This window comes from Burkholderia sp. AU19243, assembly GCF_018148075.1.
In the GTDB taxonomy this organism is placed as follows: Bacteria; Pseudomonadota; Gammaproteobacteria; order Burkholderiales; family Burkholderiaceae; genus Burkholderia; species Burkholderia latens_A.
Map to the genome: position 1 here is coordinate 169141 of NZ_JAGSTV010000008.1, position 56257 is coordinate 225397.

The 56257-nt window shown below is 67.0% G+C and carries 52 protein-coding genes and 1 pseudogene (1 of these 53 cut by a window edge); 17 read left to right on the forward strand and 36 right to left on the reverse strand.

Going from position 1 to position 56257, the window contains the following annotated elements:
* Positions 1–227 precede the first annotated feature (227 nt).
* The 5 genes from KDW55_RS17280 to KDW55_RS17295 all read right to left on the reverse strand — a co-directional run bounded on the left by KDW55_RS17280 (position 228) and on the right by KDW55_RS17295 (position 5997).
* On the reverse strand, positions 228–2585 hold the full coding sequence (locus KDW55_RS17280; RefSeq protein ID WP_212161400.1) for a GNAT family N-acetyltransferase: 2358 nt from the start codon (positions 2583–2585) through the stop codon (positions 228–230).
* Between the two features lie 572 nt (positions 2586–3157).
* The gene (locus KDW55_RS17285) at positions 3158–3454 is read right to left on the reverse strand and encodes an H-NS histone family protein (protein WP_040138855.1); all 297 of its coding nucleotides are present in this window, start codon (positions 3452–3454) and stop codon (positions 3158–3160) included.
* A gap of 103 nt (positions 3455–3557) precedes the next feature.
* The gene (locus KDW55_RS29765) at positions 3558–3842 is read right to left on the reverse strand and encodes a hypothetical protein (RefSeq protein ID WP_315854982.1); all 285 of its coding nucleotides are present in this window, start codon (positions 3840–3842) and stop codon (positions 3558–3560) included.
* Positions 3843–3903: 61 nt separating this feature from the next.
* On the reverse strand, positions 3904–4443 hold the full coding sequence (locus KDW55_RS17290; protein WP_209825328.1) for a BON domain-containing protein: 540 nt from the start codon (positions 4441–4443) through the stop codon (positions 3904–3906).
* 66 nt (positions 4444–4509) lie between these two features.
* Positions 4510–5997 carry a sigma 54-interacting transcriptional regulator gene (locus KDW55_RS17295; protein WP_209825327.1) on the reverse strand — a complete coding sequence of 496 codons (1488 nt, stop codon included), beginning with the start codon at positions 5995–5997 and terminating at the stop codon, positions 4510–4512.
* Positions 5998–6323: 326 nt separating this feature from the next.
* On the opposite strand from KDW55_RS17295, the gene KDW55_RS17300 reads away from it, so the two are divergent.
* A complete protein-coding gene (locus KDW55_RS17300) occupies positions 6324–7727 on the forward strand; it encodes a GntP family permease (RefSeq protein ID WP_069243421.1) in 1404 nt (467 codons plus the stop codon).
* Positions 7728–7995: 268 nt separating this feature from the next.
* Positions 7996–8247: a DUF4148 domain-containing protein gene (locus KDW55_RS17305; protein ID WP_040138859.1), complete on the forward strand. Its 252-nt coding sequence runs from the start codon at positions 7996–7998 to the stop codon at positions 8245–8247.
* 49 nt (positions 8248–8296) lie between these two features.
* Here the strand turns inward: KDW55_RS17305 and KDW55_RS17310 are convergent, their stop codons facing one another.
* The gene (locus tag KDW55_RS17310) at positions 8297–9880 is read right to left on the reverse strand and encodes a thioredoxin family protein (protein WP_059548419.1); all 1584 of its coding nucleotides are present in this window, start codon (positions 9878–9880) and stop codon (positions 8297–8299) included.
* The gene (locus KDW55_RS17315) at positions 9877–10434 is read right to left on the reverse strand and encodes a hypothetical protein (protein ID WP_209822049.1); all 558 of its coding nucleotides are present in this window, start codon (positions 10432–10434) and stop codon (positions 9877–9879) included. Before KDW55_RS17315 ends, KDW55_RS17310 begins: the two co-directional genes overlap by 4 nt.
* Before the next feature lie 457 nt (positions 10435–10891).
* Between KDW55_RS17315 and KDW55_RS17320 the strand changes: the two are divergent.
* The 3 genes and pseudogenes from KDW55_RS17320 to KDW55_RS17330 all read left to right on the forward strand — a co-directional run.
* Positions 10892–11748 (forward strand): annotated as a pseudogene (locus KDW55_RS17320) (phospholipase domain-containing protein); the annotation flags it as partial.
* Positions 11749–11985: 237 nt separating this feature from the next.
* Positions 11986–12255 carry a hypothetical protein gene (locus tag KDW55_RS17325; protein WP_040138862.1) on the forward strand — a complete coding sequence of 90 codons (270 nt, stop codon included), beginning with the start codon at positions 11986–11988 and terminating at the stop codon, positions 12253–12255.
* Between the two features lie 163 nt (positions 12256–12418).
* Positions 12419–13411 (forward strand): DedA family protein/thiosulfate sulfurtransferase GlpE, encoded by a 993-nt coding sequence (locus tag KDW55_RS17330; RefSeq protein ID WP_040138863.1) that lies wholly within the window; start codon positions 12419–12421, stop codon positions 13409–13411.
* Between the two features lie 76 nt (positions 13412–13487).
* Here KDW55_RS17330 and KDW55_RS17335 read toward each other — a convergent pair whose 3' ends face one another.
* From KDW55_RS17335 to KDW55_RS17365, 7 genes are all read right to left on the reverse strand, one after another.
* Positions 13488–14960, reverse strand: a complete 1473-nt coding sequence (locus tag KDW55_RS17335; RefSeq protein ID WP_040140865.1) for an OprD family porin — start codon at positions 14958–14960, stop codon at positions 13488–13490.
* Positions 14961–15121: 161 nt separating this feature from the next.
* Entirely contained in the window at positions 15122–16144 is a 1023-nt protein-coding gene (locus KDW55_RS17340; protein ID WP_212161399.1) for an oligopeptide/dipeptide ABC transporter ATP-binding protein, read from the reverse strand.
* Positions 16141–17133 carry an ABC transporter ATP-binding protein gene (locus KDW55_RS17345; protein ID WP_069243426.1) on the reverse strand — a complete coding sequence of 331 codons (993 nt, stop codon included), beginning with the start codon at positions 17131–17133 and terminating at the stop codon, positions 16141–16143. The genes KDW55_RS17340 and KDW55_RS17345 overlap by 4 nt, the downstream gene beginning before the upstream one ends.
* Before the next feature lie 250 nt (positions 17134–17383).
* Positions 17384–18286: an ABC transporter permease subunit gene (locus KDW55_RS17350; RefSeq protein ID WP_040138866.1), complete on the reverse strand. Its 903-nt coding sequence runs from the start codon at positions 18284–18286 to the stop codon at positions 17384–17386.
* A 13-nt stretch (positions 18287–18299) separates the two neighbouring features.
* Positions 18300–19238, reverse strand: coding sequence for an ABC transporter permease subunit (locus tag KDW55_RS17355; RefSeq protein WP_040138867.1), 939 nt, complete (start codon positions 19236–19238; stop codon positions 18300–18302).
* Positions 19239–19249: 11 nt separating this feature from the next.
* The gene (locus KDW55_RS17360) at positions 19250–20863 is read right to left on the reverse strand and encodes a peptide ABC transporter substrate-binding protein (protein WP_040138868.1); all 1614 of its coding nucleotides are present in this window, start codon (positions 20861–20863) and stop codon (positions 19250–19252) included.
* A gap of 178 nt (positions 20864–21041) precedes the next feature.
* Positions 21042–21620, reverse strand: coding sequence for a cupin domain-containing protein (locus KDW55_RS17365; protein ID WP_040138869.1), 579 nt, complete (start codon positions 21618–21620; stop codon positions 21042–21044).
* A gap of 498 nt (positions 21621–22118) precedes the next feature.
* On the opposite strand from KDW55_RS17365, the gene KDW55_RS17370 reads away from it, so the two are divergent.
* Together KDW55_RS17370 and KDW55_RS17375 are read left to right on the forward strand one after the other, a co-directional pair.
* Positions 22119–23642 carry an oligopeptide:H+ symporter gene (locus KDW55_RS17370; RefSeq protein ID WP_040138870.1) on the forward strand — a complete coding sequence of 508 codons (1524 nt, stop codon included), beginning with the start codon at positions 22119–22121 and terminating at the stop codon, positions 23640–23642.
* A gap of 120 nt (positions 23643–23762) precedes the next feature.
* On the forward strand, positions 23763–23969 hold the full coding sequence (locus KDW55_RS17375) for a hypothetical protein (protein ID WP_212161397.1): 207 nt from the start codon (positions 23763–23765) through the stop codon (positions 23967–23969).
* Between the two features lie 53 nt (positions 23970–24022).
* On the opposite strand, the gene KDW55_RS17380 is transcribed toward KDW55_RS17375, so the two are convergent.
* The 3 genes from KDW55_RS17380 to KDW55_RS17390 form a co-directional block, all read right to left on the reverse strand.
* Positions 24023–25147, reverse strand: a complete 1125-nt coding sequence (locus tag KDW55_RS17380) for an OpgC domain-containing protein (RefSeq protein WP_209822055.1) — start codon at positions 25145–25147, stop codon at positions 24023–24025.
* Positions 25148–25544: 397 nt separating this feature from the next.
* A complete protein-coding gene (rarD, locus tag KDW55_RS17385; protein ID WP_040138873.1) occupies positions 25545–26444 on the reverse strand; it encodes an EamA family transporter RarD in 900 nt (299 codons plus the stop codon).
* 12 nt (positions 26445–26456) lie between these two features.
* A complete protein-coding gene (locus KDW55_RS17390) occupies positions 26457–26753 on the reverse strand; it encodes an acylphosphatase (RefSeq protein ID WP_040140867.1) in 297 nt (98 codons plus the stop codon).
* Positions 26754–27010: 257 nt separating this feature from the next.
* Between KDW55_RS17390 and hpnA the strand changes: the two genes are divergently transcribed.
* Complete coding sequence (gene hpnA, locus KDW55_RS17395; protein WP_040138874.1) at positions 27011–28018, forward strand: hopanoid-associated sugar epimerase; 1008 nt, start codon at positions 27011–27013, stop codon at positions 28016–28018.
* A gap of 108 nt (positions 28019–28126) precedes the next feature.
* Positions 28127–29554: a phage tail protein gene (locus tag KDW55_RS17400; protein ID WP_209825325.1), complete on the forward strand. Its 1428-nt coding sequence runs from the start codon at positions 28127–28129 to the stop codon at positions 29552–29554.
* Positions 29555–29658: 104 nt separating this feature from the next.
* Here the strand turns inward: KDW55_RS17400 and KDW55_RS17405 are convergent, their stop codons facing one another.
* Entirely contained in the window at positions 29659–30846 is a 1188-nt protein-coding gene (locus KDW55_RS17405; RefSeq protein ID WP_212198002.1) for a glycosyltransferase, read from the reverse strand.
* Positions 30847–31276: 430 nt separating this feature from the next.
* On the opposite strand from KDW55_RS17405, the gene ispH reads away from it, so the two are divergent.
* The gene (gene ispH / locus KDW55_RS17410; RefSeq protein ID WP_040138876.1) at positions 31277–32218 is read left to right on the forward strand and encodes a 4-hydroxy-3-methylbut-2-enyl diphosphate reductase; all 942 of its coding nucleotides are present in this window, start codon (positions 31277–31279) and stop codon (positions 32216–32218) included.
* Between the two features lie 12 nt (positions 32219–32230).
* Positions 32231–33391 (forward strand): adenosyl-hopene transferase HpnH, encoded by a 1161-nt coding sequence (gene hpnH / locus KDW55_RS17415; RefSeq protein WP_040138877.1) that lies wholly within the window; start codon positions 32231–32233, stop codon positions 33389–33391.
* A gap of 159 nt (positions 33392–33550) precedes the next feature.
* Here the strand turns inward: hpnH and KDW55_RS17420 are convergent, their stop codons facing one another.
* From KDW55_RS17420 to KDW55_RS17430, 3 genes are all read right to left on the reverse strand, one after another.
* On the reverse strand, positions 33551–33811 hold the full coding sequence (locus KDW55_RS17420; RefSeq protein WP_059548435.1) for a hypothetical protein: 261 nt from the start codon (positions 33809–33811) through the stop codon (positions 33551–33553).
* A 179-nt stretch (positions 33812–33990) separates the two neighbouring features.
* Positions 33991–34470, reverse strand: a complete 480-nt coding sequence (locus KDW55_RS17425) for a hypothetical protein (protein ID WP_212161396.1) — start codon at positions 34468–34470, stop codon at positions 33991–33993.
* A 226-nt stretch (positions 34471–34696) separates the two neighbouring features.
* Positions 34697–35074 carry a hypothetical protein gene (locus KDW55_RS17430; protein WP_040140870.1) on the reverse strand — a complete coding sequence of 126 codons (378 nt, stop codon included), beginning with the start codon at positions 35072–35074 and terminating at the stop codon, positions 34697–34699.
* 490 nt (positions 35075–35564) lie between these two features.
* Here KDW55_RS17430 and KDW55_RS17435 point away from each other — a divergent pair, with 490 nt between their 5' ends.
* Together KDW55_RS17435 and KDW55_RS17440 are read left to right on the forward strand one after the other, a co-directional pair.
* Positions 35565–35918 (forward strand): DOPA 4,5-dioxygenase family protein, encoded by a 354-nt coding sequence (locus tag KDW55_RS17435; protein ID WP_040138881.1) that lies wholly within the window; start codon positions 35565–35567, stop codon positions 35916–35918.
* A gap of 122 nt (positions 35919–36040) precedes the next feature.
* Positions 36041–36472: a nuclear transport factor 2 family protein gene (locus KDW55_RS17440; RefSeq protein WP_212161394.1), complete on the forward strand. Its 432-nt coding sequence runs from the start codon at positions 36041–36043 to the stop codon at positions 36470–36472.
* Positions 36473–36563: 91 nt separating this feature from the next.
* On the opposite strand, the gene KDW55_RS17445 is transcribed toward KDW55_RS17440, so the two are convergent.
* The 7 genes from KDW55_RS17445 to KDW55_RS17475 form a co-directional block, all read right to left on the reverse strand.
* The gene (locus KDW55_RS17445) at positions 36564–37184 is read right to left on the reverse strand and encodes a hemolysin III family protein (protein ID WP_040138883.1); all 621 of its coding nucleotides are present in this window, start codon (positions 37182–37184) and stop codon (positions 36564–36566) included.
* A 212-nt stretch (positions 37185–37396) separates the two neighbouring features.
* Complete coding sequence (locus tag KDW55_RS17450) at positions 37397–37603, reverse strand: YbdD/YjiX family protein (protein ID WP_040138884.1); 207 nt, start codon at positions 37601–37603, stop codon at positions 37397–37399.
* Positions 37604–37615: 12 nt separating this feature from the next.
* Positions 37616–39694 (reverse strand): carbon starvation CstA family protein, encoded by a 2079-nt coding sequence (locus KDW55_RS17455; RefSeq protein ID WP_212161393.1) that lies wholly within the window; start codon positions 39692–39694, stop codon positions 37616–37618.
* 348 nt (positions 39695–40042) lie between these two features.
* Positions 40043–41533, reverse strand: a complete 1491-nt coding sequence (locus KDW55_RS17460) for an alanine/glycine:cation symporter family protein (RefSeq protein WP_059548447.1) — start codon at positions 41531–41533, stop codon at positions 40043–40045.
* A gap of 583 nt (positions 41534–42116) precedes the next feature.
* Positions 42117–42545 (reverse strand): PRC-barrel domain-containing protein, encoded by a 429-nt coding sequence (locus KDW55_RS17465; protein WP_040138887.1) that lies wholly within the window; start codon positions 42543–42545, stop codon positions 42117–42119.
* 405 nt (positions 42546–42950) lie between these two features.
* Positions 42951–44081, reverse strand: coding sequence for a 3-deoxy-7-phosphoheptulonate synthase (locus KDW55_RS17470; protein WP_040138888.1), 1131 nt, complete (start codon positions 44079–44081; stop codon positions 42951–42953).
* Between the two features lie 185 nt (positions 44082–44266).
* Positions 44267–44977 carry a YceH family protein gene (locus KDW55_RS17475; RefSeq protein ID WP_069243434.1) on the reverse strand — a complete coding sequence of 237 codons (711 nt, stop codon included), beginning with the start codon at positions 44975–44977 and terminating at the stop codon, positions 44267–44269.
* A gap of 547 nt (positions 44978–45524) precedes the next feature.
* Here KDW55_RS17475 and KDW55_RS17480 point away from each other — a divergent pair.
* Positions 45525–46289, forward strand: coding sequence for an SDR family oxidoreductase (locus KDW55_RS17480; RefSeq protein ID WP_059548532.1), 765 nt, complete (start codon positions 45525–45527; stop codon positions 46287–46289).
* 14 nt (positions 46290–46303) lie between these two features.
* Here the strand turns inward: KDW55_RS17480 and KDW55_RS17485 are convergent, their stop codons facing one another.
* Genes KDW55_RS17485 through KDW55_RS17495 form a run of 3 tightly spaced genes read right to left on the reverse strand, consistent with a single transcriptional unit; the run spans position 46304 to position 48734 of the window.
* Complete coding sequence (locus tag KDW55_RS17485) at positions 46304–47008, reverse strand: MOSC domain-containing protein (protein ID WP_212198003.1); 705 nt, start codon at positions 47006–47008, stop codon at positions 46304–46306.
* On the reverse strand, positions 47005–47901 hold the full coding sequence (locus tag KDW55_RS17490) for a dihydrodipicolinate synthase family protein (protein ID WP_040138891.1): 897 nt from the start codon (positions 47899–47901) through the stop codon (positions 47005–47007). The genes KDW55_RS17485 and KDW55_RS17490 overlap by 4 nt, the downstream gene beginning before the upstream one ends.
* A 50-nt stretch (positions 47902–47951) precedes the next feature.
* The gene (locus KDW55_RS17495; RefSeq protein WP_040140874.1) at positions 47952–48734 is read right to left on the reverse strand and encodes an aldolase; all 783 of its coding nucleotides are present in this window, start codon (positions 48732–48734) and stop codon (positions 47952–47954) included.
* A gap of 135 nt (positions 48735–48869) precedes the next feature.
* On the opposite strand from KDW55_RS17495, the gene KDW55_RS17500 reads away from it, so the two are divergent.
* Entirely contained in the window at positions 48870–49412 is a 543-nt protein-coding gene (locus tag KDW55_RS17500) for an XRE family transcriptional regulator (RefSeq protein WP_040138892.1), read from the forward strand.
* Between the two features lie 31 nt (positions 49413–49443).
* A complete protein-coding gene (hutC, locus tag KDW55_RS17505; protein ID WP_209822064.1) occupies positions 49444–50181 on the forward strand; it encodes a histidine utilization repressor in 738 nt (245 codons plus the stop codon).
* Between the two features lie 106 nt (positions 50182–50287).
* On the opposite strand, the gene KDW55_RS17510 is transcribed toward hutC, so the two are convergent.
* Both KDW55_RS17510 and KDW55_RS17515 read right to left on the reverse strand, forming a co-directional pair.
* Positions 50288–51136: a phytanoyl-CoA dioxygenase family protein gene (locus tag KDW55_RS17510; protein ID WP_040138894.1), complete on the reverse strand. Its 849-nt coding sequence runs from the start codon at positions 51134–51136 to the stop codon at positions 50288–50290.
* Positions 51137–51188: 52 nt separating this feature from the next.
* Entirely contained in the window at positions 51189–51992 is an 804-nt protein-coding gene (locus KDW55_RS17515) for an ABC transporter substrate-binding protein (RefSeq protein ID WP_040138895.1), read from the reverse strand.
* Positions 51993–52788: 796 nt separating this feature from the next.
* Here KDW55_RS17515 and KDW55_RS17520 point away from each other — a divergent pair.
* A complete protein-coding gene (locus KDW55_RS17520; RefSeq protein WP_040138897.1) occupies positions 52789–53655 on the forward strand; it encodes a LysR family transcriptional regulator in 867 nt (288 codons plus the stop codon).
* A 77-nt stretch (positions 53656–53732) separates the two neighbouring features.
* On the opposite strand, the gene KDW55_RS17525 is transcribed toward KDW55_RS17520, so the two are convergent.
* From KDW55_RS17525 to KDW55_RS17535, 3 genes are all read right to left on the reverse strand, one after another.
* Entirely contained in the window at positions 53733–54230 is a 498-nt protein-coding gene (locus tag KDW55_RS17525; protein WP_156789121.1) for a nuclear transport factor 2 family protein, read from the reverse strand.
* 238 nt (positions 54231–54468) lie between these two features.
* Positions 54469–55653: an amidohydrolase family protein gene (locus tag KDW55_RS17530; RefSeq protein ID WP_212161629.1), complete on the reverse strand. Its 1185-nt coding sequence runs from the start codon at positions 55651–55653 to the stop codon at positions 54469–54471.
* Between the two features lie 95 nt (positions 55654–55748).
* Positions 55749–56257 carry the final stretch of an amidohydrolase family protein gene (locus tag KDW55_RS17535; RefSeq protein WP_069243441.1) on the reverse strand. Its footprint extends 691 nt past the window's final position, so 509 of the gene's 1200 nt are visible here — the last part of the coding sequence; its start codon lies beyond the right edge, outside the window — the gene reads right to left on this strand; the stop codon is at positions 55749–55751.

Below are 56257 nucleotides of genomic sequence, written 5' to 3' on the forward strand. Positions count from 1 at the left end.
AATTCGTGTGTCTGCACGGGCGAATCGTCCGCTGGTTCTGCCGACACGGGGAGCCGTGCATCTGTACGTCACGCCTCGTCGCGTATGCGACGTTGCAGGCACGTATCGCCTGCCGCCGGCCTCAGCGCGTTCTCGCGCTACATGTACTCGTCCCATGCAACTTGATTTGCATACCGAAGCGCCACGATGGCGCGTCGCCAGCGGCGCGCGCATACACGGGCATGCGGCTATGGTTGCAACTTCATCCTGAACCCCACGACGCCGGGCTCGTCGGTCGCCGACACCGCGAACCCGCACGACTTCGCCAACGCGATCATCGCCGTGTTCTCACGCAACGCCTCGCCGACCATCCATGCCGTACCGCGCGATCGCGCATATTCGATGATGCGGGTCATCATCAGCCGCCCGAGCCCCTTGCCCTTCTGATCGGGCCGCACCGCGATCGCGAACTCCGCCACCTCGTTGTCGGGGTCGGCAACCGCGCGCGCCACTGCGAGCGTGTGCGCGCGGCCCGCGCCGTCGGTAAACGACACGATGAAGGCCATCTCGCGGTCGTAGTCGATCTGCGTCATGCGCGCCACTTGCGAATGGTCGAAGCTGCGCACCGCGCCGAAGAAACGCATCCGCAGATCGTCCGGTGTCATCGCGCCCAGCAGCTCGTTGTGCGCTTCCTCGTCTTCCGGACGGATCGGACGGATCGTCACGGTCTCGCCGCGCCATTCGAGCGTCTGCTCGAGATGGCGCGGATACGGCATGATCGCGAGGCGGCTGCGTCCCGCGGCCAGCGTGATGCGCGGCGCGACGACGTAGGCCCGGTCGGACAGCACGCGCAGCGTGATCGACATCGCGACGACCTCGCGAACGTCGCATATGACTTGCGACAATGCCGTCAGCGCATCGAGCGTGGGTTCCACCGGCGCGCGGCGCGCATACGGCGAACGTTCCATCACCGCGCGGGCGAGCACCGTATTCAGCGGCGGCAGCCCGTATACGACGAACGGCGCCGATACGCCGTCCGCCGGCGGCACGACATAACGGAACACCGGACCGAAGTTCGAATCGTCGAACATCTCGACCGTGACGTCGACGACCCGCGCACTCGCAGACACATCGGCCGGCTCGCCGTATAGACCGAAGTGAGCGAGCCAGCGCAACGCCGCTTCGCCGGCCAGTTCGTGCTCGTCGGCGTCGACCATGCGGCGCGCCTCCGCCTGAGCGGATGCAACGCACTCAGCCGGTTGCGGCGGCGTACCTTCAGGCGTCTGCATCAGCAACTGGCGGCCAAGGTTGTAGTCGACGAGCCGTGCATAGGCGCGCGCGAGCCGCTGCGGCGTCGTATGCACCGGAATGCCGTTTGCGTGCAGTGCGTCGCGTGTTGCCGCATCCACGGCGCCGAAGAAACACGCAAGGATGCCGCGGTACGCATACCGCTTCGATTCGATCAGCGTGCGCGCGACCGCATCCGCCGGCGCACTGTGGGAGGTCGAATGCACGACGAATAGCGTGCCCGTTTGCGGGAACGGCGCAAGCGCCTCGATGGCCGCGCCGAAATGCTCGGGACGCGCGTTATCGCCGAGCGTCAGCGGATTGCCCGGCACGGCGAGATGGGGCAGCGCGGCCGCTACGGCCGACGTTGCGGCGGCCGGCCAGTCGGCCAGCACGTCGCGCACTTCCGCAACCGCATCGACCGCGAGTTTCGCGACGCCGGCGTCGCTCGTCACGAGCGTCGCCGCGCCGCGCGCGGCGACACGCCCCACGCCGAGCGTCTCGATCTCGTCGAGCAGATCGTCGAGCGCATCGACGCGCACCATTCCCGCGCGCTGGAACGCCGCGGTATAAAGCGCGTCGCCGGGATCCGCGCGCCCGGTGCGCAACGCGAGCACCGGCTTGTTCCGGGCCGCCGCGCGCGCCGCCGACATGAACTTGCGCGCGGCGCATACGGTGTCGAGTTCGAGCAGGATCGCGCGCGTACCGGGATCGCTGGCGAGGTAGTCGAGCACGTCGCCCGCGTCGACGTCGGCTTCGCCGCCGAGCGCGACGACATGCGAAAAACCGAGGCCGCGCGCATCGGCCCAGCCAAGCACGGCGTTCGTCAGCGCGTTCGACTGCGACACCCATGCGACGCCGCCCGATCGCACCGTATAGGCCGGCGCACCGAAGTGCGCACGCCGCGCGGGCGACATCACGCCAAGACTGCCGGGCCCGACGATACGGAGCACGAACGGCTTCGCGGCCTTGAGCGCGCGCTCGAGCGCGGCGCGATCGGCGTCGGTCCGCGCCTCGCCGACGATCACCGCGACGCGCGTGCCCAGTTCGCCGAGCTTGCGCACGATGCCGGCCCACGTGGCAGGCGGCGTGCAGATCACTGCGACCGACGGCGGCGCCGCAAGCCGGGCGACGTCGGGCACGACCGCGTGCCCGTTCAGCTCGCGATACTTCGGATTGACGGGCCATATCGGCCCTTCGAACGCGCCGTCGAGCACGCGCGCCCACACCATCGCTCCGATACTTCCCGCGCGCGACGACGCGCCGACGATCGCAACGGACCTGGGCTGGAACAACGCATCGAGATGTCGAACGGTCACATCGGCTCCCTACGGTATCGGAAAGACGGGCTGCCCCGCACATGGCCGGGTCAGGCGTGCACGGGGCGACGCGAACTCCAAGCATAGGCGAACCGGATCCGGCTGCCTATATGCCGAACGGCCGACTGTGCGACGCGCGTCAACGCCGTCAACATGGGCTCGTCATCCACGCCCTCGCACATTGCAACAGGCGAACGCGACACGATGCGACGCTCGAGTCGCCCGTTCAAAGGTGAGGATTTACAGGAGCCATGGTGAGTGTTTTCGGGAATCGCCCGGCACACGGGTGCGATGCGCGAAAAGTGATTGCGGCAGGCAATCCGCCCGCACCGCGAAAACGGCGAATGCCGATACACGCGTCCCGCGCAATTGCCGGGCTGTTTACCGCAATTCGCGGCGATATGCGGGCGAATGGCAGCGAATTCGCGAAGCGGTATCCGTTAATCGCGCGCCGTTGTCATTCAATTCGCGATTCGGCATCGTGCCGCGGCCGCCCAAAAACAAAACGGTGCGACGGCCGCATGGCCGTTCGCACCGTCAGTGAGCGCACGAAAGGTGAGTATTTTCGGGAGTCAGTCCTTGATCAGGAAACGCGCGCGATTCTTGCCGAGCCATGCCGGCGCCCGCCCGCGGCCGCTCCACGTTTCGCCCGTCTTCGGGTTGCGGTATTTCGGCGGCAACGGGCGCTTCGGTTTGGCTGCAGCGGCCTTGCCCGCCGGGAGAAAACCGAGCTCTTCGGCCGTAATGTCGAATTCCTCGATTTTCGCCCGAATGGTGGCAATTGCATCGGCAATCGCCTTTTCGCGTTCCTTGTCGATCTTTTGCTGAAGTCTTTCGAGCTGCGCTGTCAGTTGCCTGTAGGTCGCCATATGGATGGGACTCCGTGAGTGTTATTCATGAAAAATAGCCGACTCCCAGCGAATAGAAAAGCGCTTCACCCGATCATGGTCTTCTCACCCGGTCATGTCGGGATCAATAACCGCTTTTCTTCTTGCATGCGAAGAGAAGATTTCGCACGGCGTCATCGGTCGATTGCTGGAGGACTTCGAATTCCCCGTTGCAGATGGCTCGCGCGTTGTCCGTGCAATTGCTCCAGTCGCTACCGGTGCACTGCACCTGCGTGGTCGGGCGCCCGTCCGACGTGAACAGCGGGGCCCCGCCACCGCACCCGCCGAGCCCCGCAATCAGGGCCAACAATCCGGCCCGACGCCAATGCGTTCGAGGCCACCGACAGACCGACGCAAGCATGTGTTTCATTGTTCTTTCCGTCAACCAATTTTTTAATGTCGCGAGTATGCCATGCGCTGTCCTCCCGCGTTCAGTCGGACGGGCGGTCGGGCGTGCGCTCCGGCCGGCCGCGCGTCTTGTACGGCAACGTGCGATGCGGATCGTCGGTGATGCGAACGAACACCTGCTCGACATCCGGCAGCGCGCCGAGTTCGCGCGCCAGCGCCTGCCGGTCGAACGCCGGATCCGCGCACCCTTCGACGTAAATGAAGCGGCGCTGCACGGTGATCCACAGGCTCGTGCGCTGCAGGCGGTCGGCGCCCGCGAAATGCGCTTTCGCGGCCGCGGCGATCGGCGCGTCATACATATAGGAATTCGGCTTCGTGCAGCGATGGGCGAGCCAGCACGTAGTGCCGCGCTCGACGCGGTAATGCGCATCGTCTTCCATCTCGGCGCGCGTCATCCACGGGCCGAGCGGCAACGGGCATCCCGCGAAGTCCTGCGACAGCGCGACAAACGGATCGTTGTACCAGTTGCGCCGCGCCGCGGGCGCGTCCGCAGGGTCGGACTGCGCGAACGAGGACGTCGTCATCAGTACGGCCAGCCACCCGGCGATGCGGAGTCGCGTCATCGTAGTCTCCTGTCAGGCACTTCACCGGCGGCGTGCGTCGCGTCCCGCCTCCTCCGTCGCACCGCGCTATCGGTCGATGCCCAGTGCGCTCATTTTCTTGTACAGCGTTGCGCGCCCGATGCCGATGCGAGCCGCGGCCTCGGTCACTTTTCCGTCGCAGGCCGCCAGCGCGTCGATCAGGAATCGGCGCTCCCAGGCAGCCAATGCGTCGACATACGGCACGATCGGCGTACCCGCCGCATTCGGCGTGCCGCCGGTGTCTCGGCCAACCGGCGACGCAGCAGCGCGCGTGCCCGCAGGCACGCTGTCCGGCCCCATGCGCACCGGGCCGAGGAATGGCGCGAGCGCATCCGCATCGATGACCGCGCGATCCGACAGCATCAGCGCGCGCTCGAGCGTGTTGCGCAACTCGCGCACATTCCCCGGCCACGGGTATGCGCACAGCATCCGCAACGCATCGTCGGTCAGCTCGCAGTGCGCGGCGCGGCCGTGCTGCGCCGCCAGCTCCTCGAGCGTTGCGTAGACGAGCGCCGCGATGTCCGACGCACGCTCGCGCAGCGGCGGTGCGTGAATCGTCAGCACATTGAGCCGGTAGTACAGATCCGCGCGGAAGCGGCCGGCCTCGACCAGCGCCGGCAGATCGGCGGACGTGGCCGCGATGATGCGCACGTCCGCACGCACGATCCGGTTCGAGCCGACCGGTTCGAACTCCTTGTCCTGCAGCACGCGGAGCAGCTTGCCCTGCAGCGGCAGCGGCATGTCGCCGATCTCGTCGAGAAACAGCGTGCCGCGATCGGCCAGCTCGAACTTGCCCACGCGCCCTTTGCGATCGGCGCCGGTATACGCGCCCGGCGCGGCGCCGAAGAATTCGGTTTCAAGCAGCGTGTCGGGTATCGCCGCGACGTTGACCGTCACGAGCGGCTGGAGCGCGCGCGCCGATGCCGCGTGGATCGCATGCGCGAGCAGTTCCTTGCCGGTGCCCGTCTCGCCGAGCAGCAGAACCGGCGAATCGACCTGCGCGGCGCGGCGCGCCTGCCGCTTCGTTTCAAGGCTTGCCGCGCTCGTGCCGACGAAGCTCGCGAACGTGTATTTCGCGCGGCGCGCCTGCGCGAGCGAACGCTGCGTCGCGATCAGCTGCTGCTGAAGCTGCGCGTAACGGGAAAAGATCGGCGTGAGCGTCTTCAACTGGTCGAACAGCGCGAAGCCAATCGCGCCGACGGTCTCGCCCGCCTCGTTCTTCAGCGGCAGCCGCGTGACGACGAGCGGCTCGCGGCCCGTCTCCATGATGTCGAGCAGGATCGGCTGTCCGGTCGATACGACCTCGCGCATCAGGCTGTTCGGAATCACCGCCTCGCAGTCGAGCCCGACCGCCTGCTGCGGATCGGCGAAGCCGAAGCGCGCCGCATAACGTTCGTTCATCCACACGACCCGCGCGTCGCGATCGACGACCACCGTGCCCGCACTCGAATCCTCGAACGTGCGAAACAGCGATTCGGCCGCGCGCCGCAGCACGTCGCCGTAATTCACGGGCAGGCGGGCCCAGTCGTTCATCATCGTGTCGTCGTCTCCGCGTATGCTTGGCCGAATGTCTCTGGAACGAGACGAAGTATCTCACTTTGGAGACATGCCGCAACGCCTTGTCGGGGAAAGCCCTGCTCGCTTCGGGCTGCCGTCCTGACGGCCAATTCGTCTCCAGATGGAGACGATTTATGTAGAATCGTCAGACATTGGCCGGCGCGGGCCGCCCGGCCGGCGCCGGAACCACGTCCGGCGGCGCAGTCCAGCCGATGGCACGAAACCTGCACGACCCCGAACCGGTCCGCGGCGCGCTCCGCGATCGAACAACAACCAAAGCCATTCCAAGCTTTTAGGAGACTCCCTTGTCTTTCGTGATCGTCCTCGCCGCGCTGGCGTTCCTGATGTTTGCCGCGTATCGCGGCTACAGCGTGATCCTGTTCGCGCCCATCGCCGCACTAGGCGCCGTCCTGCTGACCGAACCCGCCGCCGTCGCCCCGGTCTTCTCCGGCATCTTCATGGAGAAGATGGTCGGCTTCGTCAAACTCTATTTCCCGGTGTTCATGCTCGGCGCCGTGTTCGGCAAGGTGATCGAGCTGTCCGGGTTCTCCGAGTCGATCGTCCATGCGGCCATCCGATATATCGGCCGCTCGCGCGCGAATGCGGTGATCGTCGCGGTGTGCGCGCTGCTCACCTATGGCGGCGTATCGCTGTTCGTCGTGGTGTTTGCCGTCTATCCGTTCGCGGCCGAGCTCTATCGCCAGAGCAACATTCCGAAGCGGCTGATGCCGGGCGCGATCGCGCTGGGCGCGTTCTCGTTCACGATGGACTCGCTGCCGGGCACGCCGCAGATCCAGAACATCATCCCGACCACGTTCTTCAAGACGACCGCATGGGCCGCGCCGGTGCTCGGCACGATCGGCTCGCTGTTCATCATCGTCGTCGGTCTTACGTATCTGGAATGGCGCCGCCGTTCGGCGATGGCGAAGGGCGAAGGCTACGGCACGTCGCTCGTCAACGAGCCGGAGCGCGTCGAGGCGAAGTCGCTGCCGCATCCGGCGCTGGCGATCCTGCCGCTGATCCTCGTCGGCGTGTCGAACTTCGCGTTCACGAAGCTGATCCCGCAGTGGTACGGCGCCGCGTCGTACACGGTCGCGCCGGAAGTGCTGCCCGGCGTGCATGCGCCCGTCACGACGTCGATCAAGACGGTTGTCGCGATCTGGTCGGTCGAAGCCGCGTTGCTGCTCGGGATCGTGCTGGTCATCCTGACCGCGTTCAAGCGCGTCAGCGGCCGCTTCGCCGCGGGCTCGAAAGCCGCCGTTGCCGGCGCGCTGCTCGCCGCGATGAACACCGCGTCGGAATACGGCTTCGGCGGCGTGATCGCCGCGCTGCCGGGCTTTCTCGTCGTCAGCGATGCGCTGAAGAGCATTCCGAACCCGCTCGTGAACGCGGCGGTGTCGGTCAGTTCGCTCGCGGGCATCACGGGTTCGGCGTCAGGCGGCATGAGCATCGCGCTCGCGGCGATGTCGGACCTGTTCATCAAGGGCGCGCAGGCGGCCAACATTCCACTGGACGTGCTGCACCGCGTCGTCGCGATGGCCAGCGGCGGCATGGACACGCTGCCGCACAACGGCGCGGTGATCACGCTGCTCGCGGTCACCGGCCTCACGCACCGCGAGTCGTACCGCGACATTTTCGCGGTCACGCTGATCAAGACGGTCGCCGTCTTCTTCGTGATCGCCGTGTACTACACGACGGGCCTGGTTTAATTCGCAGCACCGGGCGGCGTTCCGACGAACCCGCCCTGCGCCGGCCGCATCGACGCGGCCGGCGCACGGTTCCTCCCGCCTTTCCCAGTTCGTCCGACTGTTCGCCCATTCCCCCCATTGTTGCCGGCAGCAGAACACTGCGTTGGGAGCGATCGCATTTTTCCCGCGCGTGGCCGGGCCTACACTGGTTTCACCCGCTGCCGCTTCGTCGCGCGAACAAGTCGAATGAAGGCCGGCCGCCCCGACGGACACATGGAGGTTCTCGATCATGAAGCGCCTGATCCCAGCAATTGCCATCGCCGTGGCCGTGTCGGCGCCGCTCGCCGCGCACGCGCAATCGAACCCGCCGCTGACGCGCGCGCAGGTCCATGCCGAAGTAAAGGCGCTCAAGCAAGCCGGCTTCCAGCCGAGCGACTGGTTCTATCCGGCCAGCATCGTGTCCGCCGAGGCAAAGATCGCCCGCCAGCAAAACAGCGGATACGGCAACGATCGCGGCGCATCGTCCGAATCGAGCCAGTAAGCGATAGCAATAACGCCGCGGCGGCCACCCGCGGCGCCGCGTCACCCAGTCACGCCTTTACCGGCTGAATCAGTTTCTCGCATGCCGCTGCCTGCGGGTCCCCCGCCGGCAGCTTGGTGCAAACCGCGTCGAACTGCTTCACGACCGACCTGACCGACGCATCATGCGCGCCCGCGCCGCGCCAGCGGTTCAGTTGCGTGACGACCTTGGTCAGCGCGCGAAGGTTCGCGCCGTAAAACGCGTCGCGGGTCTTGCCGGCCTGCGCGAGTACACTCGTCGCAATCGCCTCGATCCGCGCCGAATCGTCCGGCGCCAACGCGACCGCGTTCGCGAAATAGGTCGCTCCCCAGCGCAGCTTCGTCGCCGGGCCGCTCGCCGAATCGTATGCCTTCCGATACCAGTCGAGCGCCGCGGCATTGTCGCCGCGCGCCTTCGCGTTCGCCGCCAATCCCGACATGAAGTAGTACGGCGTCGACGAACGCGGCAGCTCGGCCTTCAGCAGCACGTCCGATTCGTCGTACAGCCCTGCGTCGGTCAGCGTGTCCGCCGCTTCGCTGACGAGCGCCTGCCGTTCGTACGCATTCGCGGCGCCCTGCACCGACGCGGCGATCCGCTTGCGGACGGTAGCGACCAGCGCCGGCGCTTCGAGCGGGCGGCCGCCGCGTGCGTCGCCGCGCGCCAGCAGCACGCGGCCGTGCAATGCCATCAGCCGGTCGATCGACGATAGCGTGGTGTCGGTCGACAGGCGCGCAAGCGCAGTGTCGTATGCGGCGCGCAGCGCGCCGTCGTTGCCGAGGTACGCGACCACGCGCGCGGGCGCCGCAACCAGCACGTCGGAGTCGGCCCGCGCGAGCGCCGGCTCGCGCAGCACCGCACGCAGCGCATCGGCGAGCGCCGGCTTGTCGAGCGCACCGGCCTGCGCGGGATCGTCCGACGCCGCGACCACCGCCGACTTCAGCGCGAAACGCGCGGCATCCGCCTTCGAGCCAACCGCGCGCGCACGTTGCGACAGCGTCTGCAGCGTCACCGCGACACGATCGGCCGGCACCGGCAGCGCGCCGTCGGTATCCCACGAATAGTCGGCAAGCAGATGCCACTCGTCCGGCGTAAGCGCCGTGCCGCCGTTCAGCGCAGCCGCGAGCGTCTGCCGTACCGGGTGTGTGGCCGTCATCCCGAGCGACAGTGCCTGCATGTAGCGGTCGAGATCGGCTTCGCCCGGCAGCCGCGTCACCTCGGTGCCATCCGGACGGAACAGGATCATCGTCGGATAGCCGTGCACCTTGAAGCGCTCACCGAGCTTCTGCGCGCTTTCGGTGTCGCCGTCGAGATACACCGGCACGAAGAACGACGAACGCGTCTTGAACGCCTGCTGGCTGAAGATCGTCGACTTCACCTGGTTGCACGACGGGCACCACACCGCGCCCCAGTACAGCAGCAGCGGCTTGCCGGTGCGCTTCGCGAGCGCGAACGCGGCATCGACGTCACCGTGCTGCCACGCGATGCCGGGCGGCAGATGGGCGGCGTCGGCCGACGGGTTCGAGACGACCGCGCGTTGCGGCGGGTTGGCGGCAAGCACCGCACCCGTGGCGGCGAACAGGCAGGCAGCGGTCAGATGACGGAGAACGATTTTCATCGAGACGGGTTCCGTTGAAAGAAACGTTGCGGGAAGCGGCGTCGCGCGACAAGTGGGCGCTGCATGTCAGCAGCCCATCGACGCGCGGAAGCCGCGAAGCAAAAACATGTCGAAGCGGCGAAACAACCAAAGGCGTCGACAAGCGAGCGATACAGGCTGAAACCGGCCGTTTGCGCCACGCAAGCATCGACGCCGAAACGGATAACCCGGCTGCTGTGCGCATACCACGCACCGCGCAATCGCGGGAGCCGCGACGACAGCAGCGGCCGGCAAATCGCTCGACGATACGATTCGCACGGCCGATTGAAAACGAACGAATTCTCGAATGAATATGACGTGCGGTAATGCAGCCCGGACTGCACATCCGGCCGGCGCGACGATGCACGTCGCCGCACGCACGCTTCATTGCCGGCGATCCGTCCGATCGATTCGGTGCGCGGACCGGCAGGTAACGCACGACGCCACGCCTCGCGAACACGCGCCGGTACGCGCGGATACACCCGCATTGCGTCGACGGCGTGCGTGTCGCCGTGCCGGATCGTGATGTCGGTCATGACCAGGGGGAAATCGAAATATCGGGCTGCGTCTACTGCTGCAACAACACAACGACGCATCGAGCTTATCCGATTTCAACCGAATGAAACATGGCCGCTGAACGGCGCAATGCCGTTGCCCGCGCAACCATATGACGTCACGCGAGTTTCATGCAATCGGCAATTCCTTCCTGCCCGCATCGACGCAAGTCGGTAATTCATTACCATTCCTCGTGCGTCGCACGCGCGCCATGAATTAGTTGTGCACGCAACGTCTACCGAAGGCACACGATGCCACTTCCACATCACGTCGACGTCATCTGCGCGCCCTGGACTGGCCGCCGCCCTGACCGGCACGCGCCGGCCGCATGTGCCGACATCCTGCTCCGCGCATCACGAGCGCGCGGCGACCGGAATCGCGACAACGGCAGACGCCCTCGAACGCACACGCATCGCCGACCGCGCAACGGCGACGACGCAGATCGGCGCGTATCGCCGCGCGGTGTGCGGCGACCTGACGAGCGCGTTCAACTTCCGCGCGCCGAACCACGAGCCGCTTCCGACGCTCGCGGGCCGCGCGACGAAGAGCGACGTCGACGCGCTGAGCGCCGCGCAGCAGGTCGCCCCGAAGATCGCGCCGCCGGCCGCACCGTCACTGCCCGCGCAGGCCGTCGGCGTGCGCCCGTCGCGCGCGCTGCCGTACGAGCCGCATGCGCGCGCGCAAGCGGACGCACGCAACGGCATCGTCACGCTGAAGTTCGCGAGCACCGGCCCCGCGGCGGCAAAATCCCACGTCTACGACAAGCTGCACCTCGACCGCGTGCCGCGCCGCTACGTCGCCGAGCCGGGCAAGGCGCTGAGCGGCAGTCGCGGACGAGGCGGCAAATACGACCTGTGGGTGCTCGGCCCCGAACGGTTATCACCGCCGCTTCACCGGCGACCTCGCCCGGTTCGCCGGCGCACGTGCGCCGCATCCGGAAAGCCGCGTCGGCTACGCGGGCGCAAGCGGCAACCTGCATTTGCGGCTGCGCAACCACGGCGGTGGCACCGTCCGCTTCACGGTGAGGTTGAAACAGGTGTACGGCCCGCTGTCCGTCCGCGGCGCAAACGACGATCGTGGGCACGCCAACGACACGGGCGCGACTTGGACCGTCACGGTGCGCGCCGGCGACCAGTCGGAATTGCACTTGGAAGCTCGACTCGACCGGCCACTGGTAAGACTTCATCGTGACCGCCGACAGCGGTGCGACCTTCTCGCGCCGCATCGCCGGGCGCGTCGAAACGGGCCGGCACTCGGTCAGCGATCCGGCAACGTGGCTCCGTGACCGCTTTTGACCGCAGTCGCACCGGCGCGCCCGCGGCACTGGCCGGCCACCGGCCGCGGCGCGGCCGGATCGGGCTGAAACGCCCGCCCGGCGCGGCTCAAACATCAGAAGGATAGGTGGTGCAGCCCTCATTTCGCGCCCACGAAAATGCTCGGTGTCGCGGCCCGTTCGCGTTAAACTTCATCAAGCTGCATTCAACAACGACATCTTCGCCCACCCGGCAAACACGACAACGAGGATAGGTTCGATGCGCACTACCGGCTCATCCGGGGCAATGACCCTGCTCACCGAACACGACCCGGCCGACGGCCGTGAACTGCGCTCGCTCCGGCTCGAATCGACCGGCGACGGCAAGAGCGTGCTGCTGATCGAGATCGACGAACGCAAGCCCGGCATTCACCGCGAGGTCCGCTACGAGATCACGCCGGCCGAGCTGATCGCGGCGATTCGCTCGCACGGCGCCGAACTGCCCGGCGAGAACCACGGCGCCGCGTCGCTCGCACGCACCCCGTCCTGAAGTCGACCGGTGAGCCGTGCGTCGCGCACCGGCTCACCTTCCCCACCGCATCTCCCTGACGCCGCCAGGCGCTTTCCGTCATTCCCCTCCGTCGGCTTGAAAATGGCCGATAATCGGCCCATCTGCGCATCCCGTTCACGCGCTTCCTTTTGGGCCAGCCGCCATGCTCCGTGACCTCGTCGCCCAATACGGGCCGCTTCTCGTGTTCGCCAACGTGCTGGCAGCCGCCGTCGGTCTGCCGGTGCCGGCGATGCCGACGCTGGTGCTGTTCGGCGCGATGGCGGCGATGCATCCGGCGATGATCGGCTCGCAGCTCGTGACGGTGCTCGCGCTGTCGGTGCTTGGCGCGCTGATCGGCGACACCGTGTGGTACGTCGCCGGGCGGCGCTACGGCGGCGCGACGCTGAAAACGATCTGCCGGCTGTCGCTGTCGCGCGATACCTGCGTGAAGAAGACCGAACGCTTCTTCGGCCGCTACGGCGTGCGCGTGCTCGCGGTAGCACGGTTCATTCCCGGGCTGTCGCTGGTATCGGTGCCGATGGCCGGCGCGCTCGGCACGCGCTATCGCACGTTCGCCGGTTACGATGCGCTCGGCGCGGCGCTGTGGACGATCGTCGGGCTCGTCGCGGGGGTCGTGTTCTACCGCCAGATCGACTGGCTGTTCGCCGGCGCGAGCCGGCTCGGCCGCGCGGTGCTGCTGGTGATCGTCGCGCTGCTGGCGATCTATGCGGCCGTGCGCTGGATGCGCCGCCGCGCGCTGATCCGCCAGCTCGCGAGCGCGCGCATTGGCGTCGACGAACTCGACCGGCTGATGAACGACCCGGCCGCGCCGGTGCTGCTCGACGTGCGTTCGCCCGAGCATCGCAAGCTAGACCCGTTCACGATTCCGGGCGCGCAGTTCGCGGACGAGCGAAACATCGCGGACATCGTCGCGCGTTATCCGCTGTCGCAGAAGTTCGTCGTGTACTGCTCGTGTCCGAACGAAGTGACGGCCGCGCTGATGGCCAAGCGCCTGCTCGACGCGGGCTTCACCGATGCGCTGCCGCTGCGCGGCGGCCTCGATGCGTGGCGCGACACCGGGCGCCAGCTCACGTCGCTGGTGGAAGAAATGCCCGCCGCGAACGATCCGCTGGCGGGACTGCACAAGCCGGCCTGAGCACACGGGCTGCAGGCCGGCCGCACAAGACGGGAACGTCGGACAAACCGACAGGGGACGTGGCGTCCCCCGTCGATCAGAACGCGTGCAGCGGCACGTTCACGACCAGCCGGTACTCCTTGTTGGTCGCGTCCGAGTAGTGTGCGGAACCGTTGTGCCACATCGCGATGAACGTGACCTTCGTGTCCTTCAGCTTGCCGCTCTGGAACGTGTACGACGGGATGAAGCCGAATTCGTGGTGACGGCCCTGCACCGGCGCGCCGTTGCTCCAGTAGATGCTCGACTTGCTCGGATCGTTCGCGGCGCCGGCGCTGCCGTCCGCGCCCCAGCCCGTCACGCCCCAGATCATCGCCTTGAAGCCAGGCAGGCCCGCTTCCTTGCCGTAGAACGTGTAACGCAGCTGCAGCGACTTCTCGTGCGGCGCGTTGTAGTCGACGTCCATCGAGTTGGTCAGGAAGATGCCGTTCGTTTCGTTCAGGTAGTCGAAGAACTGGTCGCCCAGCACCTGCTGATAACCGAGCAGCAGCTCGTGCGGGCCGTGCTGCGCGGCGAGCGACAGGCTGTACGCGTTGTTGTTGATCTTGCCCTGCAGCGCGTCGCCCGTGTCGTGCGTCGAGTAAACGTTACCGAAGCCGGTCCACTTGATCGACTTCGTATCGCCGATGCTGTGCTTCACCGACGCGTAGTACTGGTGCCACACGTCGTCGGCCTGGTTCGCGTACAGCGCGACTTCGCCGTTCGGCGAGTAGTCCCACGTGCCGCCGACGTACGTCAGGCGATTGACGCGCGTACCGCCGTACTGCGTCGTCAGGTTCGTGAGCGTGGTATGGCCGCGCGCGTCGGTCTTCGTGAAGCTGCCGGCCTCGAGCATCACGTTCTTGAATTCATTGCTGACGATCGTCGCGCCGAGGAACGTCGGCGGCAACGCGCGGTTGTCGTGCTGCTCCATGAACGGGTTGTCGACGGCCTGCAGACCGTACTTGACCACCGTGTTCGAGATGCGCGCCTTTACGTCGTAGATGCCCGGATACGCCCACGCGAGCTGGTTCGAACCGCCGCCGCCCTTCGCGATGTGCACCATGCTGCCGGCGCCGGCGCCGCCGTCGAGCTTCAGCGCCGCATACAGCGACGCGTCGAACCCGATGCCGATCAGGCCGGTCGTATAGCCCGACTCGAAGTTCGCCATCGCGCCCTGGACCCACGCGTGACGATGCGGCCCGCCCTTGTTGTCGAGCGTGTCCGAATAGTTGCGGAACAGGAAGTTCAGATGGCTATCGGCGATGAAGCCGTTCGACTTCGACTGCGCCGACGGCTCGTCCGGCGGCGTGACCGCCTGGGTCGCTTCCGCGTTGATGATCGCGTTCGGGGTCGTTGCCTGCGCAACCGATGCGCCCGTGCCGGCGGCAGGCGCGGCCTGCGCGACCGTCAGCGGTGCGGGGGCCGCGTCGTCGGCGTGCGCGACGCCGCTCAGCGATACGCCGGCGAGTGCCGGCAGGCCCCATGCAAGCAGCATCTTCGATGCCGTCCCGATCGTTTTCTGCTTTTTCATCGTCATTCTCATCTTGTGTTGATGTCGTCCACGCCGGTCTGCGATCCGCTTCCGGCCCCCCGGCGAGCCCGGTTACGGACGCGCCTTTACCCGCGGCGCGAAGGTCGTTCGCGCCGCACCCTGCCCCTGTTGACCTGCCTGGTTATGTTTGCTGCGTCACTTCACGCCGCCACGCCCGCCCGGATGCACGCGACACGCGCCGCCGAGCCGTGCCGCACTTCCGGCAGCGGCACGTCCTGCGCACACGCGTCGATCGCGACCGGGCAGCGCGTGCGGAACGCGCAGCCGGACGGCGGGTTGAGCGGCGACGGCATCTCGCCCGCCAGCAGCATCGGACGGCGAGCACGCTCGCGCGCCGGCTCCGGCGTCGGCGCCGCATCGAGCAGCGCCTTCGTGTACGGGTGCTGGGGCACGCCGTACACGTCATGCCGCGTGCCGAACTCCATCACGCGGCCGAGATACATCACGAGCACGCGCTGGCTGATGGCCTTGACCACCGCCAGGTCGTGCGCGACGAACAGATAGGACAACGACAGTTCGCGTTGCAGATCGCGCAGCAGGTTCACGATCTGCGCCTGGATCGACACGTCGAGTGCCGATACGGGCTCGTCGCAGATCACGAGTTTCGGCTCGCCGATCAGCGCGCGCGCGATGCCGACACGCTGGCACTGTCCGCCCGAGAATTCGTGCGGGTAACGCAGCAAGTGATGTGCGTTCAGGCCGACGCGTTCGAGCATAGTGACCACGCGGCGGCGCACTTCGGCGCGGCCGAGGCCGGCGTGGTGCGTGATCAGCGGCTCCGCGACGATCTGCTCGATCGTCATGCGCGGATCGAGCGACGCGAGCGGATCCTGGAAGATCATCTGCACTTCGCGGCGCATCGCGGTGCCGCGCAGGTGATCGGGCGTAACCGCTTCGCCGCGCCAGCGCACCGTGCCCGCCGTCATCGGCACGAGGCCGATCAGCGCGCGCGCGAGGGTCGACTTCCCACAGCCCGACTCGCCGACGAGCCCGACCGTCTCGCCGCGCTTCACGTCGAACGACACGCCGTCGACGGCGCGCAGCGTGCCCTTCGGCGACCAGGGATAGCCGCCGAGCGGCACGCGAAAATGCACCTTCAGATCGTCGACGGACAGCAGCGTGTCGTCCGTCGCGCCGGCATGGCGGCGTTCATCGACGCTCATCGCAGGCCTCCCGTCAGATCGGCCAGCGGCCGGTGGCACGCACGCACCGCCCCCGCCGCGCCATAGGTTTCGAGCGCGGGGCGCGCCGAGCCGCAGCGCTCCTCCGCATACGTGCAGCGTTTCGCGAACGCACAGCCGGCCGGCGCGGTGCCGGGCATCGGCGGATTGCCGGGAATCGCGACGAGCGGTGCGTCGTCGGCATCGGTCAGGCGCGGCAGCGCATTGAGCAGGCCAATCGTGTACGGATGCGACGGCGCCGCGAAGATCGATTCGGCCGGCGCGTATTCGACGGTGCGGCCCGCATACATGACCATCACGTCGTCCGCGAGGCCGGCGACCACCCCCATGTCGTGCGTGATCAGCACGATCGCGGTGCCGCGCTCGCGATTCAGCTCGCGCAGCAGGTCGATGATCTGCGCCTGCACGGTCACGTCGAGCGCGGTGGTCGGCTCGTCGGCGATCAGGATTTCCGGTTCGGACAGCAACGCCATCGCGATCATCACGCGCTGGCGCATGCCGCCGGAGAACTCGTGCGGATACATGCGGATGCGGCGCGCCGCATCGGGAATCCGCACCGACTCGAGCGCCTCGATCGCGCGCTTCGTCGCGTCCTTGCGCGACAGCTTGCGATGCAGCTGCAGCGTCTCGGTCATCTGCCGCTCGATCGTCAGGAACGGATTGAGCGACGTCATCGGATCCTGAAAGATCATCGCGATCCGGTCGCCGCGCACCGCGTTCAGCGCACGCGTATCCATCTCAAGCAGGTTTTCGCCGCGATAGCGCGCGGCGCCCGTCGTCGTGCCGTTGCCGGCCAGCAGGCCGAGCAGCGCCATCACGGTCTGGCTCTTGCCCGATCCCGATTCGCCGACGATGCCGAGCGTCTTGCCCGCTTCGAGCGAGAACGACACGCCGCTCACGGCGTCGATGGGCGCGGCGTCCTTGCGCGTGAAGCGCACACCGAGGTTTTCAACTTCGAGCAGTGCAGTCATGTCAGCCTCCGCCGGGCCGCCCCAAGGAGGCTGACTGCCCCCTCGGGGGGCAGCGAACGCAGAGAGCGTGGGGGTTGTTTCATCGTCAGCCTCCGCCGGGCCGCCCCAAGGAGGCTGACCGCCCCCTCGGGGGGCAGCGAACGCAGAGAGCGTGGGGGTTGTTTCATCGTCAGCCTCCGCCGGGCCGCCCCAAGGAGGCTGACTGCCCCCGGAGGCAGCGAGCGTAGAGAGCGCGAGGGTAGTTTCATGTTTAGCGGTCCTTCGGGTCGAGCGCGTCACGCAGGCCGTCGCCAACGAAGTTCACGCAGTAGAGCGTCACGCAGAGCATGACGGCCGGCGCCAGCAGCAGCCACGGCATCGATTCGAGTTTCTGCGCGCCGTCCTGGATCAGTACGCCCCAGCTCGTCATCGGCTCCTGCACGCCGAGGCCGAGGAACGACAGCACCGATTCGGTCAGCACGATGTTCGGCACGGATACGGTCGCGTACACGACGACCACGCCGAGCAGGTTCGGCACCACGTGGCGCAGCACGATCGACGCCGGCGACACGCCAATCGCGCGCGCCGCATCGACGAACTCGCGGTTGCGCAGCGACAGCGTCTGGCCGCGCACGACGCGCGCCATGTCGATCCACGAGAACGCGCTGATGGTCAGCACGACCAGCATGAACGAGCGGCCGAACAGGGTCATCATCAGGATCGCGATGAGCAGGTACGGGATCGCGTACATCATGTCGACCACGCGCATCATCGCGGAGTCGACGCGGCCGCCCGCGAAGCCGGCGGTCGCGCCCCACGCGACGCCGAACAGGCCGGACACCAGCGTGCCGAGCAGGCCGACCTCGATCGATACGCGGCCGCCGATCAGCGTGCGCACGAGCAGGTCGCGGCCGAGCTCGTCGGTGCCGAACCAGTGCTGGTTCGCGAGCGTCGGCGGCAGGCTGATCGCGGCCCAGTCGCTCGCGGCAGGGTCGGCGGCGAGCAGCCACGGGCCGACGAAGCACGCGAGCGTGATCAGCGCGAGCAGCACGAGGCTGAACACTGCCGCGCGGTTGTGAAGGAAGCGCGCGAACGCGAGCGCGAGCGGCGAGCGCGAACGCGGCGGCGAGTCGGTCTGCACGGGCAGACTGACGACGGGAGTAGTCGGAGTCATCGCAGTGCCTCGCTCAATAACGGATACGCGGATCGAGCCACGCGTACGCGAGGTCGACCAGCAGGTTGAACAGCACCGCACAAACGGTCGTCAGCACGACGAGGCCGAGCACCAGCGTGTAGTCGCGGTTGATCGCACCGTTGACCACGAGCTGCCCGAGCCCCGGCAGCGCGAACACCGACTCGGTGACGACGGCCGCGGTGATCGACGTGATGCATACCGTGCCGAACAGCGACACGACCGGCATCAACGCGGGCTTGAGCGCGTGGCGCAGCACGATCGTCGAGCCGGGCAGCCCCTTCGCGCGGGCGGTGCGGATGTAGTTGCTCGACAGCGTCTCGATCATCGAGCCGCGCATCACGCGGGCGAGCAGCGACACGTTGATGAGGGTCAGCAGCGCGATCGGCAGCAGCCGGTACCGCCAGCCGCCGTCACCCCAGCCGCCGGCCGGCAGCCAGCCGTTGCCTTGCGACGTCTTCAGCAGAATCGCGAAGATCCACACCATCACCGGGCCGAGCACGAACGGCGGCACGACGTTGCCGAAGTTGCCGATCAGCATCACGAAGCGGTCGATCACGCTGTCGCGGCGCACGGCCGCCACGGTGCCGAGCAGCACGCCGAACACGATCGAGATCGGGATCGACACGCCGCCCACGCCGAGACTCACGGGGAGCGCCTTCTTCACGAGATCGTTCACCGACCAGTCGACGTAACGGAACGACGGGCCGAGATCCCCTTGCAACAGCGAACCGAGATACAGCAGGTACTGCTTCCACAGCGGCTCGTCGAGGTGGTATTTCGCGTTCAGGTTCGCGAGCGTCGCCGCGGACAGCTGCTTCTCCGTATCGAACGGACCGCCGGGCGTGAAGTGCAGCAGCAGGTAGCAGACGGTGATGACGGCAAGAATCGTCGGCACCGCCCACAACGTGCGTCTCAATGCGTAGGCCAGCATGATCGCTCCGCTCAGTGCTTGATCAGGTACATGTCCTGCGAAGCACGCATGTCGATCACGTTCTTCAGCGAGTAGCCGCCGACGTACGGCTTCACGAGGCGGTCGGCCGAGTACTGGAACAGCGGCACCATCGGCGTGTCGTTCATCGCCATGTCGTGCGCCTGCGTGAGCAGCGCCGTGCGCGCCTTGTCGTCGAGCTTCTGGTTGCCTTCCTCGACGAGCGCGTCCATCTGCTTGTTGCAGTAGCCGACGGTGTTCTGCGAGCTGCCGCAGCGGATCAGGTCGAAGAAAGTCATCGCGTCGTTGTAGTCGGCGAACCAGCCGTCGCGCGCGATCTGCACCTTGCCGTCATGGCGCTCCTTCATCAGCACCTTGAACTCGACGTTCTCGAGCTTCGTGTTGATGCCGAGCTTCGTGCGCCATTCCGATGCGGCGAACAGCGCGACCTTCTTGTGCAGGTCGTTGGTGTTGTACGTGAGCGTGAACGACAGCGGTTTCGCGTCCGAATAGCCGGCCTGCTTCAGCAGGTCCTTGGCGGTCGCGACGCGCTTGGCCATCGGCCACGACGCCCATTCCGGCGTGAACGGCTGCACGCCCTTCGTGCCGTTCGGCATCAGCCCGTACATCGGCTTCTCGCCGGCCTGCGTGAGCTTCGACGTGAGCACGTCGCGATCGATGACCATCGACAGCGCCTGGCGCACGCGCTTGTCCTTCAGCGCGGCGTCGCTGTTGTTCAGGTAGTAGTAGTAGGTCGCGAGCTGCAGGCCCGGACGCAGTTCGCTGCCGAACTGCTTGCTGACCTGCTGGAAGATGCCCGACGGAATCGAGTAGCTGTAGTCGATCTGGCCGGCCTGGTACATGCGCATCGCGGTTTCGTCGCTTTCGATCGGCAGGTACGTGACCTTGTTGATCACGACCTTCGACGCATTCCAGTACTTCGCGTCCTTCGTCGCGACGATGCGGTTGTTCGGCTGCCAGTCGACGAGCTGATACGCGCCGTTGCTGACGATGTTGCCGGGGCGCGTCCAGGCGTCGCCGAATTTCGCGACGGTGTCCTTGTTCACCGGCGCGAGCGGCGCCATCGCGGTCAGCTCGGGGAAGAACGCGACGGGCACGTCGGTCGTCACTTCGAGCGTGTACGGATCGACCGCGCGCACGCCGAGCGTCGTCGGCGCGGCCTTGCCGGCGATGATGTCCTTCGAGTTCTTGATGAACTCGACGAGGATCGTGTACTTCGAGCCGGTCTTCGGATCGACGAGGCGTTGCCACGAATAGACGAAATCGGCGGCCGTCACCGGCTGGCCGTTGCTCCACTTCGCATCGTGGCGCAGCTTGAAAATCCACGTCTGCGGCGTCTTGCGCTCCCACGATAGCGCGACACCCGGCACGACCTGGCCGGCCGCGTCGATGCGCGCGAGCCCTTCGAACAGGTCGAGGCCGATCGTGTTGCCCGTCCACGACTCGATGTGCGCGGGGTCGAGCGACTCGACTTCGGCAGGAACCTGGCGCGTCAGGTCCTGTTGCGCAGCGAGCGCGACGTTCGACGGAACGGTCACGGCGTGTGCGGCGGGCGTCGTCAGGGCGAGCGCGGCCAGCACGGCCGACATGGCATGCAAGGATTTCATCGTGGCGATCTTGAGAAAGTTGTTCGGTGGGCGTCGCGCGGCGAATGCCGCGACTTACGCGTGAGACGCTGACGGGTACAGCGATTGAGGAGGCCCGTGATTCTCGTATTGCATCTTAGTATTCCTTACGTTTCTTTCGACAGATATTCCGTCGCGGAAACGAAGGAATACCCGTGCGTTAGAACAGCCTTGGCGTGCCGACCCAGACCACCACCGATTCGATCTTCGCGGTGTTGACCCAGCTGTGCGGGACCGTCGACTGATAGTGCGAACTGTCGCCGGCCTGCAGGACGAACGTCTTGCCTTCCAGCGTCAGCGACACTTCCCCTTCAATCACATACAGGAACTCCTCTCCGGCATGTGTCGTTACCTCCGACCGTTTCTGCCCCGGCGGCATCCGCACGAGGATCGCCTCGAGCTGACGCCCTTCGGACACGTTCGTCAGTCTCGCGAACAGGTTCGCCGAATCGGCGAATCCGAAGAAGCGCAATTGCTCGCCTCTGCAGACCGAGCGTTCTTCGCTCGGCGTATCCACGAAATACTGCACCGTCACACCGAGCGCCTGGGCGATACCGGCCAGCGACGTCAGCGACGGCGACGCGAGCCCGCGTTCGACTTGAGACAGAAACGGCTTCGAAATCCCCGCGGCGGTAGCGGTGTCGTCGAGCGTGCGCTTCAGTCGTTGGCGCAACGCGCGAATCTTGCTTCCGAGTGCGGCAGCGTCTGCCGCTCGCGAGTTTTCAGTGGGGGGAACCATAGCAGGCCGAAAAGTGGTCGTCAAAAAATGTTTGATGGAAAGTAACTAAGTTAATTCGAGATGGCTTAATCTTCGGGTTCGCGCACGTCTTCGGCATTGAGCCCGGTGCACTAAACAGGGCCCGAAGCGAGCGAAACGACGCGCTATCTTGCCAGACTCGCCGGCTTCACAGGCAAGCTGCAAGCGGCTCTCCGGGAATTTGCGGAGAACGGGTGCGAAGCTTACAAGTAAATGATGAGACGAATGTTCCTGAAAGCTGCTGCCATATCGGGAGTTTCCCTGAGTGGCGCGGACCTGACGCACCGGACCGGCAAACGTTACCACTCGCGCGCCGGTCGGGGCCTCGCCCCGCCTTTCGAGGCGGAGTCAGACCCCGGCCCGGGCTAACCCGCCCGACAGCTCCATCGCCGACGCCAAGCCTACCCGGCCACCGTGCTCCGGCGCCAGTTCGACCCCCAGGCGACGCGCGATCCGCGCCGTCCGTTTCAAACGAGATTGATGATGCACGCACCTGTTTCACAAACCCGATCGTTTACGACGGTCTTCCTCATCGAAATGTGGGAGCGCTTCGGCTACTACGGTATGGCCGCGCTTCTGGTCCTGTTCATGGTCGACCGGCTCGGTTTCACCGACAGCCATGCGAACCTGACGTGGGGCGCGTTCACTGCGCTCGTCTACGCGTCGCCGTCGATCGGCGGCTGGATCGGCGACAAGGTGCTCGGCGCCCGTCGCACGATGATTATCGGCGCGGCCGTTCTGTGTGCCGGCTACCTGATGCTGGCGGTGCCGAACGACGCGCTTGCGTACATGTACGCATCGCTCGGCGTGATCGTCGTCGGCAACGGCCTGTTCAAAGCCAACGCGGCGAACCTCGTGCGCCGCATCTACGAGGGCGACGATGCGCGCATCGACAGCGCGTTCACGATCTACTACATGGCGGTCAACATCGGCTCGACCGTGTCGATGCTCGCGACGCCGTGGATCAAGGATCACTGGGGCTGGCACACCGCGTTCGCGGTCTGCTGCGCCGGCATGCTGCTCGCGATCCTGAACTTCATGCTGATGCACCGCACGCTCGCGCACATCGGCTCGCAGCCGGACGACGAACCGATCCGCTGGAAGCGCCTCGGCGCCGTGGCGGCGGGCGGTGTCGCGCTCGCGCTGGTCACGCTGTACGTGCTGCAGCACAAGCAGCTCGCGGTCGCGAGCGTGTGGACGGCGGCGTTCGCGATCCTGGCGATCTTCGCGTACATGATCGCGAAGTCGGAACGTTCCGAGCGCGCGGGCCTGATCGCGGCGCTCGTGCTGATCGGCCAGGTGATCCTGTTCTTCATCTTCTACGTGCAGATGTCGACGTCGCTGACGCTGTTCGCGCTGCGCAACGTCGATCCGCGCTTCATCCTGTTCGGCACGACGCTGTTCACGTGGAGCGCCGCGCAGTTCCAGGCGCTCAACCCGATCTGGATCATGATGCTGAGCCCGGTGCTCGTGTGGATCTACAACGCGGTGTCGAAGAGCGGCCGCGACCTCCCGGTCGCCGCGAAGTACGCGCTCGGTTTCGGCGCGGTCGCCGCGGGCTACCTGGTGTTCACGATCAGCGGCCGCTACGCGGTGGACGGCCGCGTGTCGTCGTGGTTCATGGTGTGGGGCTACGGCCTCTACTCGCTCGGCGAACTGCTGGTGAGCGGCCTCGGCCTCGCGATGATCGCCCGCTACGTGCCGGCGCGCATGAGCGGCTTCATGATGGGCGCGTATTTCGTCGCGACGGGTGTGTCGCAGTATCTCGGCAGCGTCGTCGCGAACTTCGCGCAGATGCCGTCGCACGAACTGCCGGCCACCGAGTCGCTGCCGCTCTACCTGTCGCTGTTCGAAAAGCTCGGCTGGCTCGCCGCGATCGGCATGCTGCTCGCGCTGCTGCTGCTGCCGATGATGAACCGCCTGTCGCGCCAGCATCAGCGCTGCGCGGAAGAGCGCCGCGAAGAAGAAGCGGTGCAGGCGCAGGCAATCGCGTCGGCGCAGTAAGTACTATCCCTCGGCGTGCGGCGTGCACGCCACATTCTCCCGCCGGCGCGGCCAGCACGTCCTACACTGGTTGCAACGGCGCATCCGCTCCGTCGCGATGCGCACTGGCGGGAGAAGATCATGAAAAACAAGACGACTCGGCTATTGAGGATTCTGTCGGACATCCGGCACGCGCAGCGCTGTACCGCGATGCGCGCCGCCCGGGCCGCGGCCGAAGCCGACGCGGTGCTCGCGCAGCAGGACGATCCGAAGTCCGACGAACGCGACGACACCGAACCCGACGACGCGACTACCGTTCCGCGCTCCCGTATCGGCTCACCTCACTGACCACCGCGGCGCCGCGCGCCGCGTGCACTCATCGGCTGCGCCGTTCCCCCCGCTCACGCGGGCGCGCCGCGCCAGCGCGCAAACCAGGTTCCCGAACCGGCCACGGCCATCATCAGCCCGACCGCACATGCGTCGGCCGCAAGGCCCACGCCGATGTGCCGCAGCTGCGCGCCGTTCGCGACCGGGTGCAGCAGCGAATCGATGACGAGCGAAATCGCCGCGCCCGCGACGAAGCAGATCAATCCACGCCGGCCGACCGCGACCACGGGCTGCACGGCCCGCGCGACGCGCGCGATCCAGCCGTAACGCACGCAGTCGGCCATCAGCCATGCGACCGCGGCGAAGCTCACGATGCGCGGCAGCGCAAGATCGCGCTTGAGCATGCCCTCCGGCACCGGCAAGCCCGAGAACAGCTTGTAGCTCGCACAGCCGAGCACGATCGCACATGCGACGCCGGTTGCCGCGGCGCCCCAGCGGCCGAGCGCGACGTGCCGGTAGAACGGCTGGCAGCGCGCGAGCACGCCGGCGACGAACATCAGCTGCCACGCGAACGGATTGAAGCTCCAGCGGAACGAATCGGTGTCCAGCAGCTCGGGGCCGAGCCAGCCGGCCGCGAGCCACGACGACGCGCTGAATGCGACGAGCAGCCACGGATGGCGGCGTGCGAACGGCACGATCACCGGCGACGCGAGCGCGAACAGCACGTACATCGGCAGCACCGACGCGAGGTACGGCTGGCGCTGGAACGTCAGCAGTTCCGCCGCGCCCGTGAGCGGCGACGCAAGCATTACGCTGACGTCGTCGAGCGCGAGGTTCGGCGCGTCGATCCCGTAATGGTCGAGCACGGCGGAAACGACGAGCATCAGCGTCGACGTCGCGAGAAACGCGCGGTAGATCTGCATCGCACGGCGCACGAAGCGGCGCTGCGCGGCGCGCGCGCCGTGACGGTCGGCGATCGCGCCGTACGCGCTCGCGGTCGCGAAGCCGCCGAGAAACACGAATACTTCGGCCGCGTCGCACAGCGCGAAGGTGTGCAGCGTCACGCGCGACAGCACGCTCGCGCCGATGTGATCGACGACGATCATCAGCAGCACGACGCCGCGAAAGAAATCGACTTCGATCAGGCGGCCGCCACGTCCGGACGGAGGCTGGACGGCAGGCGATGCGTTCACCGACATGGCCGCACCTGCACGACGTCGGTGCGGCATGCACCGCGGGAAAATCCGGAACGGAGAAGGCGGGCGCGGTCAGTCGCGATACGCGTATGCCCGTATCGCGCCAACCCGGCCGGCCGGGCGCGGAGATGACCGTTCATGGAAAGGCTGCATACGAAGAGAAGACGGTCGGATCAGTCTAGCGGCCCGCTCGGGGATACCCTAAGTAACAAAGTGCAACGGAATCTTCTGTTCGATTACGGCGGTGACGCCGGTGAAACAGAATTGGCGGCACAGCCAGACCGGCGTCAGCGCGATGCCAGGCCGGCGCCAGCGTCGCGATCGGTGTGCGCGAAAATGCGCGAAGCGCGGCCGGTTCCGCAACGCATGGCTGCCGCGCTCGAGGCGTGCGCGGCGGCACTCAGCTGCGCGCGGGCAGACGCCGCATCAGCATCGCGCTGTGCCACGCGGTCAATGCGACCGCGATCCAGATCGGACCGTAGGTGGCGAGCTGCGCGACGCTCAGCGTCTCGCCGAGCAGCAGCAGCGACACCGCGACGAGCAGCACCGGCTCGACGTAGCCGAGGATGCCGAACAGCGCCATCGGCAGCATTCGGCTCGCCTTCAGATAGCTCGCCAGCGCGAGCGTGCTGAGCACGCCGAGCCCCGGCAGCAGCGCGGCCCACAGCAGCGGATGATCCGCGACCGGCGTCGGGCTCGCCGACACCATCGCCAGCGCAACCGGGCACAGCAGCGCGATTTCAAGCGCGAAGGCGGCCAGCGAATCCGCGTTGATCCGGCGGCGAAGCACGAAATACGGCGGATAGCCGAGCGCGACGACGAGCGTGGGCCACGCGAACGCGCGCGTCGCCCACACTTCGTGCGCGACGCCGAGCGCCGCGCAGGCGACGGCCATCCACTGCAGCGGATCGAGGCGCTCGTGATAGTAGAAGCGGCCGACGAGCACCATCGTCAGCGGCAGCAGGAAGTAACCGAGCGACACTTCGAGCATGCGCCCATGCAGCGGCGCCCACAGGAACAGCCACAGCTGCAGGCCGAGCAGTGCCGCGCTTGCGGGCAGCGCGGCCAGCAAGCGCCAGTCGCGCGCACTGCGCCGCACGAGTTCGACGAGGGCCGGCCAGCGGCCGCGGAGCGCGATCAGCGCGAGTGCGCCCGGCGCCGTCCATACGATGCGCCACGCGAAAATGTCGAGCCCGGTGAGCGGCGCGAGCAGCTTCGCGTATGCGGACATCAGTGCAAACAGCGTCGATGCGATCACCGACAGCGCGATCCCGCGCCCCGCCTCCGGATACCCCGTCATGTTTTTTTGGCCTTACTGCTGCTGGAAGCGCTCGAAGCGCTTTTCGATCTGGCGCTCCTCGAACGTGACTTCGGTCACGCGCGCTGACGGCGGCCCGTGGCGCAGCCACGCGAGCATCCGGTCGATCTGCGCGCCGGGGCCCTGGATCATCGCCTCGACGCTGCCGTCCTCGAGATTCGCGACCCAGCCGCGCAGCTTCAGCGCATGCGCCTCGCGCACCGTCGCGTGACGGAAACCGACGCCCTGCACGACACCGCGCACCCGCACGTAGTAGGTCTCGATCCGTTCGTCCAGTTCATTGCGGCTCATCGCGTCGCCCTCCCGTCGTGCATTCCATTCAAGCCCGGCATTGTAGTCGCGTCGGCCGCTTCTCACACGGGCCGGCAGGCCCCCGGCCGTGCGCAAGCGCCATGGCGCGAGGCGGCCGTCGCGCCGGTGCGCGGCATCGGTCGGCTGCCTGCCGGCCCGTGCGTGGCGGAGCAAGCCGCTCGCGTCGCCGCGCGCGCCGACCACGTACAATCTCGCCGACGCACAACCGCCGCGCTGCGCGGCCCTGAAGGAAACGCATGACTGATACCACCCGCGATCTCGTTCTCGTCACCGGCGCGTCCGGTTTCGTCGGCTCGGCCGTCGCACGCATCGCGCAGCAAAAGGGCTATGCGGTGCGCGTGCTGGTGCGCCCGACCAGCCCGCGCACGAACGTCGCGGATCTCGACGCAGAGATCGTCACCGGCGACATGCGCGACGAGCAATCGATGCGCGCCGCGCTGCGCGGCGTGCGCTACCTGCTGCACGTGGCGGCCGACTACCGGCTGTGGGCACCGGATCCTGACGAAATCGAGCGTGCGAACCTCGAGGGCGCGGTCGCGACCATGCGCGCCGCACGCGCGGAAGGCGTCGAGCGGATCGTCTACACGAGCAGCGTCGCGACGCTGAAGGTCACGAGCGCGGGCGACCCGTCCGACGAGAACCGGCCGCTGACCGCCGAGCAGGCAATCGGCGTCTACAAGCGCAGCAAGGTGCTGGCCGAACGCGCGGTCGAGCGGATGATTGCCGACGAAGGGCTGCCGGCCGTAATCGTCAACCCGTCGACGCCGATCGGCCCGCGCGACGTGAAGCCGACGCCGACCGGCCGCATCATCGTCGAAGCGGCGCTCGGCAAGATCCCGGCGTTCGTCGATACGGGGTTGAACCTGGTGCACGTCGACGACGTCGCGCACGGCCACTTCCTCGCGCTCGAGCGCGGCCGGATCGGCGAGCGCTACATCCTCGGCGGCGAGAACTTGCCGCTGCAGCAGATGCTCGCCGACATCGCGCAGATGACGGGCCGCAAGGCGCCGACGATCGCGCTGCCGCGCTGGCCGCTCTATCCGCTCGCGCTCGGCGCGGAGGCCGTCGCGAAGTTCACGAAGAAGGAACCGTTCGTGACCGTCGACGGGCTGCGGATGTCGAAGAACAAGATGTATTTCACATCGGCGAAGGCCGAACGCGAACTCGGCTACCGCGCGCGTCCGTATCGCGACGGGTTGCGCGACGCGCTCGACTGGTTCGGCTCGGCGGGCTACCTGAAATAACACAAAGCGGCGTGAGGCGCGCTGCTTTGCGCACTTTGTTACACGTCGCTGACGGACCGCCACCGGCGCAGCGGTTAAAATCGCGGGTCTTACGCAGAGAAGACACGCATGAACCTGAACGATCAGATCGATTCGCTCAACGCGGGCGTCGATCAGCTCCTCCACGATCACCACGCCGCGCAGCAGGCGGCACGCAGCGCTGAAGCGTTCGCGCGCGCCGCTGCCGCAGAAGCCCAGGCCGCAGCCGCGCGTCACGCGGCCGCCGAAGCCGAAGCACAAGCCGCCGCGCAGCGCCACACGGCCGCAGCCGCCGACGCCGAAGCCGCGCAGCAGCGCCACGCGGACGCCACCGCCGCGGCCGAAGCCGCCGCCCAACGCCACAACGAAGCCGCCGCGCAGGCCGAGGCCGCGGTCCAGCGGCACGCCGAAGCAACCGCGCTGACCGAAGCGCTCGCGCAGCGTCACGCCGATGCGGAAGCGGCGTCGCAGCGCCATGCCGCCGCGATCGCCGAAGCCGAGGCAGCCGCGCAACGTCATCACGCGGCCGCCGTCGAGGCCGACGCGGCCGCGCAGCGCCATGCGGCAGCCGCAGCGGCGGCGGAAGCCGCCGCGAAGCGCCACGCGGAAGCCACCGCCGAGGCCGAGGCCGCGACGCAGCGCCACGCAGCCGCGATCGCCGAAGCCGAGGCACTCGCGCAGCGGCATACCCAGGCGATCGCCGACGCCGAGGCAGCCGCCCAGCGCCACGCGGAAGCCACCGCCGAAGCGGAAGCGATCGCGCGCCGTCACACCGAAGCGATCGCGCAAGCCGAAGCGGCCGCGCAACGCCACGCGGACGCGACCGCGGAGGCCGAAGCCGTCAAGCAACGTCACACCGAGGCGATCGCGCAGGCCGAAGCGGCCGCCGAGCGTCATGCGAAGGCGATCGCCGACGCGGAAGCGCTGGTCGAAGCGGTTGTGAAAGACGCGGCAACGCACACGGCAAGCGTGGCAGGTGCGGGGACCACAACCGCAGTCGCCGCCGAAGTCGTCGCACCGGCTGTCGAGACGGCCGCGGATCCGGCGACGAACCTGCCTGAACCTGCACCAGCCGAACAAGCCGCCGCTGCATCGGCCGACGCGGTCACCGACGTCGTCGCGACGAGCGCCGCCGACACCGGCGCCGCGAGCGAAGTCGCCGCGCCCGCCGACGCAGCGGACGCGCCCGCCGAAAAGTCGACGCTGCAGGTCGCGCGCCCGTCGCAGAACGAACTGACGCTGAGCATCAACGGGCAATCGATCACGCTGCATCCGGAACAACTGGGCCAGCTGATCGAGGAACTCGCGCACGCGCGCGCGTCGATGCAGCCGGAACCGCCGCCGGGCATCCCGGCGGGCTGGCGCTTCGTGACGACGAAAAACCCGATGATGGCCGTGCAGAAGCAGTCGAACGGCGATCGCCTGCTGGTGGCGCGCCATACCGGCTACGGCTGGGTGCCGTTCACGTTCTCGCCGGACGTCGTGATCCAGATGTACATGATGCTGACGCAGCGGTAAGCGCGCGGCAGCGTACAAAAAGCAAAAAGCCCGATCGGTCTTGCAACCGATCGGGCTTTTTGCTTTGCGGAGCCAGGCAAGCGGCCGGCATCCGCCGGCGTTATTCAGCGCTCGACGGGCGCCTGCACGCGCGCCTTCCACTGACCGCCCTTGCCGCGCCAATAGCGCCACGCCGACGCGAAGGTCGCGCCAACGTAGAACAGCGCGACGAGCGGCAGCGCGGGCGCCCACAGCGGCGAGCGGCGGTAATAACGCAGCATCGGCGCATACGCGGTGCACATCGACGCCCATGCGAGCCACGCCGGCCACGCGCGCGCGCCGTACGCGAGCGCGGCCACGGGCGGCACGAGATAGATGATCGTCATCCCGAGCAGCGTGCCCGCGAGCAGCAGCGGCGAATAGTGCAGCTGCGTGAACGCGGTGCGCGCGATCATGTTCCAGATGTCGCGCCAGCTGTCGTACGGACGCAGCGACACGCTGCCCTCGGCCAGGTCGAGCCGGATCGGATGACGGCCGCTGCCGCGATGCTTGATCTGCGCAGCGAGGCTGCAGTCGTCGATCAGCGCGCCGCGAATCGACTCGATGCCGCCCGCCTCCTCGAGCGCGCTGCGCTTGACCAGCATGCAGCCGCCGGCGGCGCCGGCCGTCCGGTTGCGCGGATTGTTGATCCACGAGAACGGATAAAGCTTCGCGAAGAAGAACACGAACGCGGGAATCAGCGCCTTTTCCCAGAACGAATCGCAGCGCAGCCGCACCATCAGCGACACGAGATCGCGCTGCTCGGCCTGCGCACGCGTGACGAGCTGCGTCACGGCGTCGGGCGGATGTCCGATGTCGGCATCCGTCAGCAGCAGGTAATCGGCGGGCAGGCCGAGCGTGCGCACCGCCGCGATGCCCTGCGACTGCGCCCACACCTTGCCCGACCAGCCGGCCGGCAGCGGCTTCGCCGACAGCACCGTGAGGCGGTCCGCGCGGTTGATCGCGAGCGCCGCCGCGCGCGCGGCGTCGGCGGTGCCGTCGTCGCTGTGGTCGTCGACGATGATCAGGTGAAATTCGCCCGGATAGTCCTGCTCGAGCAGCGACGTCGCCGCGGCGCCGATCACGTCGACCTCGTTGCGCGCCGGCACGACGGCGACGACGGCCGGCCAGCCGGCTTCGGCCGCGGCGCCGCGCGCCTGCGGCGGCAGCGCCCCCGCCGGCCGCGCGCGCCAGAAGCCGCCGCGCGCGACGAGCAGCACGATCCAGATCAGCAACGACAGGCCGGACACCAGAAAAGTCATGGCAAGCATCATCGGCCGGCCTCCTGGCGGATCCCGCAGCGGGCCGCGCGGCATCGGGCGCCAACGCGTTCGGTCTGAATAAGGGTCGGATTTAAAACAACCAAAACCGCATACGCGGCAGGGCAATACGCGTAAAAATCGACGGTCATCGAGTGGCCTTGAAATGAAGCGCGACGGCAGGCGGCCGGACCGGCTGCCCGCGAAACCGCGCAGTTTACCGGGTTCCGCGCACACGAGCGCCGACACGGCTCTGCGCCGAATGCAACACGGCCGAAACGGCACCAGAGCACGGACGGCGCGATAGGGTTAAAATGCGCGATTAATTCGGGGTTCCGGGGCCTGGCCTGGCCGGTTCGTTCCTGCCTTCATAACATCAAGCCGGGGCGAGCGAGCGATGCCAGCTCCTCGAACCCCGGCGTCTGTCGTCGGAGTTCGCTCACTTATGCGAGTCATCCTTGCCCAGCCCCGCGGCTTTTGTGCGGGGGTTGTCCGTGCGATCGAAATCGTCGATCGCGCGCTGCAACAGCACGGCGCGCCGGTCTATGTGCGTCACGAGATCGTGCATAACCGGCATGTCGTCGAAAATCTGCGTAATAAAGGGGCACGATTCGTTGAGGAGCTCGACGAGGTGCCGCATGGCGCTGTCGCGATCTTCAGCGCGCACGGGGTCGCCCAGACGGTCGAGCGCGACGCCGAGACGCGCGGGCTCGACGTGCTGGACGCCACGTGCCCGCTCGTCACGAAAGTGCACGTGCAGGGCCGCCAGTACGTCGCGTCGGGCCGCCGGCTGATCCTGATCGGCCACGCGGGCCATCCGGAAGTCGAGGGCACGATCGGCCAGATCCCGGCCGAGGTCATCCTCGTGCAGAGCGAGGCGGAAGTCGATACGCTGACGCTGCCGGTCGACACGCCGGTCGCATACGTCACGCAGACGACGCTGTCGGTCGACGACACGCGCGGCATCATCGAAGCGCTGCAGCGCCGGTTCACCGACATCGTCGGCCCGGACACGCGCGACATCTGCTACGCGACGCAGAACCGCCAGGCCGCCGTGCGCGAACTGAGCGGCCAGGTCGACGTGCTGCTGGTCGTCGGTGCGACGAACAGCTCGAACTCGAACCGCCTGCGCGAGATCGGCACCGAAAGCGGCGTGCCGAGCTATCTGGTCGCCGACGGCTCGGAAGTGAAGGCCGAATGGTTCGCGGGCGTGCAGACGGTCGGCCTGACCGCCGGCGCGTCGGCACCCGAGGAAATGGTTGAGGATGTGATCGGCGCGCTGCGCGCGCTGGGGCCCGTCGAGGTCACGACGATGGCGGGCCGTGAAGAAAAAGTCGAATTCAAGTTGCCGGCGAAGCTTACGCAAGCTGTCGCCCGCGAAGTTTAAGGAGGACATCTCTTGTCTATTCCGCTGCTCCAGCAAGTCCGCGTCGGCGCATACATCATGCGCCAACACCTGTCCGGCAACAAACGCTATCCGCTCGCGCTGATGCTCGAGCCGCTGTTCCGCTGCAACCTCGCCTGTAACGGCTGCGGCAAGATCGACTATCCGGACCCGATCCTGAACCAGCGCCTGTCCGTCCAGGAATGCCTGGAAGCCGTCGACGAGTGCGGCGCGCCGATCGTGTCGATCGCCGGCGGCGAGCCGCTGCTCCACAAGGAGATGCCGGAGATCGTCAAGGGCATCATGAAGCGCAAGAAATTCGTGTACCTGTGCACGAACGCGCTCCTGATGGAAAAGAAGATGGACGACTACGAGCCGAATCCGTACTTCGTTTGGTCCGTCCACCTCGACGGCGACAAGGAGATGCACGACCACTCGGTGTCGCAGGAAGGCGTGTACGACAAGGCGGTCGCGGCGATCAAGGAAGCGAAGCGCCGCGGCTTCCGCGTGAACATCAACTGCACGCTGTTCAACGATGCGATCCCCGAGCGCGTCGCGAAGTTCTTCGATACGCTGAAGCCGATCGGCGTCGACGGCATCACGGTGTCGCCTGGCTATGCGTACGAGCGCGCGCCGGATCAGCAGCACTTCCTGAACCGCGACAAGACGAAGAACCTGTTCCGCGAGATCCTGAAGCGTGGCGAAGGCGGCAAGCGCTGGTCGTTCAGCCAGTCGTCGCTGTTCCTCGACTTCCTGGCCGGCAACCAGACGTACAAGTGCACGCCGTGGGGCAACCCGGCGCGCACCGTGTTCGGCTGGCAGAAGCCGTGCTATCTGGTCGGCGAAGGTTACGTGAAGACCTTCAAGGAACTGATGGAAGACACGAACTGGGACAACTACGGCGTCGGCAACTACGAGAAGTGCGCGGACTGCATGGTCCACTGCGGCTTCGAAGCCACCGCGGTGATGGACACGATCGCGCATCCGCTGAAGGCGCTGCGCGTGAGCAAGAAGGGCATCAAGACCGACGGCCCGTTCGCACCGGATATCTCGATCGCGAACCAGCGCCCGGCCGAGTACGTGTTCTCGCGCCACGTCGAAATCAAGCTCGAGGAAATCCAGCGCGCCGGCAAGGGCAAGCTGCAGAAGCCGGCGAAGCCGGCAGCGGCGGCTTAAGCGGGTTTCGCCGCGCAGAGGCTCGCGCCTCTGCGTCGGCAGGCGTCGAAGAAGCGCCACGGAGCGAACTCCGTGGCGCTTTTGTTTTGTCGGGCGTCGTCGCAAGTCCGCGTGCATTCGCGCAAGCATGAGCACGCGAACCTCCCTGCGCCCGTACGCCTAATGCCTCGATTCGGCCGCCGCGATCAGCTGCCATGCGGTCGGCCCGCGATCGAGCAGCGGGTCGGGCGGCGGATCGAGATCGTGCCGATGTTCGTCATCGGACGGCAGCGCCTGCGCCTTCGCGATGCCGATCTCGTCGCCGCATATGGTGCATCGATAGATGCCCGCAACCGTTGCCTCGCTGCCTGGCGGCAGGTTCTCCCGGAATGCGCGGCCGCTTCCGCACGTGAAGTAGCCACCGATCCTGTATAGCGCCATCGCCACCTCCTGACTGAAACGATGCGTTCGCACCGAACCGTGCGATCGTCGCGAACGCGAGGATGGATCGTCATCGACCGAGCCGTTCGGCTCCCGTCGTGACATCGGTCGGCGAGCATCAGCCCCGGGAACGGAACACGCATGAAACGGCGCCAGCGGGCCGCACGCGTTGCCACCGCTCAATGCAGAACGGCCGAAGCCCGCATCCGTGCCGCCGCCTGCGCGAGCAGCCCGGGTTGCTCGCTGGACGCGAACGCGCTCACACGGCGCCACAGCTCGGCGAGCCGGTGCCGCGTGAGCGTCGCGACGCACGCGTCGTTCGCCGCGAGCACACGCTCTAGCGCCGCGCACTCGTCGTCGTGCAGCGTCCATGCGCCGCTTTGGGCGGCGCGCGCAACGCTCGCGTCGAGCACGCGCTCCGCGTCGACGCACAGGTTGATGCTCGCGTCCGGGGATACCGCGTCGTCGAGCGCGAGGAACACCAGGTAGACGCTCGTGCGCAACCGCATCAGCAACGTTTCGTTGCCGTGCTCGCCGCGCAGCGCGACGAGCGCCATGTGGCATTTCAGCGAGATGTCGCGCGCATGCGCGGGCGGCAGCGGCAGCAGCCATTCGCGCGTCAACGGAACGTGGCGACGGCCTTTTCTGGCGGCCTTCATGATCGGCCCTCGCCTGGCGTGACGTCGTCCGCGTCGAATGCCGACCATGCGATGCGGCACGCAACGGCGCCGCGGCTCACATCTCGACGGCCGTTCGCGCGGCGCGGCGCGCCGCCGTTCATGCCGCCCCGCGACCGCGTCGCGCGCGCCTGGCGTCGCCGGCGAACCACCGATGCGCGCAACACGTCGGGGAATCCATCAGCGCATGCCATGCTCGCCTCCCGCATCAGAACGTATTCTCGCCCTTCAGGTAGTACGCCGTCTTCACGAAGAACGCCTTCACCGGATGGCCGCTGCGCGCGGCGCTTGCCGCGCGCTCTTCCATCGCGGCCTTCTCCTCCCGCGAGCGGTCGGGCGCCGGGTACCTCACGCGCTCGAGCGCGCGCTGCATCGCGAGCGGATAGTTCTGATTGCCGGCTGTCGTCGCGCGATAGCCGGCGCGCGTCATCTGCATCAGTTGCACGTCGGTTTCGGCACGCGCCGCCGACCAGGTCAACGGCGCGGCGTTCGGCTGCCAGTCGGTATCGACGGACTGCGCGAAGCTTGCGGCAGGCAGCACGACAAGCGCGCCGGACAGGACAGCAAGGGAAACAACGGATCGCATCATGGCCTCCACATGGTTGTTTCCGCATCGATCGTCGTCGATGCGGTGCAATCATCGTATGTCGCGTGGCCATGCGCTTGAATAGCCGATTCCGCAATTGATTTTTTCTGCACTGGCGGCCGGCCCCCGATTCAAGCGATTCGCCAATGCCGCCCGAGCGGAAATTCTTTATTTCATTCAATTACCTGATCGCATTTTGGCTGACGAATCGAAGCGCCACGCGAATCGCTTTTGCAGTTTTTGAAATGACGTATTGCCGATGCGAATTCGGTCCGGGCGGTGCTCGGCGCGGCTTTCGGCACGATGCCGCACACGCCGGCACAAGTGCGAAATGACTCAACGAACACACTGGATTCCCTGACACACGACAAGTCCATCGCGCCGATTACCTGCTCCGCGACGAGACGTGTCCCGCCAGGACGCGAGATAATTGCGCATCGGCCGTCACGCACGGCGCTAGTCCTACCCTGTTCTTCTTTCAAGTTCCGCCATGGCTGCCATCGACACCACCGCCATCGACAGTTGGCACGCACACGTCTACTTCGACGCCGCGAGCCGCGACGCGGCCTGGGCGTTTCGCGTCGTCGTCGAAGAACGATTCGGCGCGATCATCGAACTCGGCCGCTTTCACGAGCGCCTCGTCGGCCCGCATCCGGCCTGGTCTTATCAGATCGCGTTCGACGCCGCGCATTTCGACGCCATCGTGCCGTGGCTCGTGCTGAATCACGGCGGACTCGACATCTTCCTGCATCCGAACACGGACGACGAACTGCGCGACCATCGCGACAGCGCAGTGTGGATCGGCAAGTCGTATGAACTGAATCTCGGCGCGCTCGGCGGCTGACGCGGAGCGCGGATGCGCGCCCGCTGCGCGTGCGTGACATCGACGTTTCGGATCGGGATGAAACGTCCGGCGGCGTGGCGCCGATACAGTCGTTCCGTTATTCACGCTTGTCGGAACCCGAGATGACACACGCCGACCCCGATGCGCAACGCATCCATCACCACTGGCACGCCGCCGTCGTCGCACGCGATCTCGACGCGCTGATGTCGCTGTACGCGGACGACGCGATCCTCGAAACGCCGCTCATCGTAGTCACGCTGCCGGAGCACGGCTCGGGCGTGCTCCACGGCAAGGCTTCAATCGCCGCGTTCTTCGCGGCCGGCCTGCGCAATCCGGGCAACGGACTCGGGCGCTGGTATCGAACCGGGTTGTTCTTTTCGAACGGCCGGCAGCTCACTTGGGAATATCCGCGCGAAACACCGGAAGGCGATCAGGTCGATCTCGTCGAAGTGATGGATCTGCGCGACGGCTTGATCGCGCATCATCGCGTCTACTGGGGTTGGGTTGGCGTCAACGCGCTGCGCAACGTCACGCCCGCGGCGGCCCGCATCTGATGCCGAAGACCGCCGAGCACGCGCGGCACGCCGTTCAACGCTTGCACGGCCGCAGGACGCGGCTATGCATTTGCCGCCGCCCCCGCGCCGTTCACGCGACATACATCGCGACACTGACGAACTGGCACAGGCTGCCGCCCAGCACGAACAGGTGCCAGATACCGTGTCCGTGGCGAATCCGCTCGTCGTTGATGAAGAAGTAGATTCCCGCGCTGTAGATGACGCCGCCGGCCACGAGCCACACGGCACCGACCGGCGGCAACGCATGGATCAACGGGCGGATCGCGACGAGCGCGAGCCAGCCCATCAGCACATACAGCACCATCGACACGATGCGCGTGCGCCGGCCCAGCGTGAGCTCCTGCGCGATCCCGAATGCGGCGAGCCCCCAGCTCACGCCGAACAGCGACCAGCCCCACGGGCCACGCAACGTGACGAGCGTAAACGGCGTGTAGCTGCCGGCGATCAGCAGATAGATCGCCGAATGGTCGCACTTCTGCAAGATCGCCTTCAGCCGCGGATTGCGCACGCTGTGATAGGCCGTCGAGATCCCGTAAAGCAGGATCAGCATCGCGCCGTACACGCTGAAGCTCACGATCTTGTAAGGGTCGCGGTCGAGCGCGCCCATCGTCACCAGCGCGACCAGCCCCGCCACCGACAACACGGCACCGACGAGATGGGAAATGCTGTTGAAACGCTCACCGGCATGCACGACGGGTTCTCCTGCGCGGATTCATCGGAAAAAAGCAAGCCATATGATACCGGCGAGCGAATCGCGCCGCGCTGAACGCAATCAAGCGCTGCGACGATGGTAAGCGTCGAGCACGCCGCGCGCCCGCCAAAAGAAAAAGCGCCGCGAATTCCTTCACGGCGCTTCGTGGCCGGGTGCCGGACGGGCCTATCGTCCAGCTGCGTCAGCCCGGTTCAGCAACACTTCCCTGCCCCCGATCCGTACCGGGCGTTCTGACGTTCGCGGAAGAATTCCTCATACGTCATCGGCTCGCGGTCCGGATGGGTTTCGCGCATGTGCGCGACGTAGGTGTCGTAGTCGGGCACGCCTACCATCAGCCGCAACGCCTGCCCGAGGTAACGCCCTGCGCTGCGCAGATCGCTGCCGAGATCGCTGAACATCGCGGCCTCCCGTTATCGTCCGCTGCCGAGCGCTTGCGCGGCCGGCATTGCCTCGTACGGCGTCTCGCGCACGGTCGGCTTCGACTCGCGGCGCGCGCGCAGCACGGCGAGCAGCCCGTACACGGCAATCGACACGACGACGAAGATGAACAGGCCGGCGAGCGCCGCATCGATGTAGTCGTTGAAGATGATCCGCTTCATCTGCGCGATCGACTTCGCCGGCGCGAGCACCTTGCCTTCGTCGACCGCGGCCTGCAGCTTCGCGGCGTGCGCGAGGAAGCTGACCTTCGGGTTCGCATCGAAAATCTTCTGCCAGCCGGCCGTCAGCGTGCAGATCAGCAGCCACGCGGTCGGCACGATCGTCACCCACGCGTAGCGCTCGCGCTTCATCTTGAACAGCACGACGGTGCCGAGCACCAGCGCGATCGCGGCAAGCATCTGGTTCGAGATGCCGAACAGCGGCCACAGCGTGTTGATGCCGCCGAGCGGGTCGACCACGCCCTGATACAGGAAGTAGCCCCACGCGGCCACGCACAGCGCGGTGGCAACGAGGTTCGCAGGCAGCGACTCGGTGCGCTTGAGCGCCGGATGGAAGGTACCGAGCAGATCCTGCAGCATGAAGCGGCCCGCGCGCGTGCCGGCGTCGACGGCCGTCAGGATGAACAGCGCCTCGAACAGGATCGCGAAGTGATACCAGAACGCCATCATCGCTTCGCCGCCGAGCACCTGGTGCAGGATGTGCGCCATGCCGACCGCCAGCGTCGGCGCGCCGCCCGCACGCGCGATGATCGTCGTTTCGCCGACGGCCTTGGCCGTCTGCGTGAGCATGTCCGGCGTCAGCACGAAGCCCCATTGCGTGACCGTGTTTGCGACTGCTTCCGGCGTCGAGCCGAGCACGGCGGCCGGCGCGTTCATCGCGAAGTAGATGCCCGGCTCGATCACGCACGCGGCGACCAGCGCCATGATCGCGACGAACGATTCCATCAGCATCGCGCCATAACCGATGAAGCGCGCGTTGGTTTCGTTGTCGAGCAGCTTCGGCGTCGTGCCCGACGAGATCAGCGCGTGGAAGCCCGATACCGCGCCGCATGCGATCGTGATGAACAGGAACGGGAACAGGTTGCCCGACCACACCGGGCCCGTGCCGTCGACGAACTTCGTCAGCGCCGGCATCTTCAGTTCGGGTGCGACGACAAGGATGCCGATCGCGAGGCCCAGGATCGTGCCGATCTTCAGGAACGTCGACAGGTAGTCGCGCGGCGCGAGCAGCAGCCACACCGGCAGCACCGAAGCGACGAAGCCGTAGCCGATCAGGATCCACGTGAGCTGCGTGCCGCTGAACGTGAACCACGCGGCGAGTGCGGGCGAATCGTGCACGGTCTGGCCGAATGCGATCGACGCCATCAGCAGCACGAAGCCGATGATCGACACTTCGCCGATGCGGCCCGGGCGAATGTAGCGCGTGTAGACGCCCATGAACAGCGCGATCGGAATCGTCGCGGCGACGGTGAACGTGCCCCACGGCGAATTCGTCAGCGCCTTCACGACGATCAGCGCGAGCACCGCGAGGATGATCACCATGATCAGGAACGCGCCGAACAACGCAATCACGCCGGGCACCGTGCCGAGCTCCATCTTGACGAGGTCGCCGAGCGAACGTCCGTCGCGGCGCGTCGAAATGAACAGCACGATGAAGTCCTGCACGGCGCCGGCGAACACGACACCGGCGAGAATCCACAGCATGCCGGGCGTATAGCCCATCTGCGCGGCGAGCACGGGCCCGACGAGCGGGCCGGCGCCGGCGATCGCGGCGAAGTGATGGCCGAACAGCACGTACTTGTTGGTCGGCACGTAGTCGAGGCCGTCGTTGTACTTGACCGCCGGCGTCATCCGCAGCCCGTCGAGCTGCATGACCTTGCTGGCGATGAAACGGCTGTAGAAGCGATATGCGATCAGATATACGCAGACCGCGGCGATCACGATCCATAGCGCGCTGACGCGTTCGCCGTGTGCGAGCGCGATCGTCCCGAACGCGAACGCGCCGAGCAGCGCGACCGCGATCCAGAGCAGGGTACTGGAAGCCCGATTCATGGCGTCTCCTGGTCTCCAATGTGTTTTTGACTGGATGCGGTGAGGCCGCCGCACCCGCGTGACGTCGATGCGTCGTGCCGCGGCTCGGGAAAGCCACGGCGGTGGGGCGTAGTATTCCGCGCGACGGGGGAGACTTACAAGCGCATAACTACGTATGCGGGGCTACGTAGAATTACGTAGATGGTGCGCATCGTCCGGGCGAACGCAACGGCAGTGCGCTCGCGCAGTCAGCCTCGAACCGGCCGGCAACGGATGTGCCGGCCCTTCGCGAGTGATTTTCGCAACACGCACCGCCGTGCGACCGCGTCGATGCGGCAGCCAGCGCCATGCGCACGGCGATACCGCGCGCTACGAGAGCCGCTCGGATTGGACCACGGGCGTCGGCCGGCGGTCCGTATCGGCGTTGGCCGAAGCCGGCTGCTCCCAGAACGTCGCGTTCGCGATGCCGAGCGCGGCCGGGTCGAACGTCGGCTCGCGCCCCGCCCGCTTCTGCGCCTCGTAATCGCGCAGCGCGTTGAGCGCGGGCTTCTGCAGCAGCAGGATCGCGACGATGTTGAGCCAGGCCATCAAACCGACGCCGATATCGCCGAGCGCCCATGCGACGCTCGCGCTCTTCACCGCACCGTACAGCGTCGCCAGCAGGATCACCGCGCGCAGCACGAACGTGCCGGCGGCGCTGCTGCGTGTGCGGCTCAGGTAGGCGACGTTGGTTTCCGCAATGTAGTAGTACGCGAGGATGGTCGTGAACGCGAAGAAGAACAGCGCCATCGCGACGAAGGCCGCGCCGAAGCCGGGCAGCACCGATTCGACCGCCATCTGCGTATAGCCGGGGCCCGCCTCGACGCCCGCCGCGCCCGAGAACAGTGCGCGGCCGTTCGGCGCGATCACGTTGTACGCGCCGGTGATCAGGATCATGAAGCCCGTTGCCGAGCAGACGAACAGCGTATCGACATAGACGGAGAACGCCTGCACGAGCCCTTGCTGCGCCGGGTGCGTCACTTCCGCGGCCGCCGACGCGTGCGGGCCGGTGCCTTGGCCCGCCTCGTTCGAATAGACGCCGCGCTTCACGCCCCACTGGATCGCCATGCCGAGCACCGCGCCGAAGCCGGCCTCGAAGCCGAACGCGCTCTCGAACACGAGCGCGACGACGCCCGGCAGCCGCTCGATGTCGAGCGCGATCACGACGCATGCGATCAGGATGTAGCCGAGCGCCATGAACGGCACGACGATTTCCGCGACGCGCGCGATCCGCTTTACGCCGCCGAAGATGATCAGGCCGAGCAGCAGCACAAGCACCGCGCCGGTGACCGGCTTCGCCACGCCGAACGAATTCTCGATCGCCGACGAAATTCCGTTCGCCTGCACGCCCGGCAGCAGCAGCCCGCACGCGAGCACGGTGGCAACCGCGAACGCCACGGCGTACCAGCGGATCCCGAGCCCCTTCTCGATGTAATACGCGGGGCCGCCACGGTACTGCCCTTCGCGCCGCACCTTGTAGATTTGCGACAGCGTCGATTCGACGAACGCGGTGCTCGCGCCCAGGAACGCCACGAGCCACATCCAGAACATCGCGCCGGGACCACCGAACGTGATCGCGGTCGCGACGCCGGCGATGTTGCCGGTGCCGACCCGCCCGGACAGCGACATCGCCAGGGCCTGGAATGACGACACGCCTTCGGCCGACGCCTTGCTGCCGCGCATCAGGCGCAGCATCTCGATGAAGTGGCGCACCTGCGCGAAGCGCGTGCGCAGCGAGAAATACAGGCCAGCCGCGAGACACAAAAAGATGAGCGCGGGGCTCCAGATAACACCGTTGATCGAGTCGACGAGTTTTTCCATGAGGCGTTTCGGTTGAAAGCGGGTGGACGTGTAGCGAAAGCCGGACTCGTCACGGCGACACGCGAAAGCCGCGACGTCGGACAAATCCGAATATAACTTTCATTTATATTACACGCCTTACGATTTCATTCGAATCCGGGTGAGTCCCGAGCAGCCGGCAGTTCGCCGGACGGAACAGTGGCGGGACAGCCCGGCGCGCCGTCGGGCTCGTCATCGCCGAGGGCTCGGTGCCTGATACACGTGTGGGGGGCAGCAGCAGCGGGCAGTGGCCCGTCGCGTTCGCTTTACTGGAGGATCGGCAGACGGAAGGAAGCCGGCGATGCAGTCGCCGGCATTGAAGGCATGAGCGGTATTGGCGGCATTGCCGACGCGGCCGCGGCAGGTTCGCTGCCGCAGCGGCCTGCGCGACGTGCCGTGGCAGCGCGGCAAACGTCGTTCATCCATCGTCGCTCGCCGACGCGATCCGGTCGCCGCGCGGACGCTGCGCGCCGTGTGTGCCGTGTACGCCGACATCGCCGGCGCAAGGGCCACTTACGGCACGTGCGCGTTCAGGCCCGGCACATTCCGCGCCGGGCTGCTTGCGTCAATGCTTGTCGTCGACCTTCTTCGGCTTCGGCGCCGCGGGCACCTTCGCATACTGGAACGCCGGCGTCGCCTTCAGCGCGTCCTTCGTCGCGCCCGGCAGATAGATGTTGCCGTTGCGCACGTCAAGCGATGCGATCGGCACCGCGACGTCGTGCGCGGCCACGCCGAGGAACCCGCCGGCCGACACGATCGCCGCCGACACGGAGCCGTCCGGCGCGACGATCAGATCGCGCACGGTGCCGACTTTCTGGTTCGCGTCGTTGTAGACGGCCTTGCCGAGCACGCTCTTCTTCACGCTCCAGCCTTCGAGCAGCGCCTGCGATTGCTCGACGGTCACGCTGAGCGGCTGCGCGCCGGCGATCTGCGCGTGCGCGCTGACGCTCGATGCGAGGACGGTTGCTGCGATAAGGGTCTTGTAGAACTTCATGTGCGTTGCACTCCGGTTCGGTTGTTGTTGGCTCCGGGAACGAAGCGACGCGGGCGCAATGGCTGATCGGTGAGCGCCCCGCGCTTCGTCGGTCGCGTGGCGGCCGGCCGCGCCGCCACTGCGCGTGTGCATGACGGGCCGGTAGCGTCGGGCCACAGCGTGCAACACGCGGTTCATGGTAGCGACATTCGGCGCAACGTGCGTTGAGCGTGCAGCGTGGCAGGCGGGCCAGGACGGGGCAAGATCAACGATCGTGCGGATAAAGGCGCGTGCGAGGCGCGACGACGGGCGCTGCGGGATATCGATCAGCAGAACATCTGCGCGAGCGGGCCGTCGTTCATCTGCGCATCGAACTGCGCATCGAACTGCGCGGCGGATGCCACCCCGCCATGCAGCGAAACCGCGTCACGCATTGCGCGAATACACCCGGCGATGCCGCACCGCCTCGGCCAGTACGTCGAGCACCGGCTGCGTTTGCGCCCAGCTCAGGCACGCATCGGTAATCGACACGCCATACTGCAACGGCACGCCCGGCTTCAGGTCCTGCCGGCCGGCTTCGAGATGGCTCTCGACCATCACGCCGACGATCCGGTGCTCGCCCTGCGACAGCTGACGTGCGAGATCCTGCGCAACCTCGATCTGCCGTTCATGCGACTTGTTCGAGTTCGCATGCGAGCAATCGACCATCACCTGTTCGCGCAACCCGCTCTTGCGCAGCACGGCACAACTCGCCTCGACGTGCTCGGCGTCGTAGTTCGGCCCGTTCTTGCCGCCGCGCAGAATCACGTGCGCGTCGTCGTTGCCGCGCGTCTCGAAGATCGCGGCCATGCCCATCTTCGTCATCCCCATGAACGCATGGCTCGCGCGCGCGGCGACGATCGCGTCCGACGCGACCTGCACGCCGCCGTCGGTGCCGTTCTTGAAACCGATGGGGCAACTCAGTCCCGACGCGAGCTGGCGGTGGCTCTGGCTCTCGGTCGTGCGTGCGCCGATCGCGCCCCAAGCGATCAGGTCCGCGATGTACTGCGGACTCAGCAGGTCGAGGAATTCGGTCGACGCCGGCAGGCCGAGCGCGTTGATGTCGAGCAGCAGCTGGCGCGCGGCGCGCAGCCCCTCGTTGATGCGGAAACTGCCGTCCAGCCGCGGGTCGTTGATGTAGCCCTTCCAGCCGACCGTGGTGCGCGGCTTTTCGAAGTACACGCGCATCGTGATCAGCAGATCGTCCTTCAGCGCATCGGCGGCGGCCTTCAGGCGGCGCGCGTATTCGAGCGCCTGATCGTGGTCGTGGATCGAACAGGGGCCGACGACGAGCAGCAGCCGGTCGTCGCGGCCGTGCAGGATGTCGCCGATCGCGCGGCGCGTGTCCTCGACAAGCGTCTGCGTCGCGGCGGGCACCGGCAGTTCGTCCTGCAGCAGCGCGGGCGAGATCAGCGGACGCACCGCGCCGATGCGGACGTCGTCGATGCGCGTGGTGTCCTGCGTCGCGTCGGCGCTGCCTACCTCGCGATCGTGGGCGGGATTGTCGAGGTTCTGCATGGGGGTTCTCCGGGGGACGTCTTGAATGTGTTGCGGGCTCGATTATGGCATTCGCGCGGTGACGCGCGGCGCGCCGCCGTCAGAACGCGCGACGAACGAACGGCGATCCGCACGGGCTCGCCGGGCATTCGGCGCGTTGCACGAATGCCGCACGCGCCGCACGTGCGGAGGGCGCGGGCAACCCGTCAGCTCGCGGCGCCCGGTGCGTCGACGTCGATGCCGAGTTCGGTCGCCATCCGCTGGACCAGCGCGTTCAGTCGCGCCACTTCGTCCGACAGCCGCTTCTGCTCCGCCTTCAGCGCCTCGAACTCGGACGGCGGAACGGAATCCGCGCCGCCGCCCGTATCCGCACCGGCGTAATCGGCAATGTTGACTTCGCCGCACATCAGATGCATCCAGCGGTTTTCCCGCGCACCGGGCGCGCGCGGCAGCCGGACAATGAGCGGCTGCGCCCGCGCGGCGAGTTCGTCGAGGAATGCCTCGACCGACGAAATATCGGCGAAGCCGTGCAGGCGCGCGCTGTTCAGGCGCAGCTCGGCGGCCGTCTGCGGGCCGCGCAGCAGCAGGATCGTCAGCAGCGCGATCGCCTGGCTCGGAATCCCGAGCACGCGGTTCATGTTGTGCTCGAAACGCGGCACGCGGCTGCTGCTGCCTTCCATCACGAGGCTCAGATGCTTGAGCCCGTCGAGCGCGGTCGTGACTTCGTCCTCGCTGACGTTCATCACCGGCGAACGCGCGGTTTTCTGGTTGCAGCCGGCCGTCAGCGCGTTCAGCGACAGCGGATAGGTGTCCGGCACCGTGTGCTGCTTCTCGACGAGCACGCCGAGAATCCGTGCTTCGAGGGGCGTGAGTTCGCGCAGGGCGCGGGGCGTGGGCGTATCCGGCGTGGTGTTCATGATGGCGTCGCAGCGTGCAGCAGGTGAAGGGAAACGGTCGCGGCCCGTCCGGCGTCGCAAACGGGCGAGCCATATGATAGCTCGCGACGTGCGGCACGATGCCGCTCGCCGTCAAGGCGCGCGCACTTGCCGCGGCCGGCCTTTCGTCCAACGATTCGCTGCGTGCAGCGTCGTGCGACGGTGCGGGCGTTCGGTGGTGCGGATGCTTTTTGCGTGCTCGTTGTTCGTTGTTCGTTGTTCGTTGTTCGTTGTTCGTTGTTCGTTGTTCGTTGTTCGTTGCTCGTTGCTCGTTGCTCGTTGCTCGTTGCTCGTTGCTCGTTGCTCGTTGCTCGTTGCTCGTTGCTCGTTGCTCAGTATCGCGTTCCCGTTTGCGCGGCGCGAACGGCGGCGCTACGATACGCGTTCGCCCGGACACGCGGCGCCCCGCGCGATCGCGTTCGCAGCCGACTCCGTCGCAGCGCATCAGCGGTCGCGCATGTCGTGCGTGCATGCATCCGTGCCGCGCTCGCGTGGTCAACACGGTTCAACCGTTCAAACGCTTATCACCATGACTGCATCCTCGCTCACGCCGAACGTGCGCGCCATCGTCACCGGACACACGCGCGGCCTCGGCGCAGCACTCGCCGAACAACTGCTGCAACAAGGCATCGCCGTGCTCGGCGTGTCGCGCAGCCGCCATCCATCGCTCGCCGCGCAGGCGGGCGGTCGCCTCGCCGAAATCGAACTCGACCTGTCGGACGCGTCGGCCATCGCGACGTGGCTCGCCGGCGACACGCTGCGCAGCTACGTCGACGGCGCGTCGATCGTGCTGCTCTTCAACAACGCGGGCATCGTCGACCCGATCGGGCCGCTTGCGGCGCAAGACCCGACGCTCGTCGCGCGCGCGGTCGGCGTGAACGTCGCGGCGCCGCTGATGCTGTCAGCGGCGCTCGCGCAGGTTGCGTCAACGCCGACCGAATGCCGGATCCTGCACGTGTCGAGCGGCGCCGCGCGCAATGCGTACGCGGGCTGGAGCGTCTACTGCGCGACGAAGGCCGCGCTCGACCATCACGCGCGTGCCGTCGCGCTCGATGCGAATCGCGCGCTGCGAATCTGCAGCGTCGCGCCGGGCGTCGTCGATACGGCGATGCAGGCGACGATCCGCTCGACCAGCGAAGCGAACTTCCCGATGCGCGAGAAGTTCGACCAGTTGAAGGCGAGCGGCGCGCTGTCGACTCCCGAGGCCGCCGCGCGGCAGCTGATCAACTACGCGCTCAGCGATGCGTTCGGCGCCGAGCCGACGGCCGACGTGCGGAATCTGCCGCCGGCGTAACCGGGCAGCGGCCCTCATCCACCGAGCCGCTTCGTCCAGTCCTCGACCCGGCGTTCCGTCCGGCGCTTTTCGAGCATCGTGCGCCAGCCTCGCGTCAACACCGGAACGTCGCACAGCGCGTCGAGCGCCGCCATGTCGAGCGTGCGCCGGTACAGCACGTCGAGCACGTCCGACAGCGGCCATTGCGGATACGGACGCTCATGCAATGTCAGCACATCGCCCGGCGCGACCCAGCCTTCGTGCAGCACGCGGTAGTACCAGCCGGTCCGGCCGCTTTCCTGCACGAGTGCGGCCATCCGCGGATGGTCGAACCGCGCATTGAGCTTCCAGCACGGCTGCCTCGACTGCGACGCCTGGAGCACGGCGCCGCCCAGCGTGAACACGTCGCCGAGACACAGGTCATGCTCGGTCAAGCCGTGCGTCGACAGGTTTTCGCCGAATGCGCCCGGCCGCGCGAGCACGTCGCGCATGCCGATCTGCGCCGACCACCACGCATAGTGATCGTGCGCGTAGTGATGGACCGCCTTGTCGGCCCCGCCGTGATGCCGCGCATCGGCCTGACTATCGCCGGCAAAGCCGAGCGCGCCCAGCCACAGGCGCGCGTCGACCGGTTGCTTGTCGATCGCACTGACGTGCCGCGTGCCGGCCAGCGGCCCGCTGGTGCCGACGCGCACCATGCCGATGGCCGCCGCGATCGCCGGACGTGCGTCGCCGCTCATGCCGCCACGCCGTCCGCCAGGGCTGCCAGCACGCGTTCGAGTTCACGCGTGCGTGCGTCGCCAAGCGGCAGCAGCGGCCGTCTCGGCTCGCCGGCGTCGAAGCCGCGCAGCCGCAATCCGGCCTTCACGGTCACCGGCAACCCGCCGCTGACGATGAACTGCAGCAGCGGCAACTGCGCGTGGAATACCGCGCGGGCGCGCGCGAGGTCGCCCGCGCGCATCGCGTCGACAAGCGCAAGCGGCAAATCGGCATTCAGGTTTGGCGCGGCCGTGCACCATCCGGCCGCGCCCGCCGCAAGCGCGGCCAGCGCCATCGGATTGCTGCCGTTGTAGAACGGGATCGTCCCGTCGCTCAACTGCGCGAGGCGGTGCATCCGTCCGATGTCGCCGGTGCTTTCCTTGACCATCGTCACGTTGTCGACAGCCTTGCAGATCGTCACGATCAGCTCCGGCGACATGTCGACGCCGCTCGTCGCGGGATTGTTGTACAGCATGATCGGAATGCCGATGGCGTCGCCGATCGCGCGATAGTGCGCGACGATTTCATCGTTGCCGAGCTTCCAGTACGACACCGGCAGAACCATCACCGCATCGGCGCCGGCCTGTTCGGCAATGCGCGCGCGGCGCACCGCTCCCGCGGTCGTGAGATCCGAGATGCCGACGACCGTCGGCACACGCCGGCGCACCGCGCGAATCGACGCGGCGGCGACCGATTCCCATTCGGAATCGGACAGGTATGCACTTTCGCCGGTACTGCCCAGCGGGGCAATCGCATGGACGCCATCGGCGATCAGGCGCTCGATCAGCGCGTCGAGCAAGTTCAGGTCGACACAGCCGTCGGCGGAGAACGGCGTAACAGGGTAGGCGATCACGCCTTGCAAAAGAATGGACACGATGCGGATTCCTTAATGATGGGTGGATACGGTGGAAACGAAATGCCCGATCATGCGATGCAGTCCCGGTGCGTACGCAACGCGCGGCGCGCGTAGTAATCAAAGGTCACGGCGTCACGCTTCGGCTTCGAAATCCAGTCGTGCGCTTCGCGCGCCAGCGCCGGCGGAACCGGCTTGATCTCGCCGGCCGACATCGCCAGCAGTTGCAGCCTCGCCGCCCGCTCAATCAGCAGCGCGAGCATGCATGCTTCCTCGATCGTCTTGCCGACCACGAGCTGGCCATGATGCGACAGCAGGATCGCCCGCTTGCCGCCGAGCGCCTTCGAGATGATCTCGCCCTCCTCGTTACCGACCGGCACGCCTGGCCAGTCCTTCAGGAACGCGCAATCGTCGTACAAAGGGCACGTGTCCATGTGCGACACGACGAGCGGTTGCTCGAGCATCGACAGCGCCGCCACGTGGGCGGGGTGCGTATGAATGATGCAGTTCACGTCCGGCCGCTCGCGGTAGATCCACGTATGGAACCGGTTGGCCGGATTCGGAATGCCTTTGCCGTCGACCACGTCGAGATCCTCGTTGACGCGCAGCAGGTTCGCGGCCGAGATTTCATCGAAACCGAGCCCGAGCCGCTGCGTGTAATACGTGCCGGCTTCGTCCGCGCGGCACGTGATCTGTCCGGCCAGCCCCGAATCATGGCCGGCGTCGAAAAGGATCCGGCACGTCAGTGCCAGCTTCTGCCGGACGGACCAGCCGCTGTCGCCCACCTCGTTGTCGAGGCGCCGCTCCGCAAGCTCGACCAGCGCCTCCTTCGTCAAATTCAGCGTTTCCGCCATGTTCGCCTCCTGAATGAACCGGATCGGCCACGCCAACCGCAGCCGTCTCCCCGGGAGCTTCAGGACACACAATACACCTTATGACACTTTGTGTCATGCGCTACAATCGATTTTTCGAAGAACCCGTGGCGCCCCATGACGATTCGCCTGAAATTGCTCCGAAAACAGAAGGGCTGGACGCTCGACGTGCTGGCCGACGAGACCGGCCTGACCAAGAGCTACCTGTCGAAGGTCGAGCGCGGCCTGAGCGTGCCGTCGATCGGGGTTGCGCTGAAGCTGTCGAAGGCGCTGAATGTCGATGTCGAGCAGCTGTTCTCGGAAAGCCGGAACCGCGAGCTGATCACGGTCACGCGCGCGGGGGAGCGTACGGCGATGGGTGCGGCGGCCGACAGCCACGCGCACCGCTTCGAAAGCATCGCGGCCGGCGTCGCGCCGAAGAAAATGCTGCCGTTCATCGTGCACCCGCCGCACGAATTCGCGGCGTCGACGTTCCGCGAACACGAAGGCGAGGAATTCCTGTTCGTGCACAAGGGGCGTATCGAAATCGAATTTCCGAACGAGACGGTGCAACTCAAGACCGGCGATTCAGTCTATTTCAACGCACTCATCCCGCACCGCACGCGCAGCCTCGGCGCCGCGCAGGCGGAAATCCTGGTCATCGTCAGTCACGACGACTAGCCTCGTCACTTCTTCGCGCAAGGATCCTCCGATGGTCACGAAGACCACCGCACCGTTCCAGCAGATCAAGACGCTCGTTCGCCAGAACGTCGATGCAGGCGACTGGCGGCCCGGGGACCGCATTCCGTCCGAACTCGATCTCGCCGCGCAATTCGGCGTCGCGCGCATGACGGTCAACCGCGCGCTGCGCGAGCTGACCGAGGAAGGCGTGCTCAAGCGCATTGCAGGCGTCGGCACGTTCGTCGCCGAAGCGAAACCGCAGTCGAACCTGCTGATGATCGCGCACATCCGCGACGAAATCCGCGCGCGCGGGCACGAATACACGTGTCGCGTGCTGAGTCGGTCGCGCGAGCCCGCATCGTTCGACGTCGCAGCCGCGTTCGGGCTCGCGGTCAACACGCCGGTCTATCACGTCGTGTGCGTGCACGAGGAAAACGGACGCCCGATCCAGCTCGAGGACCGCTACGTGAATCCGGCCGCCGCGCCGGCATTCATCGATCAGGACTTTCAGGCGGAACCGCCGTCCGAATACCTGTTCAACAACGTGTCGCACTACGAACTGGAGATAGAGCACGTGGTCGACGCGTCGCTGCCGACAAGCGAACAGGCACGGCTGCTCGACATGCGCGCCGACGAGCCGTGCCTCACGCTCACGCGCCGCACCTGGACGAACGGGCTGCCGGTCACGTTCGTGCACTTCCTGCATCCGGGCAATCGCTACCGGCTCGGCTCGCGGTTCAAACCCGGCGCGGGCCGCCACCCGACCTGAGCAACCTTCGCCGAAGCAAGCAAACGATCGCGCGCGGCAACCGCCTCTTCGCGACGCCGCCGCCGCGCGCATGACGCCCGATGTGGTCGGTGTCCGCGAAGCCGCGTCAGATCGCCGCGACCTGCCCTGCCCCGCGCGACCACACGACCGGAAACAGCGGATGATCGAGCGGCGCACCAGCCGGCAGTTCGTCGGCGAGCCCGGGGAAATCGGGCGACGTCTTCCAGCGGCGCGGTGCGTGGCGGATATCGTCGCCGACGAAACGGATCGAGAACGCGCGCCGACGGTTCTGCGTGCCGCCCGACGCATGCAACGTCAGCATCCTGAAGCACACCATGTCGCCCGGCTCGAGCGCCCAGTGGCGGATCGGAAACGCCGAACGGTCGGCTTCGATGTCGGGCAGATCGGCGAGGCTGCCTTCCGGAAACCACTTCGCCTCCTTGTCCATGAACGTGCGCGGCATCAGCCACGGCCCACGGTGCGAGCCGGCGACGAATTCCAGCGTCGATTCGAGCGGCACCGGATCGACCGGGATCCACATGCTGACGTTGTCGTCGCCTTCGATGTTGTAGTACGGCTGATCCTGATGCCACGGCGTGCGCTGTCGCGTGCCGGGCTCCTTCACGAGCAGATGGTCGTGATGCAGCCGCACCGTCCGCGCGCCCATCAGCGCGGCCGCGACGGACGGCGCCGGCGAATGCACGATGAAGTCGCGATATGCGGCGTTGTGCTGCCAGTTGCAGAAGTCCTCGAAGAACCAGCCCGGATCGTCGGGCCGGCTCGCCACTTTCGCGCGCGCGCTCGGCTGCGCGAGATTCGCGTCGATGCCGGCGCGCAGCGCGGCCACCTCGTCGGGCAAGAAGATGCCCTTGATGCACACCGCGCCTTCGTCGCGGAACGCGGCGATCAGTTCGGGCGTCACGGCTTGCGCGACGCGGTCCTGGATACTCGTCATGGGGTGGCTGTCGATTGAATGAATCATGAGGTCATGGGCGACATGGACGGCTTCACGGTGCCGACGTCACCTGCTGCTTAGCACCGTAAATATCGAAGTCGAAGTACTTCGCAGCGATCTTCCGGTACGTGCCGTTTGCGCGGATCGCGGCGATCGCATCGTTCAGCCGCTTCTTCATCTCCGCGTCGCCCTTGCGCACGCCCATCGCGACGCCGTAGCCGGTGATACGCACGTCGGTTACGTCGGGGCCGGCGAACGCGTAGTTCTTGCCGCGCGGCGTCTTCAGGAACGCATAGCCGGCCTGCGTCTTGTCCTGGAAGGTCGCGTCGAGCCGGCCGTTCACCAGATCCTGGTACACCTGGTCCTGGTTCTGGTACGACACGATCGTCACGCCCTTCGTCGCCCATTCCGCCTTCGCGTAGGCCTCCTGCGTGGTGCCCTGGTCGATCCCGACGCGTTTGCCCGCGAGCGACGCGGCCGTGGGCAGCAGTTTCGAGCCGACCGGCGCGACGAGCGCGCCCGGCGACGCATAGAGCTTGTTCGAGAAATCGATCTGCTTGAGCCGTTCGTCGGTGGCCGTCATCGCGGACATGATCACGTCGAACTTGCGCGCGCGCAGCGCCGGAATCATCCCGTCGAAGCCCTGCTCGACCCACACGCATTTCGCGCGCAGCTGCTCGCAGATCGCATTGCGCAGGTCGATATCGAAGCCGGCGAGCGAGCCGTCCGGCTGCTTCGCCTCGAACGGCGGATAAGTGGGATCGATGCCCCACCGGATCGTCGCCGTATCCTGCGCGAACGAGACGAGCGGCGCGAGCGCCAGCACGGAAACGACAAGCTTTGCAGTGCGGATCATGACGGGTGTCCTTGTGGTCTCGACGCGGCGGCAAGCGCCGGGCGTCCATTGGGAGCCGTGCGCCGGGGAGCCGAATACGGCGCGCGAAAGACGGGACTTCGTTGAAACTGCAATGCAGTCTAGACCGCTCAATCCGTGAGCGCAAGGCATGAAAACGCAGCCATGGACGATCGGCAACGGCCGCCCGGAGAAGTCGCTCAAGATGCGCGCAATAGAGAAATATAGAGCGCTTATTGCGGCAAATTACTATATTTTTCGGTGTTTACCCGAGCGAATCGCACAGTTGATCGAGAGTGGGCGATGCCGGATATCCACATCTTCCAATGTCGATAATTCGCTGGCGCCCGAGCGCTCTTTCGTATGGATATCGGACTTTGATTGCCACCATCCTAGACCGCTTGCCGTCGACGGGCATGCGCGTCCGGTCCGCGTGATTCGCGCGTTGCGGGCAGGAACACCGCGCGGCTCTCGTCGTCTCGTGAATTGATTCGCGCGGCGTGCTTCAACACCATCCGGGCGTCGCCGGCAGCGCCGCGGTCCGTTGCGCTGCGCAGCCTTGCACCGAGCGCTCCGCCGTGGGCGGCTGCGGTGGCCGATGTGCGCACCGTCAGCGCAAGCGCGCCGGCCATCGCTCATCGTTTGAACAACATCCATCGTGCTCGTGCCGCGTGCGCCACCGCGGGCGACGCACGCACGCCGAGTCCGGCGAAACCGCGATTGCCCGCGGGCCCCGGCCATGCTAAAAGTCGTCGCATTCATTTGAAAATGAAATGCCAGAATCGATAAAAGTGCGGAAATGAATAGACCTTTGTTCGACCTCGACCTGCTGCGCGCACTCGTGATGGTGGCCGACTGCGGCAGCTTCACGACCGCGTCCGCGCGATTGCATTCGACGCAGTCGACGGTCAGCCAGAAGGTGCGGCGGCTCGAGGAGATCGCCGGGCATCGACTGCTCGACCGCGGCACGCGCGACGTACGGCCGACCGACGCCGGCGTGACGGTGCTCAGCTATGCACGGCGCATGCTCGCGCTGAACGACGAGATGCTCGAAGCGCTGTCGGGCGCGACCGTCGCGCTGACGATCCGGCTCGGCGTGCCCGACGATTTCGCGGCGGGCCGCACGACGCATGCGCTCGCGGCGTTCAAGCGCGACCACCCGCAGGTGAAGCTCGAAGTGACGTGCGGGCTGAGCCGCGACATCTGTGCGGCCTACGATCGCGGCGAGCTCGATCTCGTGCTGATCAAGCAACGGCGCGACAGCCGCGAGGCGGTGGCACGCTGGCCCGAGAAACTGCGCTGGATCGACAGCGCACGGCATCCGACGATCGACCTCGACCCGGTGCCGATCGTCGTGTTTCCGCCGCGCGGGCTCTATCGCGACGACATGATCAAGGCGATCGAGGAACGCGGCCGCCGCTGGCGCATCAGCTTCACGACATCGAGCCTGAGCGGAATCCAGGCGGCGGTGGCCGACGGGCTCGGGATCAGCGTGCTGCCCGCGCGCGTGGTGACCGACGACCACGTGGTGCTGAACGACGAGCCCGGCGGCTTCGCGCCCATCGAGCACATGGACATTGCGATCCTGCATCGGCCGACTGCCGATCCGATGGTCAGCGAACTGACGAAGGTGCTCGCGGCGATGCTCGAGCACGAGGAGGAATAAACGCGGCTCTGCGGCGATTTGGGCGTCGGCGTGCAGATGGCCGTTGGCGCTCGGTGCTGCCGAAAGACCGCCGCGCGTCAGAACATCGTATTCCCGTTCGCCGCATGCTCCGGCACCGGCTGGTTCACGTCCCAGTGCTCGACGATCTTGCCGTGCGCGAGCCGGAAGATGTCCACGATCGCGCTGCCGCGCGTGCCCGGCTCGCGCACCGCGTGCACGTGGAGGATCACGTAGTCGCCGTCGACGAACGAGCGCTTGATCTCGCTATGCGACTGCGGATACGTGTCGCGCAGGAACGCGACGAACTTGCGGAAGCCGTCGCGGCCGTCGGCCGCGTTCGGGTTGTGCTGCACGTATTGGTCGCCAACGTACGCGAGCGCGGCGTCCGCGTCCTTCTCGTTCAGCCCTTTCTCGTAGAACGCGAGCACCGTACGACGGTTCGCCTCCTGAAGTGCGCTATCCACGCTATCCACGCCGGACGCAATCGCGTGCGCGGACGTCGCCGCGAACAGGGCCGCGGCCACCCATCGCGCGCATCGCGCGGCGCGTGCCGTCGTCATGCGGGTGCATCGCATCGTCGTCTCCCCGGAAATCGAGCTGAAGGAAGCCCGATCATACCGGCCGCGATGCGTTCGATTGGACCTTATCGCCATCACTCGGGTGCGTCGTATCGGCATCTTCCGGGAGGCAGGCTGAACGAAACCCCACCCCGCCCGCCGCAACGCGCGCGTTCAGCGCGGATCGCCATCGCGCGCGCCCCGCATCGCCCGTCGGACTGAAGGCAGCCCGATCCTGCGGACAGCAAGGCGGCGTTCAGACAAGCACACCATCACGCGCGACGATCTTCCCCGACGACACGACGAGCCGTCGAGTCGGCCGCGAGACGACGGCCTCGGCAAATGTCAGCGCATCGACGAGCACGACGTCCGCACGCTTGCCCGCTTCCAGGCCGTAGTCGGCGAAGCCGCAGCCGCGCGCAGCGCCGTGCGTCACGCAGTCGAGCGCGACTTCCAGCGCATCGTCGCGCCGGAAATCGTTGCGCATGCCGATCAGCATCGCGCGCTCGAGCATGTCCGGCGAACCGTACGGCGTCCACGTGTCGCGCACGCCGTCGTTGCCGCCGATCACGGTCACGCCGGCCGCACGGCACGCAACCACCGGCGGCACCGGCACCGCGGCCGGCGCCGTCGTGACAATTGCGACGCCGAGTTCGGCCATCCGGGCGAGCAGCGCGTCGCGCTCGCGGTCGGCGATGTCGCCGAGGCAGAAGCCATGGCTGATCGTGACCTTGCCGTGCATGCCGAGCGCAGCCGTGCGCTGCAGGATCAGGTCGAGCGAATACGCCCCCATCGAGCCGCGCTCGTGCAAGTGCACGTCCAGCCCGCAGCCATGGCGCTCGGCAATGCCGAACAGCACGTCCACCGCGTCGACCGGATCTCCCTCGATCGCGCACGGATCAAGCCCGCCGAGTAAATCTGCGCCCGCAGCCAGCGCGTCGGACAGCAGCGCGGCCGTGCCGGGCCGCTTGAGCACGCCCGACTGCGGAAACGCGACGATCTGGATGTCGACCTGGCCGCGCAGCGTCTCGCGCGTCGCAAGCACACCGTGCAGATGCCGCAGGCCCGCGTCGGTATCGACGTCGACGTGCGTGCGAATGCGTGTCGTCCCGGCCGCAAGGAATGCGCGCGACAACGCGAGCGACGCGGCACCCGCATCATGGCCGCTCGTCGCGCGGTACGTGCGTTCGTTCTCGATGCGATCGACGAGTCGCGGCCCCACCGCATTGCGATACCACGGCATCCCCCAATGGGTCTTGTCGAGATGCGTATGGCCTTCGACCAGGCCGGGTAGTGCAAGCGCGTGCGCGCCGTCTTCGATCGCACAGTCGGCGGGTGCGTCGAGGGACGGGCCAATGCGCGCGATGCGGTCGCCTTCGATCAGGATGTCGAACGCTTCGTCGGCGTGCGTGCGGACGTTGCGGATCAGCAAATTCGTCATGTCGGTTCCGAGAGGGTCAGTCGGTGTATCGGTGCGTCGGTCAGTCGCTCGATGCGAGTCCGCCGCGATGCAGGCACCGCGACGGCGGTCGTTCGTCATCGCCCGAAACGCAGGGCCGGTGCAATCGGCGCGCCGGTATCGGCTTCGCCGCGGCGGAACACCCAGCGTTCGGCCGGCACGCCGGCCACGGCCGCCGCCGCATTCGGTGCGCGCACCGCGACGAAGCTCGCGTCGCAGCCGACCGCGATCCCGTAATCGGCCTTGCCGATCGCGCGGGCGCCGGCGTGCGTTGCCATGTCGAGCGCGATGCCGAGCGCGTCGTCGGTATAGAAGCCCGAGCGGTAGCCGACCATCATCGCGCGCTGCAGCATGTCACCGTTGCCATATGGCCACCACGCGTCGCGGATGTTGTCGTTGCCCGCGAACACGTGCACGCCAGCGTCGCGAAGTTGCCGCACCGGCGGGAATGCGCAGTCGCCCGGCGCGTTGGTCAGGATCGACACGCCGGCGTCGGCAAGCGCCGCGGCCGCACGCTCGACGTCGCCGTGATCGACCTGGCCGAGCGCATAGGCGTGGCTCACGTTCACGCGACCGCCAAGGCCCG

What these genes read in the sequence shown, in the direction of transcription:
- KDW55_RS17375 (WP_212161397.1), top strand. Translation starts at nt 23,763, where the DNA reads ATGAAAAACAAGACGACTCGGCTATTGAGGATTCTGTCGGACATCCGG.
- KDW55_RS17360 (WP_040138868.1), bottom strand. Translation starts at nt 20,863, where the DNA reads ATGAAATCCTTGCATGCCATGTCGGCCGTGCTGGCCGCGCTCGCCCTG.
- KDW55_RS17405 (WP_212198002.1), bottom strand. Translation starts at nt 30,846, where the DNA reads ATGATGCTTGCCATGACTTTTCTGGTGTCCGGCCTGTCGTTGCTGATC.
- KDW55_RS17510 (WP_040138894.1), bottom strand. Translation starts at nt 51,136, where the DNA reads ATGACGAGTATCCAGGACCGCGTCGCGCAAGCCGTGACGCCCGAACTG.
- rarD (WP_040138873.1), bottom strand. Translation starts at nt 26,444, where the DNA reads ATGACGGGGTATCCGGAGGCGGGGCGCGGGATCGCGCTGTCGGTGATC.
- KDW55_RS17370 (WP_040138870.1), top strand. Translation starts at nt 22,119, where the DNA reads ATGATGCACGCACCTGTTTCACAAACCCGATCGTTTACGACGGTCTTC.
- KDW55_RS17330 (WP_040138863.1), top strand. Translation starts at nt 12,419, where the DNA reads ATGCTCCGTGACCTCGTCGCCCAATACGGGCCGCTTCTCGTGTTCGCC.
- KDW55_RS17325 (WP_040138862.1), top strand. Translation starts at nt 11,986, where the DNA reads ATGCGCACTACCGGCTCATCCGGGGCAATGACCCTGCTCACCGAACAC.
- KDW55_RS17355 (WP_040138867.1), bottom strand. Translation starts at nt 19,238, where the DNA reads ATGCTGGCCTACGCATTGAGACGCACGTTGTGGGCGGTGCCGACGATT.
- KDW55_RS17380 (WP_209822055.1), bottom strand. Translation starts at nt 25,147, where the DNA reads ATGTCGGTGAACGCATCGCCTGCCGTCCAGCCTCCGTCCGGACGTGGC.
- KDW55_RS17530 (WP_212161629.1), bottom strand. Translation starts at nt 55,653, where the DNA reads ATGACGAATTTGCTGATCCGCAACGTCCGCACGCACGCCGACGAAGCG.
- KDW55_RS17525 (WP_156789121.1), bottom strand. Translation starts at nt 54,230, where the DNA reads ATGCGATGCACCCGCATGACGACGGCACGCGCCGCGCGATGCGCGCGA.
- KDW55_RS17480 (WP_059548532.1), top strand. Translation starts at nt 45,525, where the DNA reads ATGACTGCATCCTCGCTCACGCCGAACGTGCGCGCCATCGTCACCGGA.
- KDW55_RS17485 (WP_212198003.1), bottom strand. Translation starts at nt 47,008, where the DNA reads ATGAGCGGCGACGCACGTCCGGCGATCGCGGCGGCCATCGGCATGGTG.
- KDW55_RS17285 (WP_040138855.1), bottom strand. Translation starts at nt 3,454, where the DNA reads ATGGCGACCTACAGGCAACTGACAGCGCAGCTCGAAAGACTTCAGCAA.
- KDW55_RS17460 (WP_059548447.1), bottom strand. Translation starts at nt 41,533, where the DNA reads ATGGAAAAACTCGTCGACTCGATCAACGGTGTTATCTGGAGCCCCGCG.
- hpnA (WP_040138874.1), top strand. Translation starts at nt 27,011, where the DNA reads ATGACTGATACCACCCGCGATCTCGTTCTCGTCACCGGCGCGTCCGGT.
- KDW55_RS17495 (WP_040140874.1), bottom strand. Translation starts at nt 48,734, where the DNA reads ATGGCGGAAACGCTGAATTTGACGAAGGAGGCGCTGGTCGAGCTTGCG.
- KDW55_RS17515 (WP_040138895.1), bottom strand. Translation starts at nt 51,992, where the DNA reads ATGATCCGCACTGCAAAGCTTGTCGTTTCCGTGCTGGCGCTCGCGCCG.
- KDW55_RS17305 (WP_040138859.1), top strand. Translation starts at nt 7,996, where the DNA reads ATGAAGCGCCTGATCCCAGCAATTGCCATCGCCGTGGCCGTGTCGGCG.
- hutC (WP_209822064.1), top strand. Translation starts at nt 49,444, where the DNA reads ATGGTCACGAAGACCACCGCACCGTTCCAGCAGATCAAGACGCTCGTT.
- KDW55_RS17310 (WP_059548419.1), bottom strand. Translation starts at nt 9,880, where the DNA reads ATGAAAATCGTTCTCCGTCATCTGACCGCTGCCTGCCTGTTCGCCGCC.
- KDW55_RS17455 (WP_212161393.1), bottom strand. Translation starts at nt 39,694, where the DNA reads ATGAATCGGGCTTCCAGTACCCTGCTCTGGATCGCGGTCGCGCTGCTC.
- KDW55_RS29765 (WP_315854982.1), bottom strand. Translation starts at nt 3,842, where the DNA reads ATGAAACACATGCTTGCGTCGGTCTGTCGGTGGCCTCGAACGCATTGG.
- KDW55_RS17295 (WP_209825327.1), bottom strand. Translation starts at nt 5,997, where the DNA reads ATGATGAACGACTGGGCCCGCCTGCCCGTGAATTACGGCGACGTGCTG.
- KDW55_RS17470 (WP_040138888.1), bottom strand. Translation starts at nt 44,081, where the DNA reads ATGCAGAACCTCGACAATCCCGCCCACGATCGCGAGGTAGGCAGCGCC.
- KDW55_RS17345 (WP_069243426.1), bottom strand. Translation starts at nt 17,133, where the DNA reads ATGACTGCACTGCTCGAAGTTGAAAACCTCGGTGTGCGCTTCACGCGC.
- KDW55_RS17520 (WP_040138897.1), top strand. Translation starts at nt 52,789, where the DNA reads ATGAATAGACCTTTGTTCGACCTCGACCTGCTGCGCGCACTCGTGATG.
- KDW55_RS17390 (WP_040140867.1), bottom strand. Translation starts at nt 26,753, where the DNA reads ATGAGCCGCAATGAACTGGACGAACGGATCGAGACCTACTACGTGCGG.
- KDW55_RS17450 (WP_040138884.1), bottom strand. Translation starts at nt 37,603, where the DNA reads ATGTTCAGCGATCTCGGCAGCGATCTGCGCAGCGCAGGGCGTTACCTC.
- KDW55_RS17465 (WP_040138887.1), bottom strand. Translation starts at nt 42,545, where the DNA reads ATGAAGTTCTACAAGACCCTTATCGCAGCAACCGTCCTCGCATCGAGC.
- KDW55_RS17340 (WP_212161399.1), bottom strand. Translation starts at nt 16,144, where the DNA reads ATGAGCGTCGATGAACGCCGCCATGCCGGCGCGACGGACGACACGCTG.
- KDW55_RS17365 (WP_040138869.1), bottom strand. Translation starts at nt 21,620, where the DNA reads ATGGTTCCCCCCACTGAAAACTCGCGAGCGGCAGACGCTGCCGCACTC.
- KDW55_RS17350 (WP_040138866.1), bottom strand. Translation starts at nt 18,286, where the DNA reads ATGACTCCGACTACTCCCGTCGTCAGTCTGCCCGTGCAGACCGACTCG.
- ispH (WP_040138876.1), top strand. Translation starts at nt 31,277, where the DNA reads ATGCGAGTCATCCTTGCCCAGCCCCGCGGCTTTTGTGCGGGGGTTGTC.
- KDW55_RS17430 (WP_040140870.1), bottom strand. Translation starts at nt 35,074, where the DNA reads ATGCGATCCGTTGTTTCCCTTGCTGTCCTGTCCGGCGCGCTTGTCGTG.
- KDW55_RS17335 (WP_040140865.1), bottom strand. Translation starts at nt 14,960, where the DNA reads ATGAAAAAGCAGAAAACGATCGGGACGGCATCGAAGATGCTGCTTGCA.
- KDW55_RS17290 (WP_209825328.1), bottom strand. Translation starts at nt 4,443, where the DNA reads ATGACGCGACTCCGCATCGCCGGGTGGCTGGCCGTACTGATGACGACG.
- KDW55_RS17315 (WP_209822049.1), bottom strand. Translation starts at nt 10,434, where the DNA reads ATGACCGACATCACGATCCGGCACGGCGACACGCACGCCGTCGACGCA.
- KDW55_RS17435 (WP_040138881.1), top strand. Translation starts at nt 35,565, where the DNA reads ATGGCTGCCATCGACACCACCGCCATCGACAGTTGGCACGCACACGTC.
- KDW55_RS17425 (WP_212161396.1), bottom strand. Translation starts at nt 34,470, where the DNA reads ATGAAGGCCGCCAGAAAAGGCCGTCGCCACGTTCCGTTGACGCGCGAA.
- KDW55_RS17500 (WP_040138892.1), top strand. Translation starts at nt 48,870, where the DNA reads ATGACGATTCGCCTGAAATTGCTCCGAAAACAGAAGGGCTGGACGCTC.
- KDW55_RS17420 (WP_059548435.1), bottom strand. Translation starts at nt 33,811, where the DNA reads ATGGCGCTATACAGGATCGGTGGCTACTTCACGTGCGGAAGCGGCCGC.
- KDW55_RS17440 (WP_212161394.1), top strand. Translation starts at nt 36,041, where the DNA reads ATGACACACGCCGACCCCGATGCGCAACGCATCCATCACCACTGGCAC.
- KDW55_RS17400 (WP_209825325.1), top strand. Translation starts at nt 28,127, where the DNA reads ATGAACCTGAACGATCAGATCGATTCGCTCAACGCGGGCGTCGATCAG.
- KDW55_RS17475 (WP_069243434.1), bottom strand. Translation starts at nt 44,977, where the DNA reads ATGAACACCACGCCGGATACGCCCACGCCCCGCGCCCTGCGCGAACTC.